The sequence below is a fragment of the Polyangium fumosum genome (assembly GCF_005144585.1).
Classification (GTDB): Bacteria; Myxococcota_A; Polyangia; order Polyangiales; family Polyangiaceae; genus Polyangium; species Polyangium fumosum.
On record NZ_SSMQ01000030.1, the window covers coordinates 1 to 56,587 of the forward strand.

51 protein-coding genes and 2 tRNA genes (1 of these 53 cut by a window edge) are annotated in these 56,587 nt (G+C 69.3%); 26 read left to right on the forward strand and 27 right to left on the reverse strand.

What is annotated here, in order from left to right; translation table 11 throughout:
- The first annotated feature begins 390 nt into the window (after positions 1–390).
- The 5 genes from E8A74_RS26240 (at position 391) to E8A74_RS26260 (ending at position 5,623) form a co-directional block, all read left to right on the forward strand.
- Positions 391–597 (forward strand): hypothetical protein, encoded by a 207-nt coding sequence (locus E8A74_RS26240; protein ID WP_136931821.1) that lies wholly within the window; start codon positions 391–393, stop codon positions 595–597.
- Between the two features lie 31 nt (positions 598–628).
- On the forward strand, positions 629–1,537 hold the full coding sequence (locus E8A74_RS26245; RefSeq protein ID WP_136931822.1) for a hypothetical protein: 909 nt from the start codon (positions 629–631) through the stop codon (positions 1,535–1,537).
- A 168-nt stretch (positions 1,538–1,705) separates the two neighbouring features.
- Entirely contained in the window at positions 1,706–3,394 is a 1,689-nt protein-coding gene (locus tag E8A74_RS26250; protein WP_136931823.1) for a PQQ-binding-like beta-propeller repeat protein, read from the forward strand.
- Positions 3,395–3,779: 385 nt separating this feature from the next.
- Complete coding sequence (locus E8A74_RS26255; RefSeq protein ID WP_136931824.1) at positions 3,780–4,688, forward strand: formylglycine-generating enzyme family protein; 909 nt, start codon at positions 3,780–3,782, stop codon at positions 4,686–4,688.
- 32 nt (positions 4,689–4,720) lie between these two features.
- Positions 4,721–5,623 carry a metallophosphoesterase family protein gene (locus tag E8A74_RS26260; RefSeq protein ID WP_136931825.1) on the forward strand — a complete coding sequence of 301 codons (903 nt, stop codon included), beginning with the start codon at positions 4,721–4,723 and terminating at the stop codon, positions 5,621–5,623.
- A 90-nt stretch (positions 5,624–5,713) separates the two neighbouring features.
- Here the strand turns inward: E8A74_RS26260 and E8A74_RS26265 are convergent, their stop codons facing one another.
- Positions 5,714–5,935: a cold-shock protein gene (locus tag E8A74_RS26265; protein WP_136931826.1), complete on the reverse strand. Its 222-nt coding sequence runs from the start codon at positions 5,933–5,935 to the stop codon at positions 5,714–5,716.
- A gap of 310 nt (positions 5,936–6,245) precedes the next feature.
- On the opposite strand from E8A74_RS26265, the gene E8A74_RS26270 reads away from it, so the two are divergent.
- The 3 genes from E8A74_RS26270 (at position 6,246) to def (ending at position 9,347) form a co-directional block, all read left to right on the forward strand.
- Positions 6,246–6,539: a hypothetical protein gene (locus E8A74_RS26270; RefSeq protein ID WP_136931827.1), complete on the forward strand. Its 294-nt coding sequence runs from the start codon at positions 6,246–6,248 to the stop codon at positions 6,537–6,539.
- A 109-nt stretch (positions 6,540–6,648) separates the two neighbouring features.
- Positions 6,649–8,703 (forward strand): ATPase, T2SS/T4P/T4SS family, encoded by a 2,055-nt coding sequence (locus E8A74_RS26275; RefSeq protein ID WP_136931828.1) that lies wholly within the window; start codon positions 6,649–6,651, stop codon positions 8,701–8,703.
- 134 nt (positions 8,704–8,837) lie between these two features.
- On the forward strand, positions 8,838–9,347 hold the full coding sequence (def, locus tag E8A74_RS26280) for a peptide deformylase (protein WP_136931829.1): 510 nt from the start codon (positions 8,838–8,840) through the stop codon (positions 9,345–9,347).
- 390 nt (positions 9,348–9,737) lie between these two features.
- On the opposite strand, the gene ribD is transcribed toward def, so the two are convergent.
- The 9 genes from ribD to E8A74_RS26325 form a co-directional block, all read right to left on the reverse strand.
- A complete protein-coding gene (ribD, locus tag E8A74_RS26285) occupies positions 9,738–10,868 on the reverse strand; it encodes a bifunctional diaminohydroxyphosphoribosylaminopyrimidine deaminase/5-amino-6-(5-phosphoribosylamino)uracil reductase RibD (protein WP_136931830.1) in 1,131 nt (376 codons plus the stop codon).
- Positions 10,869–10,885: 17 nt separating this feature from the next.
- Positions 10,886–11,347 (reverse strand): transcriptional regulator NrdR, encoded by a 462-nt coding sequence (gene nrdR / locus E8A74_RS26290; protein ID WP_136931831.1) that lies wholly within the window; start codon positions 11,345–11,347, stop codon positions 10,886–10,888.
- A 3-nt stretch (positions 11,348–11,350) separates the two neighbouring features.
- On the reverse strand, positions 11,351–12,595 hold the full coding sequence (gene fabF, locus E8A74_RS26295; RefSeq protein WP_136931832.1) for a beta-ketoacyl-ACP synthase II: 1,245 nt from the start codon (positions 12,593–12,595) through the stop codon (positions 11,351–11,353).
- 55 nt (positions 12,596–12,650) lie between these two features.
- Positions 12,651–12,899 (reverse strand): acyl carrier protein, encoded by a 249-nt coding sequence (gene acpP / locus E8A74_RS26300; protein WP_136931833.1) that lies wholly within the window; start codon positions 12,897–12,899, stop codon positions 12,651–12,653.
- An 81-nt stretch (positions 12,900–12,980) separates the two neighbouring features.
- Positions 12,981–13,727 (reverse strand): 3-oxoacyl-[acyl-carrier-protein] reductase, encoded by a 747-nt coding sequence (fabG, locus tag E8A74_RS26305; protein WP_136931834.1) that lies wholly within the window; start codon positions 13,725–13,727, stop codon positions 12,981–12,983.
- Positions 13,728–13,730: 3 nt separating this feature from the next.
- Complete coding sequence (fabD, locus tag E8A74_RS26310; protein ID WP_136931835.1) at positions 13,731–14,681, reverse strand: ACP S-malonyltransferase; 951 nt, start codon at positions 14,679–14,681, stop codon at positions 13,731–13,733.
- A 77-nt stretch (positions 14,682–14,758) separates the two neighbouring features.
- Positions 14,759–15,757 carry a beta-ketoacyl-ACP synthase III gene (locus E8A74_RS26315; protein WP_136931836.1) on the reverse strand — a complete coding sequence of 333 codons (999 nt, stop codon included), beginning with the start codon at positions 15,755–15,757 and terminating at the stop codon, positions 14,759–14,761.
- Between the two features lie 193 nt (positions 15,758–15,950).
- Positions 15,951–16,142, reverse strand: a complete 192-nt coding sequence (gene rpmF, locus E8A74_RS26320) for a 50S ribosomal protein L32 (protein ID WP_136931837.1) — start codon at positions 16,140–16,142, stop codon at positions 15,951–15,953.
- Between the two features lie 3 nt (positions 16,143–16,145).
- Positions 16,146–16,910 (reverse strand): YceD family protein, encoded by a 765-nt coding sequence (locus tag E8A74_RS26325; RefSeq protein WP_232379750.1) that lies wholly within the window; start codon positions 16,908–16,910, stop codon positions 16,146–16,148.
- 114 nt (positions 16,911–17,024) lie between these two features.
- Between E8A74_RS26325 and E8A74_RS26330 the strand changes: the two genes are divergently transcribed.
- The 4 genes from E8A74_RS26330 to E8A74_RS26345 all read left to right on the forward strand — a co-directional run bounded on the left by E8A74_RS26330 (position 17,025) and on the right by E8A74_RS26345 (position 20,946).
- Positions 17,025–18,344 carry a hypothetical protein gene (locus E8A74_RS26330; RefSeq protein ID WP_136931838.1) on the forward strand — a complete coding sequence of 440 codons (1,320 nt, stop codon included), beginning with the start codon at positions 17,025–17,027 and terminating at the stop codon, positions 18,342–18,344.
- A gap of 61 nt (positions 18,345–18,405) precedes the next feature.
- Positions 18,406–18,945, forward strand: coding sequence for a bifunctional pyr operon transcriptional regulator/uracil phosphoribosyltransferase PyrR (pyrR, locus tag E8A74_RS26335; RefSeq protein WP_136931839.1), 540 nt, complete (start codon positions 18,406–18,408; stop codon positions 18,943–18,945).
- Positions 18,942–19,901 (forward strand): aspartate carbamoyltransferase catalytic subunit, encoded by a 960-nt coding sequence (locus E8A74_RS26340; protein WP_136931840.1) that lies wholly within the window; start codon positions 18,942–18,944, stop codon positions 19,899–19,901. The genes pyrR and E8A74_RS26340 overlap by 4 nt, the downstream gene beginning before the upstream one ends.
- Positions 19,902–20,082: 181 nt before the next feature.
- Complete coding sequence (locus tag E8A74_RS26345) at positions 20,083–20,946, forward strand: RNA polymerase sigma factor (RefSeq protein ID WP_136931841.1); 864 nt, start codon at positions 20,083–20,085, stop codon at positions 20,944–20,946.
- Between the two features lie 38 nt (positions 20,947–20,984).
- On the opposite strand, the gene E8A74_RS26350 is transcribed toward E8A74_RS26345, so the two are convergent.
- The 5 genes from E8A74_RS26350 to E8A74_RS26370 form a co-directional block, all read right to left on the reverse strand.
- Positions 20,985–22,265, reverse strand: a complete 1,281-nt coding sequence (locus E8A74_RS26350) for a M16 family metallopeptidase (protein ID WP_136931842.1) — start codon at positions 22,263–22,265, stop codon at positions 20,985–20,987.
- On the reverse strand, positions 22,262–23,707 hold the full coding sequence (locus tag E8A74_RS26355; RefSeq protein WP_136931843.1) for a M16 family metallopeptidase: 1,446 nt from the start codon (positions 23,705–23,707) through the stop codon (positions 22,262–22,264). Before E8A74_RS26355 ends, E8A74_RS26350 begins: the two co-directional genes overlap by 4 nt.
- 94 nt (positions 23,708–23,801) lie before the next feature.
- Positions 23,802–24,419: a hypothetical protein gene (locus tag E8A74_RS26360; RefSeq protein WP_136931844.1), complete on the reverse strand. Its 618-nt coding sequence runs from the start codon at positions 24,417–24,419 to the stop codon at positions 23,802–23,804.
- A gap of 49 nt (positions 24,420–24,468) precedes the next feature.
- Positions 24,469–26,271 (reverse strand): translation elongation factor 4, encoded by a 1,803-nt coding sequence (gene lepA / locus E8A74_RS26365; protein ID WP_136931845.1) that lies wholly within the window; start codon positions 26,269–26,271, stop codon positions 24,469–24,471.
- A gap of 76 nt (positions 26,272–26,347) precedes the next feature.
- Positions 26,348–26,539, reverse strand: a complete 192-nt coding sequence (locus tag E8A74_RS26370) for a ribbon-helix-helix domain-containing protein (protein ID WP_136918444.1) — start codon at positions 26,537–26,539, stop codon at positions 26,348–26,350.
- A 233-nt stretch (positions 26,540–26,772) separates the two neighbouring features.
- Between E8A74_RS26370 and E8A74_RS26375 the strand changes: the two genes are divergently transcribed.
- Entirely contained in the window at positions 26,773–27,564 is a 792-nt protein-coding gene (locus E8A74_RS26375; RefSeq protein WP_136931846.1) for a hypothetical protein, read from the forward strand.
- Positions 27,561–28,406 carry a hypothetical protein gene (locus E8A74_RS26380; protein ID WP_232379751.1) on the forward strand — a complete coding sequence of 282 codons (846 nt, stop codon included), beginning with the start codon at positions 27,561–27,563 and terminating at the stop codon, positions 28,404–28,406. Before E8A74_RS26375 ends, E8A74_RS26380 begins: the two co-directional genes overlap by 4 nt.
- Positions 28,407–28,423: 17 nt before the next feature.
- Here the strand turns inward: E8A74_RS26380 and E8A74_RS26385 are convergent, their stop codons facing one another.
- Positions 28,424–28,777, reverse strand: coding sequence for a cupin domain-containing protein (locus tag E8A74_RS26385; RefSeq protein ID WP_136931847.1), 354 nt, complete (start codon positions 28,775–28,777; stop codon positions 28,424–28,426).
- A gap of 64 nt (positions 28,778–28,841) precedes the next feature.
- Here E8A74_RS26385 and E8A74_RS26390 point away from each other — a divergent pair, with 64 nt between their 5' ends.
- Entirely contained in the window at positions 28,842–29,903 is a 1,062-nt protein-coding gene (locus E8A74_RS26390; protein ID WP_136931848.1) for a pseudouridine synthase, read from the forward strand.
- A gap of 9 nt (positions 29,904–29,912) precedes the next feature.
- On the opposite strand, the gene E8A74_RS26395 is transcribed toward E8A74_RS26390, so the two are convergent.
- From E8A74_RS26395 to E8A74_RS26405, 3 genes are all read right to left on the reverse strand, one after another.
- On the reverse strand, positions 29,913–31,079 hold the full coding sequence (locus E8A74_RS26395) for an AAA family ATPase (protein WP_136931849.1): 1,167 nt from the start codon (positions 31,077–31,079) through the stop codon (positions 29,913–29,915).
- A 121-nt stretch (positions 31,080–31,200) separates the two neighbouring features.
- Positions 31,201–31,272, reverse strand: a tRNA-Gly gene (locus E8A74_RS26400).
- A gap of 31 nt (positions 31,273–31,303) precedes the next feature.
- Positions 31,304–31,375: transfer RNA gene (locus tag E8A74_RS26405), tRNA-Gly, on the reverse strand.
- A 305-nt stretch (positions 31,376–31,680) separates the two neighbouring features.
- Between E8A74_RS26405 and E8A74_RS26410 the strand changes: the two genes are divergently transcribed.
- Positions 31,681–32,946 (forward strand): FHA domain-containing protein, encoded by a 1,266-nt coding sequence (locus tag E8A74_RS26410; protein WP_136931850.1) that lies wholly within the window; start codon positions 31,681–31,683, stop codon positions 32,944–32,946.
- Between the two features lie 40 nt (positions 32,947–32,986).
- Here the strand turns inward: E8A74_RS26410 and amrB are convergent, their stop codons facing one another.
- Positions 32,987–34,225 (reverse strand): AmmeMemoRadiSam system protein B, encoded by a 1,239-nt coding sequence (gene amrB / locus E8A74_RS26415; protein WP_136931851.1) that lies wholly within the window; start codon positions 34,223–34,225, stop codon positions 32,987–32,989.
- A gap of 97 nt (positions 34,226–34,322) precedes the next feature.
- On the opposite strand from amrB, the gene E8A74_RS26420 reads away from it, so the two are divergent.
- Positions 34,323–34,919 (forward strand): CxxCxxCC domain-containing protein, encoded by a 597-nt coding sequence (locus tag E8A74_RS26420; protein ID WP_136931852.1) that lies wholly within the window; start codon positions 34,323–34,325, stop codon positions 34,917–34,919.
- A gap of 6 nt (positions 34,920–34,925) precedes the next feature.
- Here E8A74_RS26420 and E8A74_RS26425 read toward each other — a convergent pair whose 3' ends face one another.
- A complete protein-coding gene (locus tag E8A74_RS26425; RefSeq protein ID WP_136931853.1) occupies positions 34,926–37,091 on the reverse strand; it encodes a RelA/SpoT family protein in 2,166 nt (721 codons plus the stop codon).
- A 338-nt stretch (positions 37,092–37,429) separates the two neighbouring features.
- On the opposite strand from E8A74_RS26425, the gene hemW reads away from it, so the two are divergent.
- Positions 37,430–38,659 (forward strand): radical SAM family heme chaperone HemW, encoded by a 1,230-nt coding sequence (hemW, locus tag E8A74_RS26430; protein WP_136931854.1) that lies wholly within the window; start codon positions 37,430–37,432, stop codon positions 38,657–38,659.
- 30 nt (positions 38,660–38,689) lie between these two features.
- Here the strand turns inward: hemW and E8A74_RS26435 are convergent, their stop codons facing one another.
- From E8A74_RS26435 to E8A74_RS26445, 3 genes are read right to left on the reverse strand one after another with little or no spacing between them, the layout of a single operon-like run.
- Positions 38,690–39,934: a PEGA domain-containing protein gene (locus E8A74_RS26435; RefSeq protein WP_136931855.1), complete on the reverse strand. Its 1,245-nt coding sequence runs from the start codon at positions 39,932–39,934 to the stop codon at positions 38,690–38,692.
- Positions 39,931–42,666, reverse strand: a complete 2,736-nt coding sequence (locus tag E8A74_RS26440; protein ID WP_136931856.1) for an FG-GAP and VCBS repeat-containing protein — start codon at positions 42,664–42,666, stop codon at positions 39,931–39,933. The genes E8A74_RS26435 and E8A74_RS26440 overlap by 4 nt, the downstream gene beginning before the upstream one ends.
- Before the next feature lie 34 nt (positions 42,667–42,700).
- A complete protein-coding gene (locus E8A74_RS26445; protein ID WP_136931857.1) occupies positions 42,701–44,335 on the reverse strand; it encodes a serine/threonine-protein kinase in 1,635 nt (544 codons plus the stop codon).
- Positions 44,336–44,404: 69 nt separating this feature from the next.
- Here E8A74_RS26445 and E8A74_RS26450 point away from each other — a divergent pair, with 69 nt between their 5' ends.
- From E8A74_RS26450 to E8A74_RS26485, 8 genes are all read left to right on the forward strand, one after another.
- Positions 44,405–45,076: a tetratricopeptide repeat protein gene (locus E8A74_RS26450; protein ID WP_136931858.1), complete on the forward strand. Its 672-nt coding sequence runs from the start codon at positions 44,405–44,407 to the stop codon at positions 45,074–45,076.
- Between the two features lie 56 nt (positions 45,077–45,132).
- The gene (locus tag E8A74_RS26455) at positions 45,133–46,233 is read left to right on the forward strand and encodes a polyprenyl synthetase family protein (RefSeq protein ID WP_170229381.1); all 1,101 of its coding nucleotides are present in this window, start codon (positions 45,133–45,135) and stop codon (positions 46,231–46,233) included.
- Complete coding sequence (gene mvk, locus E8A74_RS26460) at positions 46,224–47,267, forward strand: mevalonate kinase (protein ID WP_136931860.1); 1,044 nt, start codon at positions 46,224–46,226, stop codon at positions 47,265–47,267. Before E8A74_RS26455 ends, mvk begins: the two co-directional genes overlap by 10 nt.
- On the forward strand, positions 47,264–48,253 hold the full coding sequence (gene mvaD / locus E8A74_RS26465; RefSeq protein ID WP_136931861.1) for a diphosphomevalonate decarboxylase: 990 nt from the start codon (positions 47,264–47,266) through the stop codon (positions 48,251–48,253). Before mvk ends, mvaD begins: the two co-directional genes overlap by 4 nt.
- Complete coding sequence (locus E8A74_RS26470) at positions 48,250–49,158, forward strand: mevalonate kinase family protein (RefSeq protein ID WP_136931862.1); 909 nt, start codon at positions 48,250–48,252, stop codon at positions 49,156–49,158. The genes mvaD and E8A74_RS26470 overlap by 4 nt, the downstream gene beginning before the upstream one ends.
- A 118-nt stretch (positions 49,159–49,276) precedes the next feature.
- Complete coding sequence (locus E8A74_RS26475) at positions 49,277–50,530, forward strand: hydroxymethylglutaryl-CoA reductase, degradative (RefSeq protein WP_170229382.1); 1,254 nt, start codon at positions 49,277–49,279, stop codon at positions 50,528–50,530.
- A 35-nt stretch (positions 50,531–50,565) separates the two neighbouring features.
- Positions 50,566–51,654, forward strand: a complete 1,089-nt coding sequence (gene hisC / locus E8A74_RS26480) for a histidinol-phosphate transaminase (RefSeq protein ID WP_136931864.1) — start codon at positions 50,566–50,568, stop codon at positions 51,652–51,654.
- Positions 51,651–52,796: a tetratricopeptide repeat protein gene (locus E8A74_RS26485; RefSeq protein WP_136931865.1), complete on the forward strand. Its 1,146-nt coding sequence runs from the start codon at positions 51,651–51,653 to the stop codon at positions 52,794–52,796. Before hisC ends, E8A74_RS26485 begins: the two co-directional genes overlap by 4 nt.
- A gap of 2 nt (positions 52,797–52,798) precedes the next feature.
- Here E8A74_RS26485 and E8A74_RS26490 read toward each other — a convergent pair whose 3' ends face one another.
- From E8A74_RS26490 to E8A74_RS26500, 3 genes are all read right to left on the reverse strand, one after another.
- Complete coding sequence (locus E8A74_RS26490; RefSeq protein ID WP_211365452.1) at positions 52,799–53,881, reverse strand: carboxypeptidase-like regulatory domain-containing protein; 1,083 nt, start codon at positions 53,879–53,881, stop codon at positions 52,799–52,801.
- Between the two features lie 114 nt (positions 53,882–53,995).
- A complete protein-coding gene (locus tag E8A74_RS26495) occupies positions 53,996–55,528 on the reverse strand; it encodes an NADH-quinone oxidoreductase subunit N (RefSeq protein WP_136931866.1) in 1,533 nt (510 codons plus the stop codon).
- Positions 55,525–56,587 carry the 3' portion of a complex I subunit 4 family protein gene (locus E8A74_RS26500; protein WP_136931867.1) on the reverse strand. The gene runs 800 nt beyond the window's last position, so only the last 1,063 of its 1,863 coding nucleotides appear in the window; the start codon falls outside the window, past its right edge; the stop codon is at positions 55,525–55,527. The genes E8A74_RS26495 and E8A74_RS26500 overlap by 4 nt, the downstream gene beginning before the upstream one ends.

Sequence of the window (56,587 nt, forward strand, 5' to 3'; positions counted from 1 at the left end):
CCAGAGCTTCCGTCGCATCGTGGTACGGTACGAGCGCCACGTCGAAAACTTCCTTGGCTTTGTCCACCTCGGATGCATCGTCGTGTACCTCAGGAGACTCCTGGAAGATTTATGAGATGACTTCTAGGGCTCGCATGGCGCGCCGCGCGCCTTCGACGTCACCTGCCTTGATTGACGCGTCCAGGGCTGCCCGGAGTGCCACGGTAGCGGCGTCCAAGGGGTTCGTCGGGGGAGCCTCGGGCCCCTCCCGTTCTTGTCGGGATTCTGTCACGCTACCAGGAATCGCGGGGTTAGCCTCGCCGAACGGCTCGATCGGCTCGACAGAAGGAGCCTCGTTTCCCGCGGGTTCTAGCTCGATCGGGTCGAGATCATGGTTTCGAGACGGCGAAGATGCTGGAGCTCGGGTTCGACCCGAAGAACGGTCCCTGTGTGCTCCTGACGAAGGAGGCGCACATTGTGATGGGGAAAAAACTGAGGGAGGCGACGAAACGTCTTCCGGCGAAGTTCGAGAAACCGGACCTGTGGAAGATGTACCAGAAGGTGTACGAGGGGGAGACCGAATGGCTCAAGGCGATCCAGAAGTATTTTGTGGAGTAGGCTGCATCCCGGAAGCGGAAGGGCACACCGCATGAAGACCAGGGTCGAAGTGGAGTTCAACGGCAGGTCCATCCCAGGCGGAGAGCAGGTCGTCTTGGAAGCCGCGCGCTGTGGGGTGGACGTCGCTCGTGTCGAGGACATCGAGGTCCTCAACAAGACGTTCGTGGAGGTCACCCTCGACCACGACGACCCACGACTCCCCGTCCTGCTTCGACTCCTCCAGGATCGCGGGGTGAAAGTATGGGAACGGCGATGGGACGAGTATACGGAGGCGGAGTTTCACGCCGCGCCGCTCCTGCTGCTCGCCCCCCCAGCCTGGACCTACAACGTCAACGGCGGTCCGCGCTGGGGCACGCAGTACGACCTCTCGGCCGCTTGCCCGGTCTGCGCCGCGGGCGCGCGGCAAACGTCGGCGCTCATGGTCGATGGCGTCTACCGCGAGAATGTCGAGATGTTCGAAGAGAACCGCGCCGTGACCAGCAGGATGGAAATCCTCGTCGACGATCGGCTGGCCGAAACCCTCACGAGCGCCGGGCTCTCGGGGCTCTCCTTCCGCGGGGTGTGCCAGGTGCAAGAGGACGGGCGGCGCGTGGAGCTTCCCTGGCGCCAGATATGCGCGGCGCACACGATGCCCTCCGTGTCGCCACGCTCGATCGGGTTCGGGCCGCGGCGGGTCTGCCCTTCGTGCGGGCGTAGCGGGTTCTCCATGTTCGACGAGATGGTGCCCACGCGCCTCGCCTACCGGGCGCGGGATGTCGTCGGCGCCGAGGACGTGAATCGGATGTGGGAGTACTTCGGCGACGTGGAATGGAAGGGGGAATTGAAGACGGCCATGCTCCCGTATACCCACTTCCTCGTCACCCCCAAGGTCCGCCGCATTTTCCTCGACGCCGGCGTCACCGGGTTCGACTGGCTGCCGATTCGTGTCGTCGACGTATAGGCCCGCCTCCGCCCGTCCGCCCCCCACGCCCCGAGCCTCCCGCCCCGACCACCATTCCAACCGGCCTGCACGCAGCCAGCCACAGCGCAAGTCGGATCAATGCTCTCCTTCGGATCCACATCGTTTGCGATTCCATCGATCCGCGTATTCGATCTATTCTGGGCTTCCATGATACCCTCTCGTCTTGCTGCGCTCTCGCTCTTCCTCGGCGTTGTTGCGGCGTACGGCTGCGGGAAGGAGGAATCGGCGACCGAAGCCACCCAGGGCAACGGCGGCGGGGGCGGCGTCGGAGGCGCGAGCGGCAGCGGCGACGCAGGCGGCCAAGGCGGCGGCGGGAGCAGCGGCGGGAGCGACGGCCAAGGCGGCGCGACGTCCTGCACGCCGAACACGACCGAGCCTTGTTATGGCGGCCCCGCAGGCACGGAGGGCGTGGGGGTTTGCAAAGGCGGCACGCGCACGTGCAACCCCCAGGGGACAGGCTTCGGAGCCTGTGCGGGCGAGGTTTTGCCCTCGCAAGAGGACTGCGCCACGTCCGACGACGAGGACTGCGACGGCGCGACCCCAACGTGCGGGAGTGACAACCTCTGGAGCCGCAGGTTCGGCACGGGCGAAGGCCTCGGGCTCATCACCGGCAGCGGCGGGCACCCGATCCTCGTGGGCCGTTTTCCCGGCACCTTGAGCTTCGGCGGCAACACCCTCACGAGCTCGGGCGGCGACGACGCGTTCGTCGCCAAGCTCGACGGCGCCTCGGGGGAGCACCTCTGGAGCCGCAGGCTCGGCGGCGCCGAGGATCAGGCCGCGTGGAGCGTCGCCGAGGACCCCCAAGGCAACATCGTCGTGATCGGCGAGTTCCTCGGGCAGATGAGCGTCGGCGGCGGCAACACGCTCCAGAGCGAGGGCGGCTACGATATCTTCGTCGCCAAATACGACGGCACCGACGGCGATCACCTCTGGAGCCGGCGCTTCGGCAACAGCGAGGACCAGAACGCGCGCGGCGTCGCCATCACGAAAAACGGCGAGATCCTCATCACGGGCAGCTTCTCCGGCGGCGTCGATTTCGGCACCGGGCTGCTCGAAAGCGAGGGGAGCTTCGACGTCTTCGTGTTGACCCTCGACAGCAACGGCAACCCCATACGCGCCCAGCGTTACGGCGACGGCGAGGATCAAAACGGCCGCGCGATCGCCGTCGACGCGGGCGGAAATGCCGTGATCACCGGGGATTTCCGGGGGAGCATGACCTTCGGCGAGACCAAGCTCACGAGCGCGGGCGGCTTCGATCTGTTCGTCGCCAAGCTCGATCCAACAGGCGGCGTGAGCTACGCGCGGCGTTTCGGCGACATGGATCCGCAGCGCGGCTACGCCGTGCGCATGAACGCCATGGGCAACGCAGTCGTGAGCGGGCTCGTGCGCGGGACCGTGGATTTCGGCGGCAATGCGCTCACCGCGCAGAACCTCGACGTCTTCCTGCTGGAGCTCTCGCCAAGCGGCGGGCACGTGCGGAGCTTCCTCATGGGCGGTTCGAAGGCCGACAGCGCCGGCGGCGTGGCCCTCGGCGCCGGAGGCCGCTACATCATCGGGGGCGGATTCATGAAAGACGCGAATTTCGGCGGCATCGCGCTCAACGCGCAGGGAGGCGCGTCCTCACCCGACGCGTTCGTCGCGCGATACGACACCTCGGGCACCGTCCTCTCAGCAACGCCCTTCGGCGACAAGGACGACCAGCTCATCACCGCAATCACCACCGACGCCGCCGGCCGCATCTTCGTCACCGCCCAGACCTCCGGCGTGGTCGACTTCGGCCAAGGCCCGCTCGCAGGCGGCGCCGCAGATCTCGCCCTCGCCAAGCTCGCACCCTGACAGGAAGCACCACGCCGCGCCCCGGGGCTCCGCCCCGGACCCCGCGGGGGGCTGTCCGCCCCCTCGACCCCGGACCAGCCAGGGGCTGGACCCAGGGTTGAAAAACTGCGCTCCGCGCAGTTTTTCAAACAGGCCGACGAAGAAGCCGGGGGTACCAGCCGAACCCACAGCGCGGCTGTCTTGGTCGGCAACGCCGTCGCCCGTCTTGCCCGGGTCTGTTCGATGAACTGCGCATCGCGCAGTTCATCGAGCTTGGGTCCAGCCCCTGGCTGGTCCAGGTCCAGGGGCGGACAGCCCCTGGTCGGGGTCCGGGGTGAAACCCCGGCGATGGGGCGTTGTGGAACGGCGCGGGCGATCGGCGCGTCTGGTGCTACGCCTCTCTTCGATGCGCCTCGCGACGGTCGCCGCCCTCGCGCTCTTCGTGCTTGCCCCGTCCGGCGGGGCCGCCCGGCCCCCGCCTCCCCCTGAGGCGCCCTCGGCCCCTGCGCCGCAAGCGAACACGAAGGCCGGCATCGTCACCCTGCAAATCCCCGCGCCGGAGGCCTTCCTTCTGCGTGAAGGGACGTTCACCATGGGCTCGACGCCCACCGAGGTCGCGCACGCGCAGACGCTCTGCGCCCTGGAGCCGATGGGGCGCGAGTGCCCCGAGCAGATCTTTGGTGACGAGTACCCGCCCCACGAGGTCTACCTCTCGGACGTTTGGATCGATCGCACCGAGGTCACGGTCGCGCGTTACCGCCGCTGCGTGGCCGCGGGCCATTGCCTGGAGCCGCCGTACGCCTCGGGCGCGGCGCGCTTCGATCGGCCGGAGCTGCCGGTGGTGATGGTGAGCTGGAGTGACGCCGCCGCCTTTTGCACGTGGGCGGGCGGGCGGCTGCCGACCGAGGCGGAGTGGGAGCGGGCGGCGCGGGGCGCGCGGGGCCGGCGTTACCCGTGGGGCAATCTCTGGAACGGCGTGATCGTGAACCACGGCAAGCTCTCCTGGGACGAGCTCGACCCCACCGACGGCTTCCTCGAACTCGCCCCCGCGGGCTCGTTCCCGGACGGCCGGACCCCGGATGGGTTCGCGGACATGGCGGGAAATGTCGAGGAGTGGGTGGCAGACTACTACGCACCTCGTTACCAGGTCGGCAGTGTGATGAACCCGCGCGGCCCTTCGTCGGGGGAGGAGCGGGTCTTGCGGGGCGGCGGCTACGTGCATGGACGGCCGTTCTTGCGCGCGGCGTCGCGCCAGCACGACCTGCCGTCCATGCGCAGGCCCTGGCGCGGGTTCCGTTGTGCCCGCGACGCGTAGCGAAGGGCGCCCGGCGACATCATAGTGGGCGCGTGAAGATCGCCCACCTCTCGGATCTACACCTGCTCTCGCTCGAAGGCGCGGTGCCGATGCGCCTCTTCAACAAGCGCATGACGGGCTACATGAACCTGCGCTTCCACCGCAAGTCGGTCCACAAGCCCTTCGCCGTCGAGGCGGCCGCCGCGGAGATCCGGAGGCTCGGCGTCGACCACGTGGTCATCACGGGCGATGTCACGAACCTCGCCCTCGAGGTGGAGTTCGAGCTCGTGAAGAAGCTCGTCGAAGAGGACCTCGGCCTCACGCCCGACCAGATCAGCATGGTCCCGGGCAACCACGACACCTACACGCGCGGCTCCTTCCGCGGAAAGCGCTTCTTCCGCTACTTCGAGCCCTACCTCGCGACCGATCTGCCCGAGATCCCGGGCCCCTTCCCCTTCGTGCGCCTGCGCGGCCCGGTCGCGCTCATCGGCCTGTCGACGGCCGTGCCGAGGCTGCCGCTCGTCGCCGCCGGCGCGCTGCGCCCGAAGCAGCTCGGCGCCCTCTCGCGGGTGCTCTCCCACCCCGAGGTGCGCTCGCGCACGCCGATCCTGCTCCAGCACCACCCGTGGCACAATCCGCCGCGGCTCGCGAAGACGCTGCTCGAAGGGCTCTACGACGCCAAGGAAGAGGCCGCGCTTTTGCATGGGGTCGAGCGGGGCCTGCTCTTGCACGGCCACCTGCACCGGCGGATCCACCGGACGCTGCCGACGGCGCGGGGCCACATCGACGCGGTGGGCGCGACGAGCGCGTCGCTCCTGCACGAGAGCGACGAGCGCATGGCGGGCTTCAACCTGTACGAGATCGACGACGGCTCCGGGGCGATCCGAGCCATCACCTCGTGCAAGCTCGATCCCGTGACGAAGACGTTCTCCGAAGTGCCGATTCCGAAGGGATAGGCAGGAAGAAGGGCGTGGGACGCCCGAAACGAACCCGGCGCCTGCGGACGGTTCGAGCGTCCGAGGCGCCGGGGGGACGATCCGTTCTGCTCAGCTCGCGGCTGCGGCGAGGCGCATCACGTTGATGGCCTGCAGGCCCTTGGGGCCTTCCTTGATCTCGAACTCGACCGTCTCATCCTCGAAGAGGCGCTTGCGACCCGCGTCCGGTTGCTGGATCTGCGAGTAGTGGACGAAGACGTCGGGGCCCGTGTCCTGCTTGATGAATCCCCAGCCCTTCTCGTCATTGAACCACTTGACTTTGCCTACTGCCATAACTCCTCCAACTTCACGGTCTGCTCGCCGATCGCCGTCGATCCCCGCGATTTTGCGCGTATCCAGCGCACGCGCCCCCGGTCGAGCGGCGCCAAGGTAGACGTCCGCTCGTCCGACCGTCAAGCGCAGTGCCACGTGTAGGATGCACGCGGGCACACCTCCCACGCCTGACGCACACTGCGAAATCAAAATCGCGTCGCGCGTGACGCACGTGCGTAAAGGCGTTCGCTTCCAGAAAAAATATGACCGGGAAATGACCGGAAATCGGTGCCCCTTGCTTCGGCACGACCATCGCAAGGGGCGCCCTTCCATGGAGTTCCCCACCCCCAAAGCCGAGATCACGGGCGCCCCTTCCGAGAGGAGCGGTGACGCGACGCAGCGTCCCCGCCCTTATGAACACGCCTCCCGCGATCCGCGGGCGCTCCGCATCCTGGCAAAGACCATCTACCGCGAAATGCGTCAGGGCGGCCTCGCCGAAGAGGACGTGATGTCGGTCGCCGGCGAGCTGCTCTCCCTCGTCGCCGGGGACATGAAGGACCGCCGCGAAAACGGCGACCCAGCCTCGATCCCGCCTTCGTCCGCCCCCACCCGCAAGCCGCGCTGATCCGCCCCGCCTACGCGCGATCGTCCCCTCTTCGTTGACAGGCTGCTCGGGGCTTGCTCGTATTGCCGGGCGTGGCCCGGGATCCATCCCGCAAGGCCGCCCGAGCGGAATGATTTTCTCGGTCATCATCAGCGAGAAGGGCGGCGCCGAGCGCCGAGAAGCCTTCGATCGCGCGGAGATCAACGTCGGCCGCGTGCAGGGCAACGACCTCATGCTGCCGAAAGGCAACGTGTCGAAGCGGCACGCGCGCCTGGTCCTGCGTGACGGCCGCTTCATCGTCACCGACCTGAAGAGCACGAACGGCACGTACGTCAACGGCCGCAAGATCGGGCAGCCGACGATCGTCCGCGAAGGCGACAAGATCTACATCGGCGACTTCGTCCTGCGCATCGAAGCCGGCCCGGGCGCGCAGCTCGCCGGCGGGCGCATTCCAAGCGGCGAGTTCAACGCGATGCCCGAGGTGGGCTCGATGGACGGCCCGCTCTCGTCGCCCGGCGGTCCGCCCTCGGTCGTCCCTGCCAAACCCCGCGACAACGTGCTCACCGGCGAACAAGTCGCCGACGTGGTCAGTCACTTCCCGCTCGAGAACGATCCCGACGAAGCGCCCGTCCCCGTGCCCGCCCCGCCGCGCGTGCCCCGACCGACGCAAAGCACGAAGCCCAGCGGCTCGATGCTCTCGCCGACCGCGCTGTCGCCGCTGCCACCGCACACCGCCGCCGGCCCGCCGACGCTGAGCGCAGGCCCGCGGCCCACGGCATCGAGCATCCCCGCGCCACCCCAAAGCCCCTTCCCGCCGACCTTCGGGCAAGCCTTCCCGCCGCGGCACGCCGTCCCGCCCGGCCCGACGGCGGTGCCTCCGTCCCCGGTGAATCGCGTGAACTCGGAGCCGGTGCCAGGCCCGACAGCCGCGCACCGCGCCGCGCTCGTGACGCTCGTGGAGCGCGTGGCCGAGGGCATCGATCTCGCCTCGCTCGCCGCAGGTGCGGTCGTCTCGTCGACGTTCGCGACGAAGATCACGGCGGCGATCGAGGAGCGCGTGGCGGTGATGAAGACCGCGGGCCTCCTGCCGGACAGCGTGGGCATCGAGCAGCTCGTCGTGGAAGCGCGGCGCGAGCTTCTGGAGCTCGGCACCCTCGGCCCGCTGCTCGCCGACGACGACGTGATGGAGATCCACGTGCAAGGCAGCACGCGGCTCGTCGCATTCCGCAAGAGCCGAAGGACGCCAACAGGCGAGATGCCCTTCACGAGCGAGGAGGCCGCAGCGCGGGCGCTCGGACGGCTGCTCGTGCGCGCGGGGGCGTCCTTCGAAGCCTCCGGCGCGGTCGACGTGGTCACGCCGGAGGGAACGCGGATCCTCGGGGTCGCAGCCGCGCCAGGCGCGAAAGGTCTGCTCGTCGTGCTGCGCAAGCCGCAGCGGATCGAGGCGAGCACGCTGGAAGATCTCGTGCGCGCGGGGCTGCTCTCGCGGGCCGTGGCAACGCTGCTGTCGCAAAGCATGGCCGGGCGCGCGAACGTGCTCGTGGCAGGCCCGATGGGCTCGGGGCACGGGTCGCTCGTCGCAGCACTCGCGCAGAGCTTCAGCGCGGAGGAGCGTGTCGTGTCGCTGCAAGACGACGACGAGATCCCCGTGACCCACACGAACGCGCTGTCCATCGCGCTCGGCCCGAGCGCAGACGCAGCAGCAAACGCGACGCGCGTGGCAGCACGGATGCGGCCCGACCGACTCGTGATCGGCGCGCTCGCCGGCCCCGCAGCCTCCGAGCTCGTCGGCGCCCTCGGCGAAGGCGCAGGCAGCGTGCTCGCAGCGACACGCGCGCCGACGTTGCGCCACGCCCTCGCGCGGCTCACAGCCGACCTCGTGACAGCGCGCCCCGGCACGACCGTGGACGCAGCACGGGAGGCGCTGGCGAGCGCATTCGACCTCGTGCTCGAAGTGGCCCGGCTGCGCGACGGTCGCGCGCGTTTGATGCGGGTCGCCGATCTACGGGTGGAAGGCGGCGCGCTCGTGGCGCGGGACATCTTCACGTTCCTGATCGAACGGACCGCCGCAGGCGGAGCCATCGAAGGCAGCCTGCACCCCACAGGCGTGGTGCCAGCCCTCGTGGAAGATCTGGCAGCGCGGGGGACGCCGGTCGATCCGGCGATCTTCCGACGCGCGAAGTAAAAACACCGGCAAGCCGAGCGCGTCTTGACGAGTCTCGGCAGGACGACGACGTTCGACTAAGCTACCTTTCATGCGCTGTCCTGTCGCCAGTTACGTAGCGGCAGGGGCGGCTCGAAGGGCAACAAGAAGCGATCATGGCCATCCGCACCATCCTGCATTATCCCGACCCTCGCCTTCGCCAGAAGGCGCTGCCGGTCGAGCGCATCACGCCCGAGATCGAGCGGCTCATCGACGACATGGCCGAGACCATGTACGCCGCGCCAGGCGTAGGGCTCGCGGCGACGCAGATCGGCGAGCCCCACCGGATCTTCATCATCGACATCGCCGCCGAAGACGAGCCAAGCAACCTGATGGTCTTCGTCAACCCGGAGATCCTGTCGAAGGTCGGCGAAGAGGTGGGCGCCGAGGGCTGTCTGTCCTTCCCCGGCGTGAGCGAGGAGATCAAGCGCGCAACCGAGGTCCGCGTGCGCGCCCAAGGTCGCGACGGCAAGACGTTCGAGCTGGCCGCCGACGGTCTGCTCGCAGTGGCCATCCAGCACGAGCACGATCACCTCGACGGCGTGCTGATGATCGATCGCGTGGGCATGCTGAAGAAGCGCATCATCCAGCGCAAGATGCAGAAGCGCGCCGACGCGACGAGCTGACCCGCGCGTCGCCTTCCGTTTTATCTCGAATCATTGGAGGCGCGGAGCTGGGGCTTTGCCCCAGACCCCACCGGGGCTGTCCGCCCCTGGACCCGGACCAGCGAGGCGCTGGACCCAGGACGATGAACTGCGCGATGCGCAGTTCATCGAACAGCCGGGGTCAAGACGGGCGACGGCCCTGCCCGCGAAGACCGCGACGCGGACGCTTCGACTGGCTACGTGCCCGTCGCCAGCTTGAAACCCACGTCCGCGGTCTTGCCACCGGCCCGTTGGAAGAACTGCGCGGAGCGCAGTTCTTCCACCTTCGGTCCAGGCCGTGCCTGGTCCGGGTCGAGGGGCGGACAGCCCCCGCGGGGTCCGGGGCAGCGCCCCGGCGCGACGCCTGCTGGCTCAACGAGGAAACGAGAGCGGCCCGCTGACGTATGCGTCGCGGCCGCAGAGTGCCCAGCGAGGATCGACGATCCGCGGGGCCTCGCTTGGCGTGTCTGGGCCTGCCCAGTCGACGGCGCCGGGACGGCCGCGCGGCCCGAGCAGAATGGGTGCGATGAATGCGTGGAGCTCGTCTGCGAGGCGCGCTGCGAGCAGGCTGCCCGCGAGTTCTGCGCCGCCTTCTACGAGGATTGACACCACGCCCTGGGCTGCGAGGACGCGAAGCGCTGCCGACACCTCCACGCGGCCTTCCGCGGAGTTTGGCACGCGCAGCACCACGCAGCCTGCGTCGGCGAGTGCCTGCTCGTTCGCTCCGGAGGCGTCCTCGCCTGTGAGCACCCACGTTGGCACCTCGCGCGCGGTTTGCACGAGCCGGCTGTGCAGTGGCAAGCGCAGGTGCGTGTCGAACACTGCGCGTGTTGGGCAACGCCCTTGCTCGGCGAGCCCGGGCGTGCGCACCGTGAGGCGCGGATCGTCCGCGAGTGCCGTCCCGATGCCGACGCCGACGACGTCGTGTTGCGCGCGGAGCTCCTGCACCTTCGCGCGTGCCTCGGGGCCTGTGACCCACTTGGAGGCGCCGCTGCGGGTCGCGATGCGCCCGTCGAGCGAGAGCGCGAGCTTGAGCGACACGTAGGGCATGCCTGTCGTGATGAACTTCCCCCACGGCGCGATGAGCGCGCGCGCTTCGGCGCCTGCGACGCCGACGTCGACCGTGACGCCCGCTTCCGTGAGCCGCGCTGCGCCCCCGCCCTCGACGTTTGGGTTTGGATCAAGACAACCGATGACCACGCGGCGGATGCCCGCCCGCAGGATGTTGTCTACGCAGGGCGGCGTGCGGCCGTGGTGGTTGCAGGGCTCGAGCGTGACGAACAGCGTCCCGCCACGCGCGGCCTCGCCGGCGCGGCGCAGGGCTACGGTCTCGGCGTGTTCTTCCCCGGCGCGCACGTGGTACGACGTCGCGACGACCTCCCCGGCTTCGCTGACGACCGCGGCCCCGACCGGCGGATTCGGCGATGGCTGGGACTTCCTCGCCTCCTCGAGCGCGAGGCGCATCGTGGTGAGATCGAAATCGGGGTCGGGGGCAGTGGTCATGGGTCAGCCCGGATCTACTAGGGGCCCTTCGCCTTCACAAGCTTACCAAGCTCGCGGAGGAACTCGTCCACGTCCCGGAAGGAGCGGTAGACGCTGGCGAAACGGACGTAGGCGACCTCGTCGAGGTCGCGGAGGTGGTTCATCACCCGCTCGCCGAGCTCTGCGCTCGTCACCTCGCGCCGCTCGGACTCCTGCACCTCGCGCTCGATCGCGTCCACGACGACTTCCAGCCGGTCCACCGAGACGGGCCGCTTGTTGCAGGCGGTCCGGAGACCTCGCATCAGCTTGGCTCGATCGAATGGTTCACGCCGGCCGTCTTTTTTCACGACCGTCGGCAGGACGTCCTCGACGCGCTCGTACGTCGTGAATCGACGACCGCAGGCGGCGCACTCGCGACGTCGACGCACGACGTCACCCGAACCGGGCGCGCGGGACTCGACGACCTTGTCCTCGAGGTGCCCGCAGAACGGGCACCTCATCGCCTAGCCCTCGAAGCGGGAGAACACGAGCGCAACGTTGGTGCCCCCGAACCCGAACGAGTTCGACATGACGTTCCGGAGACGGCGATCCCGCGCGACGAGCGGGACGCAGTCGAGCACGCACTCGGGATCCTGCTCCTCCAGGTTTGCCGTGGGAGGGACCTTGCCGTCGTGGAGTGCGAGCACGGAGAGAGCTGCCTCGACCGCGCCCGCGCCGCCGAGCAGGTGCCCGGTCACGGACTTCGTCGAGCTCACCCAAAGCCCGTGCCCGGTCGCGTGCTCGCCGAACACTTTTACGATCGCGCGCGCCTCCTCGAGGTCGCCGTGCGGTGTCGAGGTGCCGTGCGCGTTGATGTACTCGATGTCCGTTGGCGCGAGCTTCGCGTCCACGAGCGCTTGCTTCATCGCGCGCTGCGCGCCTTCGCCTTCTGGCGCGGGCTTCGTCAGGTGGTACGCGTCGCACGTGGCGCCGTAGCCGGTTACCTCGCCGTAGATTTTCGCGCCGCGGCGCTTCGCGTGCGACAGCGACTCGAGCATGAGCGTCGCGGCGCCCTCGCCCATGACAAACCCGTCGCGGCCTTTGTCCCAGGGCCGGCTCGCCCGCGTGGGCTCGTCGTTGCGACGCGAGAGCGCGAACATCGCGCCGAAGCCCGCGGCGGCGAGGCCCGTGATCGTCGCCTCCGTGCCGCCTGCGACCATGAGGTGCGTGCGGCCGCGGCGGATCCACTCGAAGGCTTCGCCGATCGAGTGGGCGCTCGACGCGCACGCGCTCGTGTTGCAGTAGCTCGGCCCCTTGAGGTCGAGGGCCATCGCGACCTGGCCGGCGGCGAGGTTCGCGATGACCTGCGGGATGAAGTAGGGGCTGACCTTCGAGGGCCCCTTCTCAAGCAGCGTCTGCGCGTACTGGTACAGGTTCTCGAGCCCGCCGAGGCCGACGCCGATGAACGTACCGCACGTCTCGCGCTCCTCGTCGGTGAACTCAATCCCCGCGTCCTTGAGGCAGAACTGCGAGGCCGCGACCGAGAGATGGGCGAAGCGGCCCATCTCGCGGACCTTCTTCTTGGGGATGAAGTCTTCTGCGGCGAACCCCTTCACCTCGCCCGCGATGCGCGTCGAGTACTGCGACGCATCGAAGAGGGTGATGGGCCCGATCCCGGACTCGGCCGCGAGCACGGAGCGCCACGTCTCCACGGTGCCGATGCCGTTGGGGGTGACGAGACCGATGCCGGTGATGACGACGCGTTCCATACTCGCTTCGCCCAGGATGGACCGGGGACGAGGCCCTCGCTAGGGCTCTCGGGCGCTACTTCTTGATGTGCGAATTGATGTAGTCGATCGCATCCTGCACGGACCGGATCTTCTCCGTGTCCTCGTCCGGGATGTCGATCTCGAAAGCCTCTTCGAAGGCGAGCACGAGCTCCACGAGGCCGAGCGAATCTGCGCCCAGGTCGTCGATGAACGTCGACTCGGGCTTGATGTCCTTCTCGTCGACGTCGAGCTGTTCCTTGATGATCCGTTTGACCTCGGCCGAGATGTCGCGACCTTCCGCCATGGCGTCCTCCGGGAAAAAGCGGTCCCCTCCTAACCCATCGTTCGAGCTTTTGCACCACCTTCGTGGCGTGCGAAACGCTTTTTACATGTACATGCCGCCGTTTACGCGGATGGTCTCGCCCGTGATGTAAGAAGCGGCATCCGAGCAGAGGAACACCACCGCGGCAGCGACCTCTTCCGGCTTTCCGGTGCGACCGAGCGGAATGGCCTTCAGCATGCCTTCCTTCACCTCGGCCCCGAGCGACGAGGTCATGTCGGTGTCGATGAAGCCGGGCGCGACCACGTTCACCGTGATGCTGCGCGAGGCGTACTCGCGCGCGAGCGTCTTCGAGAGGCCAAGGAGCGCGGCCTTCGACGCGGCGTAGACCGCCTGCCCGGCATTGCCCATCTCGCCGACGATGCTCGACAGGAAGACGATGCGGCCTGCGCGGGCGCGCATCATCGGCTTGATGACCGCGCGCGCGCAGCCGATCGCGCCCTTCACGTTCACCGCGAAGACGCGATCGATCTCCTCTTCCTTCACGCGCAGGACGAGGTTGTCGACGGCGATGCCCGCGTTCGCCACGAGGATGTCGACGCGGCCGAGCCGCTTCGCCAGCGCCGCGATCGCCTCGTCGGTGGCCTGCATGTCGGCCACGTCGAAGCCGAGCGCCTCGGCCTTGCCGCCGCGCTCCTCGATCGCCTGCACGACGCGCCGCGCCTCTTCCTCGCCGCGCACGTAGTTGATGACGACGTGCGCGCCTTGTGCTGCGAGCGCCTCCGCCGTCGCGCGACCAATTCCTCGTGAAGCGCCCGTCACGAGCGCGACCTTGCCGCTCAGACCGAACATCTCTCAAGCCTCCAGGAATGCAGGCACCGCGTCGATCCCCGCCGGATCCGAGACGCTCAGCACCTTGATGGATTTCGCGATTCGCTTCCCGAGCCCGGCGAGCACCTTGCCAGGTCCGAGCTCGAGCGCGTGCGTCACGCCCTCGGCCGCCATACGCTCGACCGAAGCGGACCAGAGGACCGCGCCGTCGATCTGCCGCAGCAAGAGCTCGGCGACCCGCCCGGGATCGACGTTCGGCGACGCGTCGACGTTGGCGATCACCGGGAACACGAGCGGATGGATCACGACGCGCTCGAGTGCAGGCGCGAGTGCGTCGCGCGCGCTCCGCATGAGCGCGCAGTGGAAGGGCGCGCTCACCTTCAGCGGCACGGCCTTGCCGCCGCGCGCGACCACGAGTTCCCCCGCGCGAGCGACCGCGTCCTTGTGCCCTGCGATCACCACTTGCCCCGGCGCGTTGTAGTTCGCCGGCGAAACGATCTCCCCTGCGGCTGCCTCCTCGCAGATCGCCGCGATCGCATCGGCGTCGAGCCCCATGATCGCCGACATCGCCCCCTCCCCCGACGGCACCGCGGCCTGCATCGCGGAGCCGCGCAGGCGGCAGAGGCGCACGGCGTCTTCGAGCTCGATCGCGCCCGCGGCGCAGAGGGCGCTGTACTCGCCGAGCGAGTGCCCCGCGGCGAACACGGGCGGCGCTAAATCCGGGTGACGCTCGCGCAGCGCCGCTACGATCGCCGCGCTCGCCGCCACGATCGCGGGCTGCGTGTTCGCGGTAAGCGTGAGCTCCTCCATCGGGCCTTCGAAGCAGAGCTGGGAGAGCGGCTCGCCAAGCGCGGCGTCCGCACGCTCGAACGTGCGGCGCGCGGCCTCCGACGTCGCGGCGAGCTCCTTGCCCATGCCGACGAGCTGCGAGCCTTGACCAGGGAACAACCAGGCGACCTTCGTGCTTCGTTGCATCGACGCGGACTCCGTGGTGCTACGTCGCGAAAGATATTTTTGTGGTCAAAGGATCGGCGGAGACGCGAAAAAACGCGTCACATCCGCACGAGGGCGGCGCCCCAGGAGATCCCGGCGCCGAGGGCGCACATGAGGACGTTTTGCCCGGGCTTGATGCGCCCGTCGCGCACGGCTTCGTCGAGCGCGATGGGGATCGAAGCGCTCGACGTGTTGCCGTACTCCTGGATGTTGATGACGAACTTCTCCATCGGGAAGTTCAGCCGATCAGCGACCTGCGTGATGATGCGTAGGTTCGCCTGATGGGCGACGACCCAGTCGAGATCGGCGCTCGTCAGCCCGGAAGCTTTGAGGACCGCGGTCGACGCGCTCGTCAGGTTCTTGATGGCGGTCCGGAAGATCTCCTGCCCCATCATGTGGACCTTGTTGCGCTTCTTCGCGAGGCCCTCCTCCGTGAGCGGCTCGGCGGTGCCACCGCCCGGAATCGTGAGCGCATGCGCGAGCGAGCCGTCGGTGAAGATCCTCGTGGCGAACAGGCCCCGGCCGTCTCCCTCCGAGGGCCCGAGCACGACCGCACCCGCGCCGTCCCCGAAGAGGACGCACGTCGTCCGATCCTGCCAGTCGAGCAGCCTCGAGAGCAGCTCGACGCCGACCACGAGGACGCAACGCGCCGCGCCGGTGGCGATGAACTGATCGGCGATGGTGAGCCCGTAGATGAACCCGGCGCACGCGGCCGACACGTCGAAGGCCGGGATGTTGTCGGCGCCGAGCTTCTGCTGCACGTGCACGGCGCACGCGGGCATGGGGCTGTCGCCGCTGATCGTCCCGACGATGATCATGTCGATGTCGGCGGCGTTGAGACCCGCCGACTCGAGGGCGCGCCGCGCGGCGGCCGCCGCCATGTCGCTCGTGTTCTCGTTGTCGGCCGCGATGTGCCGGCGCCGGATGCCGGTGCGCTCCGCGATCCAAGCATCGGACGTGTCGACGATCTTCTCGAGGTCGACGTTGGCGAGGACCTTCTCAGGGACGTAGTGGCCGGTCCCGAGGATGCGACTCTTCGGTGTGGGGAGCGCGCTCATGGTGACAACGTAGCAGGGCGCCGAGGTGGCGCGTGTTCGAGCGATGGACCAAGGCCTGTGCCTCCGCGAAATTCTTCACGGAGTGCCGAGATCCATACACGCACGTGATGTCCGGCGCGCGCCCATCTCGAAGCCTCGCCCATCGTGGAGCGGGCGCCCTCCGAGACGGGCAGGCCGGGGAGATGCGGTGGACTCAGGTGGTCGTGGCCTTGACGGCCTTCGCCTTGCGACCCTTGTAGAAACCACAGGCGCCGCAGGCGCGGTGCGGAAGCGCCGCCTCACCGCAGTTCGGGCAGGCAACCACCTGCACCGGGGTGACCTTGTCGTGGTTCGCGCGCCGCATGTCGCGCTTGCTCGGGGTGGTTTTCCTCTTCGGGACGGCCACGGGCTACTCCTTCTTCGTCTTCTTCTGCTGGGACGCGTCGGCGTTGCCGGACGCGGCTCCTTGATCATCGTTCGGCCCGCGCGAGCCGCTCGCCTTGGAGAGCACGGCGCGCAAAGCGCCGAGGGGCGCGAGCCTGGGGTCGATGGGCGGCTCGGCGCCACCCTCGACGGCCTCGGGGGAGGCGGGACGGATACCCGGACACGCCTCGGAGCACAAGGGGAAGATCGGCATCTCGAGCAGAATCGCCTCGCGGATGAACCCGTCGAGCACGACCGTCTCACCGTCGTAGACGTCCACCTCCGCCTCGTCCGAGGAAAACTCGTACTCCGGCAGCTCCTTTTCCTTCGGCGCGCGCTTGCCCTTGCCCGTCTCGGTCTTCGGGCTTCCCTCCGCGGCCTTCTTCGCCTGCGCCGCCGCGCGCTTCTCGTCCGCCTTCTGCGCGAGCATGGCAGGCGCCGCCGGCTTGAGGAGGAGCGACATCTCCGCGTCGACGTCGATCTTCGTCGTCTCGAGGCAACGCGCGCACGGCGCCTGCAAGACAGCGTGGACGCGCCCGCGCACGACGATGTCGGCGCCGGAGCGAGAGAGCCGCCCCGAGACGTGCCCCACCTCGGCGCCACGCATCTCGCAGTCGCTGAGCTGCTCGTCGAGCCACGCGACGGGCAGATCCGCCGCGATCGAGCGACCAGCGGCGTCGATGTCTCCGGCGGGAATGGCGAAGAGCGGCATGATCGATTCCTTGAGCGAATGCGAAGTCGCGGCAGCCATGACGTTCGCCTCGGCCACGCGAGGCGGGAGCAACTAGCGCACGGCCGGGGTGCTCGCAAGCCGCCCGGCGCAGCTTCCATCGGCAAAGGCCATGGTAGGGTGCGCCCAGCACGCATGGACCGCCCGCTCGAACGGCCCGACGATCGATCGCGAAGGTGGCTCTTTGCCGCGGTGATCTACACGTTGGTCACGGTCGTGTGTCTCGCCACGACGGGGCGCGAGCGGCTCACGACGCACACGCCATACAACCACTTCGCCTTGCTCGCCGACGCGTGGCTGCACGGCCGCCTGGACCTCGGCGGACCTCCTCCCGCGTACACGGGGAACAACGATTTCGTCGTGTGGGAGGGCAAGCACTACGTGAGCTTTCCGCCGTTCCCCGCGGTCCTCTTGCTACCGGCGGTCAAGCTCGCGGGCAGCGTCGATCGCGTTCGGGACGGGCAGATCTTCGCGCTCTTCACGGGCCTCGCGCCGGCGCTCCTGTACCTCGGCCTCGACGCGCTCGCCCGCGCCGGCAGGACGGGACGATCCGAGCGGGAGAACGTGCTCCTCTCGCTGCTCTTCGCGTTCGGCACCGTGTACTGGTTCTCCGCCGTGCAAGGCACGGTCTGGTTCGCCGCGCACGTCGTCGGCGCGGCGCTCGCGGCGCTCTATCTCTTCGCGTCCGTCGGCGCCGCGCACCCGATCCTCGCGGGCCTCGCGATCGGCCTCGGGTTTGCCACGCGCACGCCGCTCGGCTTCGCGTTCCCGCTCTTCGTATACGAGGCGGTCCGAGCGAGCGCGAACGCGGGCGCGAGCGGGCGCGTGCGACTCGCGGACGTGGACGCGCGAGCGCTCGCGACAAACCTCGCGCTCTTCGCCGTACCTGCCGCGGCGGTGCTCGGCGTCCTGCTCTGGTACAACGCCGCGCGGTTCGGCGATCCGTTCGAGTTCGGCCACCGGCTGCTGGCGATCACATGGCGGGCGCGCATCGAGCGGTGGGGGCTCTTCTCGTACCACTACCTCGGCCGGAACCTCGGCGTGATCCTGACGTCCTTGCCCTATACGGGCACGAGCAGCGCTCCGTTTCAGATCAACGCGCACGGCCTCGCGCTCTGGGTCACGACGCCCATCTACGCGTGGGTGCTCTGGCCGAGACGCACGCCGCCCTCGTTCTGGGCCGTCGCGCTCACGGCCGCATGCGTCGCGCTGCCGAGCTTGCTCTACCAGAACAGCGGCTGGATCCAGTTCGGCTACCGCTTCTCCAACGACTTCGCCGTGTTCCTGTTCGCGCTCCTCGCGCTCGGCAAGAGGCGGCTCGGCGGCTTCTTCTGGGCGTTCGCCCTGATCTCCGTCCTCGTCAACGCGTTCGGCGCGGTCACCTTCCAGCGCGCCGCGTATGGTCGATTCTACTTCGTGGATCCGACCCAGAAAATTCTCCACCACCCCGATTGACGTGACGCACCCCGCACGGCCCGGGGACACCGCGTCGGCCTTGTGGTAGCTCGTCCCCGCCATGTCCGAAGTCCTCCTCGATCCGGTCGCGGTGGCCCGAGGTCTCCGCCGCGTCGCTGGCGAGATCGCCGAACACGGCGGCGTCCGTGACCTCGCGCTGATCGGCATACGACGCGGCGGCGAGCCCCTCGCGGAGAGGCTCACCGCGCTGCTCCGCGAGCTCGAAGGTGAAGCGCCGCCGACGGGCTCCATCGACATCACCCTCTACCGCGACGACGCCGCGACGGCCCTGCCGAACCCCAAGATCGGCCCGAGCCGCATCCCCTTCGAGGTGCGCGGCAAGCGCGTCGTGCTCGTCGACGACGTCCTCTACACCGGCCGCACGATCCGCGCGGCGCTCGACGCGGTGCTCGACTACGGCCGCCCGCGCCGCATCGAGCTCTGCGTGCTCGTCGACCGCGGCGGCCGCGAGCTGCCCATCCATCCGGACTACACCGTGCGCCGCGTAGAGCTCGGCCCCGGACAGAGGATCGAGGTCGCGCAGAAGGACGACGGCACGTGGGCCACCATCGAAGAGTCATCCACCCTGGGGGGAACGTGACGACACCACGCGCGCGATATCCGCACCGCCACCTGCTCGGGATCGAGGCCCTGGAGAGGACCGAAATCCTCTCGATCCTGGACGCTGCGGAGAGCTTCTTCGACGTCTCGCGGCGCAGCGTCCGGAAGGTGCCGACGCTCCGGGGCAAGACGGTGATCAACCTCTTCTACGAGCCCTCTACGCGCACGCGCACCTCGTTCGAACTCGCGGGCAAGAGGCTCTCGGCTGACGTCATCAACATCAGCGTGTCGACGTCGAGCGCGGTCAAAGGCGAGACGCTCCTCGACACGGTGAAGAACCTCGAAGCGATGTGCCCGGACGTCCTCGTCCTCCGGCATCAAGCGTCGGGCGCTCCGCACTACGTCGCATCACGCACGAAGGCCGCCGTGGTCAACGCGGGCGACGGGACGCACGAGCACCCCACGCAAGCGTTGCTCGACGCGTTCACGATCCGACGTCGCAAGGGACGGCTCGAAGGCCTCGTCGTGGCCATCTGCGGCGACGTCCTGCACAGCCGCGTCGCGCGATCGAACGCGCTTCTGCTGCGGAAGATGGGGGCCACGGTGCGCTTCGCGGGCCCTCGCACGCTCCTTCCACCCGCAGCCGAGTCGCTCGGCGCAGAGGTGCACGATCGACTCGAACCAGCGCTCGAAGGCGCCGACGTCGTGATGATGCTCCGCGTCCAGCGCGAGCGCCTCGCGGGCACGTTCTTGCCGAGCACGCGCGAGTACAGCAGGAAGTTCGGGCTTAACGAGGCGCGACTCGCGCTCGCCGCGCCCGACGCGATCGTGATGCACCCCGGGCCCATGAACCGAGGCGTGGAGATCGACCCTCTCGTGGCGGATGGCTCACGCAGCGTCATCCTCGATCAGGTGGAAGCGGGCGTCGCCGTGCGAATGGCGGTCTTGTGGATGCTCGCGACGGAGGCCGAGGGAGAGCCCACCGCGGGCGCGTGAGCGCGGATGACCATTGACGCTCCCTGCCCTCCGCAGGACAAACCGTTCGAGAGGCGCGGGCAACGTCGATCACGCGAGCCACGCCTCGGGGCGGTGAACCATGAAAAGGACCGACGAGCGTCCCCGCAGCGCAAACGGAAAACGAGCTCCACGCACAAGTTCGTCCGGTGAAACCCCTGCCGTGGGCGAGCGCCGTTGCGCTTCGCCCCCGCCGCCACCGACATCCCCTTCCCTGTGGTTTCCGGATGGCGACCCTCCGCTGTCTCCCGACGCTGTCCCTCTGGATCCGCTGCATCCTCCCGTTCCGTATCCCTTCGCGGAGGAGCTCATCTCCGGGCCCCTGCCTCCGCGTGACGAGGTCTTCCAGCAGCTCTATGCGCGCGAATGGGAGTTCGTCCTGCGCACCGTCGAGCGGTACGGAGTGCCCTCCCGCGACGCCGACGACATCGCGCAGGAGGTCTTCTCGGTCGCCTTGCGGCGGATCGAGGATCACGACGCGGCGAGCTCTGCGCGCCCTTGGCTCTTCGTCATCGCCATGCAGCTCGCGACGAACTACCGAAAGCTCGCGCGGCACCGCATCGAGCCGCTCGTGGCCGATTGGCCACCGGAGCCGATGAGCGACACCCTCGCGGCCGAATCCGCGCTCCTGGAAGGCGAAGAGCAAGCGCTCGCCCGGGAGCTCATCGGCCGGATGCGCCCGAAGCTCCGCGAGATCCTCGTCCTGCACGACCTCGAAGAGCAGACGATGCCGGAGATCGCCGAGAAGCTCGGGATCCCGGTCAAGACGGCTTACGCTCGGCTGAAGCTCGCACGCGCAGAGGCGCTTCGACGAGGGCGCGCGCTCGCCGCGTCGAGCCTCGCCGTGTCGACGCCACGCCCGATGCGGCCGAAAGATCTGCTCCGCGTGCGCGAGGTGCTCCTCGCGTATGCGCATCAACCGCCCCGCGCAGCGCGCGCCTCACGCCGTCGCAATCAGCCCGTCACGTATCCCTGCGCCATCCCCGTGCGGGAGCTGTCCTACCCCAGGATCGTCTTCCCATCGTGAGGGAAACGGCGCGCGGATCACACGACCCGCGCGCCAGATCATTCGAGGTCAAACGGATCGACCTGCGTCTCCTGCAACCGCGGGACGGACTTCGTGACGGCATCGCCGATCTGCGAGAACGTTCCAACGACCGAGACGACGAGGTCGTCCTCCGACAGACGCTCGCGGATCGCGGCGTTCGCCTCGTCCAGCGTGACGGCCTCGATCTGCTCGAGCTGCTTGTCGTGGTATCCCTCGGGCAACTCGTAGAGCGCGGCCTCGAGCTTCTGGTAGGCCCGTTTCCTCGCCGTATCCACCTCGAAGGCGTGGGAGCGGACGAGGTACTTCTTGACGAACGAGAGCTCGTCCCGCGTGATCCCGTCCTTGCGGAGCGCGTGCAGAAGCTCGAGCTTCAGGGCGAGGCAGGCCGCGGCATCCGACGCCTTGGGCGCGGTCCACATCGTGAACGCGTCCCTCTGCCGATCGAACCCGACGCGCGAGGACGCGCCGTACGACCAGCCGCGCTTCGCCCGCACCTCCTGCATGAGCCGCGACGTGAAAGTCCCTCCGAACGCCGTGTTCGCCACGAGGAGCGCGACGTGATCCGGGTCGTTCGGGTGTGTCCCGAGCCCTCCCACGATCATCTGCGTCTGGGTTCGCTCCGGCTTGTCGACGAAGACGAGCCGACGGCCGGCCCGTCGCGCCGGCGGCGGCACGGGATCCGCGACTCTTGCGCCGGCCGGGAGTCCGGAAAGCAGGCGCTCGGCGATCGCGTGCCCTTCCTCCACGTCGACGTCTCCCGAGATCGTGACGATCGCGTTCTCCCGCGCGTAGTGCGCCCCGTAGAACGACACCACGTCAGCACGCTCGACCGCACGCAATGCGGGAATGCAACCTGCGACGCGGCGGCCGTACGGATGACCCGCAAAGAGCGTCCGGCGGAAGGCGCGCGCGCACAAGGTGCCGTCGCTGTCGCGCGACTCGATGAGCTCGGCCTCGGCTTCACGCTTCAGCCGAGCGAGCTCGGCCTCGTCGAACGAGGGCCGGGCGAGCAGCGTCGACGCAAGGTCCACGAATGGATCGAGCGAACGCCGGATCACCTCGAAGTGAACCGTGCTCGAGCTCGGCGAGACGTCCACGCCGAGCTCGCCGCCGAGGAGGTCGATTGTCTGCTCAATCTTCTCCGAGCTCCACCCTTCGGCACCACGACGGAGCATGCGGGCCGTGGTGCGCCCGAGCCCCTCGCGGCCCACGGGGTCGTGCGCCGATCCCGATCGGAACGCGACGACGACGCTCACGAGAGGCAACGCGGGGCTCGGCTCGACGATGACATGCGTCACGACGCCACCTCCTCTTCACTCCCCTCGCCTTCCGCCTCTTCGTCGTCCACCTCGTCACTCTCCATCGATCCGTCGGGCGCCACCTCGATGACCGTCCTCGACGAGCGCGCGAGGTAACGCCGCGCCACGCGCAGGAGATCTCCCACGGTGATTCTGCGGTACGCCGCGAGCCGTTCGAAGAGCGCCGCCGGATCGCCCAGCACGATCTCGTAAAACCCAATCTGCTCGGCCTTGCCGCTCACCGTCTCGAGTCCTTGCAGCACCGCGAGCTCGACGCGCGCCTTTGCCTTTTCGAGCTCCTCCTCCGTGACCGGCTCGACGCGGACCCGATCGAGCAGAACGTCGAGCGCCGCGCAGAGCGCCTCCGCGGTGTGCTCGCCTCGCGCCGACAAGAAGACGTCGTAGAGCGATGGATCGCGGAACGCACCCACCCAGCCTCGCACGTCGGTGGCGATCTCCTGCTCCTGGATGAGCGCGCGATGCACCCGCGAGGAGCGCCCTCCGAAGAGGATCTCGTTCAGGAGCACGAGCGCCGGATGATCGAAGTCTCCGAGCGCCGGCGATTTGTACCCGATCGCCACCTTGTGCGTCGGCGTCGGCTTGGTGATCTGGATCCGATGCTCCACGGTCTGCGGAGGCTCGGGGTGCACGTCCTCGACCGGCAGGACCGAGGGCGGCAGGCCGCCGTAGTTGTCCTGCACGAGCCGGAGCACTTGCCCGATGTCGACGTCGCCGACGATCGCCATCGCCGCGTTGTTCGGTGCGTAATACGTCCGGTAGAACGAGACGCAGTCGTCGGTCGTGAAGCCCAGGATGTCGTCCATCCATCCGATCGTCGGATGCCCGTAGCCGTGCTCGCGAAACGCCTCCTTGTAGAGGACCTCGCTGATCGCACCGTCCACGTCGTCGTCGACGCGTTGCCTCCGCTCGTTCGCGACGACCTCCTTCTCGCTCGCCACCTGCGGATCACGCAGCACGAGGCGCGACATCCGGTCCGCTTCGAGCCGCAGCGTGAGCTCCAGCGCCTCGGCGGGCAGGTTCGTGTGGTAGTACGTCCAGTCGAGGAACGTCGCGGCGTTCGTCTCGGCGCCCGCTTCTTCGAGGGTGCGATCGAACGCGCCGTGGGCCGAGGTCTCGGTCTCGCCGAACATGAGGTGCTCGAAGAGATGGGCGATGCCCGTCTTGCCGACGCGCTCGTGCCGCGAGCCCACGCCGAACCACGTCTGCACGCAGACGACGGGCGCAGCGTTGTCCTGCAGGATCAGCACCCGCAGGCCGTTGCCTAGGACGAAACGTTCGACACGCATGGTCGGGCCGAACGAGATGGTGGCGTCGTGCTCGGCCTCGGCGAGGCGGGTCCGGTTGCGGTTGAGCTCGGCGAGGAGCTCGGCGAAAGGACCTTTCCGGACGCGCGAGCGGAGATTCGGGAGGGCCGTATGCATCTGCCGCTCTCCCTTACCACATCACGCCTGCAAGCGCGGCCAGGCGCCACGCGGGCGCGGACGATGCGGCCCCCTCGTCAGGGGCGGACGTGGCTCAGCGGCGCGGCGCCGCGTGGCACAGGACGTCCTCGGGGATCCGCGTCGACTGATGGCACTCCCACTTGTCGTCGTGGCAGGAGATGACGAGCACGCCGGCCTCGTAGGCTTCTTTCAACGACGAGCCCGCTCGCTGGTGGAGCAGGTTCTCGGGCACCCGCTCGTTGCACCCCTTGCCCATGTCGACCTCGAGCTTGCGGTTGCCCTTGTTCGCCTTCACCGGGTTCGGCGGCGTCTTGCCCTTGTCGGCCGTGCGCACCGCGGCTTCGAGCTTCTTCACGATGCGCTCCACGTAGTCCTTGTCGACGAGGGGATCGGTGCCGCGCGGCGTGACCATCGCGATCGTGTACTGGATCGCCATCATCTGCTGATCCGGCGGAGCGCTCGGCTGGATCGGGCCCGCCGATCCGAGCGGCACGGGCCGCGGCGGCATCTCGATCTTCGCCTTCGCCGGCGGAGGCGGCGTCGTTGCGGAGGGCGGCGGCTCGACCGAGGGCGGTGGCGCAGCCGAGGGCGCCGCGGACGACGCGCCCTTGGTCGAGGCCGGTTCGTCGCAGGCGGCGAGCGCGAGGAGGAGCGGGAGGCAGAGCGGGAGAGCGCGTCGAGCGACCGACATGTCGCGCCTTATACGAAGGCTCGGTCCCGGACGGTAGAGGGCGCGCGCTTCAGTCGACCTTGAGGATCGCCAGGAACGCTTCCTGGGGGATCTCGACGCTGCCGACCATCTTCATGCGCTTCTTGCCCTCTTTCTGCTTCTCGAGGAGCTTGCGCTTGCGGGAAATATCGCCGCCGTAGCACTTGGCCGTGACGTCCTTGCGCATCGCCTTCACGGTCGTCCGGGCGATCACCTTCGAGCCGATGGCCGCCTGGATGGCCACCTCGTACTGCTGCCGCGGCACGATGTCCTTCAGCTTCACGGCGAGATCGCGCCCACGCTGGAACGCCTTCTCCTTGTGGACGATGACGCTGAGGGCGTCGAGCGGATCACCGTTCACCAGCATGTCGAGCTTCACGAGGTCGGCCGGCCTGTAGCCGACGAGCTCGTAGTCCATCGAGGCGTAGCCGCGGGAGACGCTCTTCAGCTTGTCGTGGAAGTCGAAGAGCACCTCGCTGAGGGGCATGTCGTACGTGATGATCACGCGGTCGGACGAGGCGTATTGCAGCGACTTCTGCTCGCCGCGCCGGTCCTGACAGAGCGCGAGCACCGTGCCCACATAGGACGAGGGCACGTGGATGGTCACGCGGTAGATCGGCTCCTCGAGGTGGTCGACGTACTGCGTCTGCGGCAGGCGCGCCGGGTTCTCGATCGGCTTCATCTCCCCGCTGTTCATGTACACGTGGTACACGACGCTCGGGGCCGTGGTGATGAGGTCGAGGTTGTACTCGCGCTCGAGCCGCTCCTGGATGATCTCCATGTGGAGCAGGCCGAGAAAGCCGCAGCGGAAGCCGAAGCCGAGCGCCTCGGACGTGTCGGGCTCGTAGACGAACGCCGCGTCGTTCATCTGGAGCTTCGACAGGGCGTCGCGCAGGTCCTCGTACTGGGCCGAGTCCGTGGGGAAGATGCCCGCGAAGACCATCGGCTTCACTTCCTTGAAGCCGGGCAGCGGCATCGTCGTCGGGTGGACGGCGTCCGTCACCGTGTCGCCGATCTTCGTGTCGGTGACGCTCTTGATGTTGCCCGCGATGAACCCGACCTCGCCCGGGCCGAGCTCGGTGATGGGCGTCGCGTGCGGGGCGAACACGCCCATCTCGGTGATCTCGTAGTCGCGCCCGGTCGCGAAAAACCGGACCTTCTGGCCCTTGCGGAGCGTGCCCTCGACCACGCGGACCATGACCACGGCGCCGCGGTAGCTGTCGTACCAGCTATCGAAGATGAGCGCGCGGGGCGTGACCGTGGATTCGCCCTTCGGCGCCGGCACGCGGGCCACGACCGCCTCGAGGATGTCCTTGATCCCGATGCCGGTCTTGGCGCTCGCCAGGATCGCGTTCGAGCAATCGAGGCCGATGACGTCCTCGATCTCGCGCTTCGTCCGGTCGACGTCCGCCGAGGGCAGATCGATCTTGTTCAGGACGGGGATGATCTCGAGGTTGTTGTCGAGCGCGAGGAAGACGTTGGCGAGCGTCTGCGCCTCGACGCCCTGGGAGGCGTCCACGACGAGCAGCGCGCCCTCGCAGGCCGAGAGGCTGCGCGAGACCTCGTAGTTGAAGTCCACGTGTCCAGGCGTGTCGATGAGGTGCAGCCGGTACTTCTGGCCGTCTGTCGCGGCGTACTCGAGCCGTACGTTCTGCGCCTTGATGGTGATCCCGCGCTCTCGCTCGATCTCCATCTTGTCGAGAAACTGGTCTTGTTTTTCGCGATCGGACAGGGCGCCCGTGGCCTCCAGGATGCGGTCGGCCAGCGTGCTTTTGCCGTGATCGATGTGCGCGATGATGGAGAAGTTGCGGATGAGCTTGGGATCGGCGGGCATACTTCCGTGAGGCCGGCAAGACGACGGCCGCGTGCTCCTAGCGCGTCGCGCGGGCGAAAGCCACGGCTTGCGGCGGTTACTTCTTCTGGACCGTCGTCTCCAGGCTCATCTGTCCCGGGAGCACGTGCTCGTAGTGCTTGAGGACCATGTCGATCCCCTCGCGGATGTAGACCGCGATCGGCACCTTCGTCCGGTCGTGCAGGAGCTTCAGGCGCTCGGCCTGCTCGGGCGTGATGTAGATGGTCGTCGAGACTTTCTTTCGCGACATGTCACGCCGGCCCTGCGCTCTTCACGTCGCCCGCCGGATGCGGACGACGCGCCCCCAGGACTCCGAGGGGATACTGACAAGGCGTTACCCTAGATGCCGGTACGTGTGTTGTCAATCAGGAAGACTCGGGAGTCTCCGGAAACGCGCGTCAGAAGCAGGAGCACGAGCATGGCATCGGCCTCCCGCTCGCCTTGCGAAAGGGTTCGCGGTGCGTCTAGACTCGCCTCGAACGCTTGGAATCCAGCCGCTTTCCATGCCCTTTCCGCTGGGCGCGCTCGCTCGGCGTCGCGGCCCTCCTCACGTCGCTGCCGGCGATCGGCGCCACCGCATGCACCTCGGCCGATCCGGCCAGCGCGCCGCCCACCTTTCCCACGGGCGCCGAACGCGACACCGAGGTGAAGCACGAGGCCTGCGACATGGCCGCGGCGAACGCGCAGCGCTTCGACGCGAACGGGGACGGCAAACCCGACATGACCCGCGTGCCCGACGCCGCGGGGCGTGAGCTCTGCCGCGTCCTCGACCTCAACTTCGACGGCGCCATCGACGTCTTCGTCTACTACGACCCCGCGGGCCGCGAGCGCCGTCGCGAGTCGGACTACGACAGAGACGGGCGGGCCGACGAGATCGTGAGCTCACGCGACGGCGCCGTGTTCCTGAAGGAACGCGAGACCAACTTCGACGACAAGCTCGACACCTGGGACTACTACGAGGGCGGCCGCCTCGTCCGGCGCGAGCGCGACTCGGACGGCGACGGGCTCGTCGATCAGTGGTGGGCCTTCAACGATCCGACCGACGATCGATGCGCACTCGTCGCGACCGACCGCAACGTCGACGGCAAGCCCGATCCCGAAACGGTGCTCGACCTCTGCGCGGAAGCCCGCGCGAAGCAGGCCGCGACGCCGCCCAAGCCCCAGGCCCCCGCACCGCGGCCCTCCGGCGCGGTGCCGCTCCCGAACGCGCCCGCCCCGATGCCGCCGGGGGGCGCGCCCATCGCACCGCAGCCTGGTGGAGCGAGCCCCCGATGACGAGCCGCGTGATCGTGTGGACACTCGCAGGCCCTCTCCTCTCGCTCTCTGCGTGCGCGAGCACGCCCGCGCCCACGACGAACGCGTTCACCGGCGAGACCACGCCGAAGCGCGCCGCGCTCCGAGGCCCGAGCGGCACCGTCGACGATCGCTCGATGTGCGACTGGAAGGGCCGGAAGGATCGGGAGGCGAGCGAGATCGCGGGGCCTGGCTCGCTCAAGCCGAACGTCCGCCGCGTTTTCCTTCTCGTCGGCGTGGGCGAATCGCAGAAGAAGATCCTCGTCTGCCGGGAGGTCGACACGAACTTCGACGGCGTGAAGGACGTCGTGCGTCGCTACAACGACAAGGGCGAGAGCGTGCACGAGGAGAGCGACACCAACTACGACGGTCGCATCGACACGTGGATCACCTTCTCGCGCGGCAAGCTCGCCGAGGTCGCGCTCGACAACGATCGCGACGGCAAGCCCGACGAGTGGAAGAGCTACTCGGAGGGGCGCCTCTCGCGCATCAAGCGCGACCAGAACCGCGACGGCAAGCCCGACGTCTGGGAGATCTACCGCGAGGGAAAGCTCGAGCGGATGGGCGTGGACCTCGACGCCGACGAGCGGGTCGATCGCTGGGATCACGACACGGAGGCGCGCCGCCGTACCGAGGAAGCCGAGCGGAAGAAGGAAGAAGAGGCGAAGAAGCGCGAGGCGGAGAAGCGCGCGGCCGAGAAGGGCGACGCCGACAAGGACGGCGACGAGGGCGAAGGCGAGCCGAAGGGCTCACCCCCGCCGGCCGAGAAAAAAGACGGCAAGGCCAACGACAAGGCCGACAAGGGCGAGAAAAAGAAGCCCTAGCGCGACGAGGACCACGGTCAGGGTGCGCTCGTACCTTCGCGGCCGTAGACGTCTTCGATGCGAACGACGTCGTCGAGCTCGGGCGTGGACACCTCGATCACATCCACGTCGGTGACGGCGATCATGCGGTGGATCGTCCCGGGCAGGACGTGGAAGACGTCCCCCTTCACCATGCGGCGACGTTCGAGCGACTCCTTCGGACCGACTTCGAGGTCCATCTCGCCCGACTGGAGAAAGAGTGTCTCTTCCTTGACCCGGTGGTATTGACGGGACAGACGCTCGCCTGCCCGGATGTGGAGCAACTTGCCCACGTAGCGGGACGTCTCCGCCCAGATGAGCTCGTGTCCCCACGGCTTGTCGACGCGGCGCATGGAGCGTGCTTATCACGAGCCGGGCTGTAGAGCGAAGCGAAGCGGGCTGGAGGCGAGTCGGCGGATGGAAGAGCGGTTGCAGAAGATCATCGCCCGTTCCGGGGTGAGCTCCCGGCGCGCAGCGGAGGAGTTGGTCACGGCGGGGCGGGTCCGGGTGAACGGGCGTGTCGTGACGGAGCTCGGCGCCAAGGCCGACCCACGTCGCGACAAGATCGAGGTGGATGGCAAGCGCCTCACGGCGGAGTCACCGGTCTACCTCGTGCTGCACAAGCCGCGGAACGTCGTGTCGACGCTCCACGATCCCGAGGGTCGGCCCACGGTCGCGGACCTCGTGCGCGGCGCGGGCGCGCGTGTTTATCCCGTCGGTCGCCTCGACTTCGCGACGAGCGGCGTCCTTTTGTTGACGAACGACGGCGAGTTCTCGAACGGCATGCTTCATCCGCGCGGCGGCGTGCCCAAGACGTACGTGCTCAAAGTACGTGGCGTGATGGATGAAGGCGACGCGGACGTGTGGCGCACGGGCGTCGAGCTCGAAGACGGCAAGACGCTGCCGGCCGACGTCCGCATCCTGCGGCACGAGGGCGACAAGACCTGGCTCGAGATCACCCTGCGCGAAGGGCGAAACCAGCAGATCCGACGCATGGGCGAGGCGACGGGTTTCCCCGTGATGCGGCTCGCGCGGTTGAGCTTTGCCGGCGTGACGTCCGAGGGGCTCTTGCCGGGGAAATGGCGGCTGCTCACGGTCGATGAACTGCTCGCGATCCGCAAGGAGTTCGGCGTGCCGAAGCGCGTGCGCCCGGCCGTGGATCAGATGCCTGCGCAGCGCGCGAAGCAGCAGAGGCCACGCGCGCACGTCGGCGCGGCGCCTCGCGATCGAGGTGAACGAGGCGAGCGCGGCGAGCGGCCGCGGGCGGGGCACACGACGCGGGAAGGCGGGCGCGAGGAGCGACGCGCGCGGCCTGCGGATCGGCGCGAGCGGGGGACGAGCGGGCCGCCGCGTGAACGCGGGACGAGCGGGCCGCCGCGCGAGCGTGGGACGAGCGGGCCGCCGCGTGAACGCGGGACGAGCGGGCCGCCGCGCGAGCGTGGGACGAGCGGGCCGCGCGAGCGCAAGCGGCCCACCTGAGGCGGCGCGTCAGATCTGCGCGAAGCGACCGCTGCGGAACGAGGCCTCGAGGAGCTGCGCGACGCGCTTCTCGAGCTCGCGGGCGCGCGGATCGGTGATCCCGGCGAGGGCGGTCTTGATCTCGCCGAGGGCCTTGAGCTGGCTGAAGAGCTGCACGTCGCCGAGGGCGGTGCCGCCGGTGAGGAGCTGGCGAATCCGATCGATCTCGGCGGCGAGCGCGTCGACGCCGACGCCGAGCGCGCCGACGCGGCGGCGATCCGGGTGCTCGCGGAAGAATGCCTCCAGCACGGGCTGCACGATGCCTTCGAGGATCGCGGCCTGGTCCTGGTTGTTCCAGATGTGCTTGAGGACGAAGAAGTCGCTCGCGTCGGTGGCGTTGCGCCCGTCGAGGTAGGCGCTCGCGGCGAAGAGCTTGAGCATCTTCACGACGCGACGATCGGAGAGAGAAATCCCCTCGGCGCGAATCTGGAAGACGATGCCTTTGTAGGCGGAGAGGAACGCGTCGGAAAAATTCATCCGGCCGCCGAAGCTCTTGCCGAGGTCGGCGAGCTCGCGGGCGGTGACGACGGGGCGCAGCCCCTCGCCGGACATCTGGCGGATCTCGTGCTGGATGCCGCGCTGGAGCAGCTCGCTGAAGTGGTAGGCGTCGAGGTTGTCCGAGTGGACGCGTAGGAGGAAGCGGTCGAAGATTGCGTTCAACGTCTCGTCGCCGGGGACCTCGTTCGAGGCCGCGAAGACGCTGATGAGCGGGCAGCGCATCACCTTGCCGCCGCTCGTGAACTTGCGCTCGTTGAGCAGCGTGAGCAGGGCGTTCAGGATCGCGCTGTTCGCCTTGAAGACCTCGTCGAGGAAGACGACCTCCGCCTCGGGGAGCATGCCCTGCGTGTTGCGGCGGTAGGTGCCTTCACGGAAGGCGACGATGTCGACGGGGCCGAAGATCTCGTTCGGCTCGGTGAAGCGCGTGAGCAGGTACTCGAAGTAGTTCGCCTGCATGAGCTCCGAGAGGGAGCGGATGAGGGCGCTCTTGGCCGTGCCAGGCGGACCGAGCAGCACGCAGTGCTCGCCGGCGACGACCGAGATCATGAGAAGCCGGATGATCTCGTCTTTGCCGAGGAATTGTCGTTCGAGGGTGCTCGCGAGCTGGCGGAGTCGCTCGTGAAGAGGCGCGGGCGGCATCGCCGAGGAGGCGTATCACAACGGGGACGCGGGCCGGCCGCGTTTGTGCCCGGGGCCTTCGAAACACGAAGGCCGGCCCGCATGTTCGTGCGGCCGGCCTTTCGTGTTCTCTACACTGCGGAGCGGGAGACGGGATTTGAACCCGCGACGTCAACCTTGGCAAGGTTGCACTCTACCACTGAGTTACTCCCGCAGGGTGCTGCGAAGGAACTGCTAATTTTCAGAGCGGGAGACGGGATTTGAACCCGCGACGTCAACCTTGGCAAGGTTGCACTCTACCACTGAGTTACTCCCGCAAACTTCGCCACCGCCTCGACGAGCACGATGTCGAAGGGCCGTTCGGGTTTTTCCCGAATCACTCGGGAGGTCCCCGAGGAGGGCCCTACTGCGCGCCGAGGCGTGCCCCGTCAGCAGCGAGGCCATTCCTACTCGGCACTTTGGAAACTGTCAAGCCCTGCGCCCCAGACAGTTGCCTCTTTGAATTCCAAGAGTATCTTCTTCAACCGTTGCATCGGACGGCCTGGCCGAAGAGTCGGCCGTTGGGGGTTGCAGCACAGGCGGATGGGGCACCGTCGCGTGCTCCGTAGGGATGGGGGGAAACATGAACGAACAGCAAGCGGCTTTGCGTATCAACTCCGGTTCGAACGCGGAGGCGGTCAGCCAAGCACAAAAAGAGCACCGGTCGGGCGTCTTCGCGAAGGGACGGCGTGACGGAAGCGGCTGGGGGCTCGTGCTCATCGGTTTCAACGGCGAGCTCGCGCCGATCACGCTCACCGACGGCGCGGTGATCGGCAGCGCGTCGCGTGACGCGCACGTGGAAGGCGCGGGGATCGCGGCGGAGCACGCGCGTGTCAGCGTCCGCGCGGATGGTTGTTATGTCGAGGATCTCGGCACGCCCGACGGCACGTTCGTCGACGGCGTGCGCGCGCGTCGCATCGGGCTGAGCCACGGCGACGTGGTGCGGCTCGGCAGTCGAATCGGCGTGTTCGTCGAGCGTGATCTCAGCGCGTACGGCGGCGCGGTCATGCGCACGGGCCCGCTCGTTCACGGCCCGCGGCAGCGCAAGGATTGGATCGATCCGATCCTCGATCTCGTGAAGGGCGGCTCGTGCGTGTGCATCGAGGGCGGGCCCGGCACAGGCAAGCGCACGATGGCGAAGCTCGCCGCCGCGGTGCGCGAGGGCGTGGGCGACATCGTCACGGTCGACGGCCGCGCCGAGGGCAAGCCGACGATCCCGGCGGGCATTCGCCCGATGACGTGGGTCGTGCTCGATGCCGATCGGCTGCCGCGCCCGCAGCAGCTCGAGATCGCGCACGCGGTCGGTCGCACGAGCGGCGTGTCGGTGATCGCGACAGTGGGGCAGCCGCTCGATCGCGCGGTCGGCGACGGCAAGCTCGCGCCGTGGTTCGCTTCGCTCTTCTCGGGCAAGCGCGTCACGATCACCCCGCTCGAGCATCGCCGCGAGGACATCGCGGCGATCGTGCAGGACATCGCGGAGCGCCGCGGCATCGAGCTCTCGCGCATCACGCCGGAGCTGCTCGAATCGCTCGTGCGCGCGGGTTGGCCGGGCGGCGTGCCGCAGCTCGAAGCGACGCTCGTCTCCGCGGCCGAGGTCGCAGGCCCCGACGGCGCGCTCCTTCCCGCGTCGATCGCGTCGTCGCTCGCGCGGGCGAGCCGCACGAAGCCTTCGCTGCCGCCCGCCACGGATCCTTCGCTCGCTCGTGCGCGCCTCGAAGATGCGCTCGCGCGCGCGAACGGCTCGGTCGCGTCGGCCGCGCGTTCGCTCGGCATGTCGCGCCAGGCGATCTACCGCGAAGCCGAGCGCCTCGGCCTCGACATCGCGCGGCGCAAGTTCTCGCGGAGCTGACCTTTCGTTCGATCCGAGGGCCGTGCTCGGGCACGGCCCTTCAGGAGACGAACGCCAAGGACGCGTGACTGACGATCGATCCCTCCACGGGATCGACACACTGCGTGTAATGCAAGAGCCGCCCCGTCGCGGCCCCCGGGAGCGCCCGGAGCGCCGTGTAGATCGGGCCGAGGCCACACACGCGCCTCGTATCGAGATCCTCGACGACCTGCGAAAAAAAACCGCTCGCGTCGTGCTCCACCATGAGGCGGATGGACTCCGCGTCACGAGCTTGGAGCACGCCGCGCTCGGCTGCGTCGAGGGGACGCGCGTCTCCGAAGCGCGGGCCCACGTGCGCGAGATCGGCGCCCGCAATGAGGAAGGCGCGCGCGCCGCGTCGCTCGACGAGCTCGGCGAGCGACGCGAGGAACGACTCGGCGCGCGCGTCCTCCTGCGGATCACGTCCCCTCGCCTGCGCGTCGCCGAGGCCGCAGAGCACGGGCACGATCCGCGCAGGGCGATCACCGAGGAGATGGCGCAAGAAGATTCCTTGCAACTCCAAGGAATGCTCACCCTTGTGCAGGTACTCGTCCTCGCGCACGTCGAAGCGGCTGCGCGCCGCGAGGAACGCGAGCGCGTCGTGGTCGGGTTCGAGCGGGCCGAGCGGCGTGGCGAAACGCTTGGCGCAGACGGCGAAGGGCTGGCGCATCGGCGCGTGCGACGTGCCAAGCAGGAAGAAGGTGTCCACCTCTGGAGGCAACGACTCGGCGAGCGTGCCGTACGCGTGGCCGTACCCTTCCGCCGCGCGCCAGAGGTCCATGTGCGGCGCGCAGAGCCCGACGAGGCGACCCTGTGTTGCGCCGTTGCCGCGCGGCGCCTTCCCGAGACACGCCTCCTCGATGTAACGAGCGAGCTCCTGGGGATCACGGTGGTAGGCGCCGCCCGCGTGGTGCGCGGGCCGCTCGCTCGCCGCAGCAAACGCGGCCACGACCTCGTGTCGTCGCGCCTGGAAGCGTGGCGTCTCGAGCATGTAGGCCGCGTCGAGGTCGGCCACGATGCGCGACACGATCGCGACGTCGATCATGCGGCCGATGATGCGGCTCGCGCGACGGGCGATGCCGTCGAGGGAGACCGTGCCGTCCATGCACGAGACGACCGGGGCGAGGTCGCCGCGGATCACGATCGGGCTCGGAGCGATGCCCTCGCCGTCGCGGAGCATGAGCGCTTTGCCGAACGTCGGGTGCGGGACGAAGATGGCCTCGATCGGCCGCAGCCGCGGGTACGCGTGCGGTTTTGGCATGTTCCCGCGCAGGATAGCGCCCGCACGCCGCACGCAAAGGGAGGCGCGCGCGTTGGAACACGGCGGCGTCGACGCGTATGCTGCGGGCGATCGATCCATGCCCCCCACGAAGTCGCCCGATCGTTCGCACCCATCGCTTCGCACGAGCACCACGAAGGACGACGATCGGCGCGCGCTCGCGGGCCTGCTCGACGAGCTCGCGGCGCTCTACCGCGAGGTGGACGCGTCCTTTGCGGGGCAGACGTGCCCAGCGTCCACCGAGTGCTGTCGATTCGGCGTCACAGGACGCGAGCCGTACGTCACATCGATCGAGCTCGCCCTCGTGCAACGCGCCATCGCAGCGCGAGGCGGCGGGCGCACGCTCGGCCGCACGCCGCCGCCGCTCACCGGTCACGAGGACACGTCGCGTGGCAAGCGTCGCCTCACCACCGTCGACGAGCGCGTCTGCCCGCTGCTCGACGAGAACGGCCGCTGCGCGATCTATACGTCGCGTCCGTTCGGATGCCGTACCTACTGGTGCGAGCGCGCGACCTCGCCGGCGGGCGTCGATCAACGCGCCATCAACGCCTTCGTTCGCCGCATCAAGGATCTCGCTGCGCGGCACGCGCCCGAGGGAGACCTCGGGCGTCCGCTCACGCGCGCGCTCGCAGGCGCGGGCGCGAACTCCGGACCCGGGCCCCGACGCAGACGCTGACGAGCGTTACGTCCGCTCGACGGCCATCACGCCGGGGATACGCTGGAGCTGCCGGATGACGCCCTTGAGCTGGGCGAGGTCCGAGCACAGGAAGGTAAACGTGTTCGTCGCGCGGCCGTCGTCGCCGGCGCGGCAGGTCGCTTCGCTGATGTTGATGCCCTGCTCGTGGAACGTCTGGCCGACCGTGGCGAGGATGCCGGGCCGGTTCGCCGTCATCACGCGGAGCTGCACCGGGCGGTTGATCTTCGCCCGCGCGTCCCACGAAATCTCCACGCGGCGCTCCGGATCCGTGTCGAGCGCCTTCGGGCAGTTGCGGCGGTGCACGGTGATGCCGCGACCACGCGTGATGAAACCGACGATCTCGTCCCCCGGCAGGGGGTTGCAACACTTCGTGTAGCGGACGAGGACGTCGTCGATGCCGTTCAGCCGGATGCCGTGGTTGTCGCGGCCCGTCACCTTGCGGACGAGCGACTCGATGCGGCTCTCCTTGAGGGACGGCGGCGGCAGCGACTCCTTGTCGTTGCCCTGCGGCGGCGCGAGGAACTCGATGATCGCCTTCGGGCTGTGCTTGCCGTAGCCGACGCCGATCAAGAGCTCGTCGAAGGTCTGCGCGTTGAAGTGCTCGCAGAGCTTGCGGACCTCCGCCTCGTTCTTCGTGAGGCGCGCCATGCTGATCCCGCGCTGGTGGAACTCCTTCTCCAGGAGCTCGCGCCCGAGCTTCAGCGAGCGCTCGCGTTGATCGGCGCGCAGGTGGCTGCGGATGCGCGAGCGCGCGCGGCTCGTCGTGACGAAGTCGAGCCAGTCCTTGCTCGGCTGCTGGCTCGGGTTCGTCATCACCTCGACGACATCGCCGTTCCGCAGCTTGGAACGCAGCGGCACGATCGCCCCGTTCACGCGGGCGCCCGAGCAGTGATCGCCGACCTCGCTGTGGATCGCGTAGGCGAAGTCGATCGGCGTCGCGTTGCGCGGGAAGACGCGCACGTCGCCCTTCGGCGTGAAGACGTAGACCTCGTCCTGGAAGAGATCGACCTTCACGCTGTCCAGGAACTCGTGCGGATCCTTGAGCTCTTTCTGCCACTCCATGAGCTGGCGCAGCCAGCCGAAGCGCGCCGCGTCCTTCGGGTCGAGCCCGCCGGAGTGGCGCTCCTTGTACTTCCAGTGCGCGGCGATGCCTTGCTCCGCGACGCGATGCATCTCGTGCGTGCGGATCTGCACCTCGATGCGCTCGCGGCCCGGGCCGATGACCGTCGTGTGAAGCGACTGGTACATGTTCGGCTTCGGCAGCGCGACGTAGTCCTTGAAGCGGCCGGGCACCGGCGTGTACTGCGAGTGGATGACGCCGAGCGTCGCGTAACACTCGGCCACTGTCTCGACCTGCACGCGGAAGGCGATCACGTCGTAGACCTGATCGAAGTCGCACTGCTGCGACTGCATCTTCCGCCAGATCGAGTAGTTGTGCTTCGCCCGGCCCGTCACGTCACAGGCGAAGCCCTGCTCGGCGAGCTTGCCCGCGAGGATCTTCGAGACGTCGGCGATGTACTTGTCGCGCTCGGCCTTCGTGCCGAGCACCTTCTGCGAAAGGTCGGCGTGGGCCTCGGGCTCGAGGTACTTGAAGGCGAGGTCCTCGAGCTCGCTCTTGAACCGCGCGATGCCGAGCCGGTTCGCGAGCGGCGCGTAGATCTCCATCGTCTCGCGCGCGATCCGGTCCTGCGCCTCGGGCTTCATGTGCTCGAGCGTCCGCATGTTGTCGAGGCGGTCGCAGAGCTTCACCAGGAGCACGCGGATGTCGCGCGCCATGGCGACGAGCATCTTCCGGAAGTTCTCGGCTTGCCGATCTTCCTTCGAGGCGAAGTTGATCTTCGACAGCTTCGTCACGCCGTCGACGAGGAACGCGACCTCCTGACCGAACTCTCGCTCGATGTCCGACAGCGTCGCGAGCGTGTCCTCGACGACGTCGTGAAGCAGCCCCGCGACGATGCTGGCCACGTCGAGCTTCAGCTCGATGATGATGCCGGCGACCGAGACCGGGTGCGAGAAGTAAGGATCGCCGCTCTTGCGCATCTGGCCCTTGTGCGCTTCGGCGGCGTAGTCGTAAGCGCGGGCGATGAGCTCGACGTCGGCCCCAGGCTGATACGCCTGGACCCGCTCGATCAGCTCTTGAGACGTCACCATACGATGTGCGGAAGGTGCCAGGGCACCGTCCTGAACGTTCAAGCTAACACCCCGTGTTTCGCCCGGCAATTGGCTGACCATGGCTCACGCGCTCCGCTTCTTTCCGTCTTCGAGCGCCCGTGGCACGGCTGTCCAGCGGGCAGATGCGGAAACCTCCTCGACCTTTCCTCCACGAACGACCTGCATCAACTTGCGCACGAGCGCTTTCGCGCCCAAGGGGTCCTCGCGGCTTTCGGGGTCGAGGCGTGTCCTTCCACCCCCGTTCGACGTGCGTACTCGCGCCCGAGTTCTCCCGTGACACCCGGGAGCCCTAGAGACCTCCACACACGTAGAAATCCATGGAGCCGATCGGCGTCTATGTCCACTTCCCGTGGTGCCTGAAAAAGTGCCCCTATTGCGATTTCGTTTCGTTCGCAAAAGAACGGGACGGAATCGAACACGATCGGTACGCCGACGCCATCCTCGCCGAGCTCGAACGTCGGGCCAGCGCCTTCGAGGGGCGGACGCTCGCGACGGTGTTTTTCGGGGGTGGCACGCCCTCGCTCTGGGCGCCCCAGGCGCTCGGGCGGGTGCTCGCCGGGATCCGAGCATTCACGGCAGGGCGTGCGCTCTCTGACGTGGAGGTGACGGTCGAGTGCAACCCGAGCTCGCTCGACGAGGACCGGGCGCGGGCGCTCGTCGACGTGGGCGTGAACAGGCTCAGCGTGGGCGTGCAGGGGCTCGAGCCGGAGCGGCTGCGCTTCCTCGGGCGGCTGCACGACGCGGAAGGAGGCCTCGACGCGGTGCGGGCAGCGCTCCGGGCCGGCGTTCCGCGGGTGAGCGCAGATCTCATTTACGGCGTGGCCGTACCGGCGCCGGAGGGCGGTCCGAAGTACCTCGCAGGCGGGCCCACGCAGGAGCAGTCGCCGCGCGAGGCGGCCGCGGAGGCGCGGCGCGTGGCCGAGACGGGGGTGACGCATGTGTCGGCGTACAGCCTGACGATCGAGCCGGGGACGCAGTTCGGTGAGCTGTCGCGGCGAGGGCGCCTGCCCATCGCGAACGAGGACGGCGTGGCCGAGACGTTTTTCGCGATCGAGGAGGCGCTCGCTGCGGCCGGACTCCGGCATTACGAGATCTCGAACTACGCGCGCGAGGGGCACGAGGCGCGGCACAACCTCGGCTACTGGCGCGGGCACGACTACGTGGGCCTCGGCTGCGCGGCGTTCGGCACGGTGAGCGGACGAGGCGCCGAGGTGCAGGAGGGGTTCGCGTTGCGGTACCGAAACCCGATCGATCCGGCGCGGTACATGCGGGCAGCGCTCGCGGGCGAGGCTGAAGTCGAGAGCGAGGAGCCGCTCGATCCGGAGACGCGGCTGCGCGAGCGGATCATGCTGGGCCTGCGGCTGCGGGAAGGGTTCGACCTCGAACGATCGGCGGCGGAGGTCGGGGCAGAGGCCTGGACGCCGGAGCGGCGGCAGGCGGCCGAGCGGCTCATGAAGCGGGGCAAGCTCACGATCGAGGGAGGGACAATCCGCGTGCCCCGGGACGCGTGGGTGCTCGCCGACGGCATTGCAGCCGAATTGTTTTGAGGTCCGTCCATTGGACGACCAACGATTGCACTAGAAACGACCGATGACGGCGGCGCCCGCGAAACCTGGACCCACGACGGGCGCGTAGGCCATGTCCATGGTCGATCCCTTCTCCTTTGGCTCGGGCTTCTTCTCCTTGCGCGCAGGTGGCAGCGGCAGCGACGGCGCGTCGAAGGCGTAGAGCACGAAGCCCGTGAGCCCGATCGCGGCCCCGACGCCGAGCGCAATGCCCGCGGCGATCGTCGAGGCGCTCCGCTCGGCGAGGGCGCTGTTGTATTCGCGCAGCGTGGACTCGGTGAGCCCCGCCTTCTTGAGCTCGAGGGCTCTGCCCTCGGCGCCAAGCGCCTTCCCCCCTGCGCCGAGCCCACTGAGGAGGGTGAGCGCGCCGGCGCCGAGGAAGACGTAGGACACGTAGCGCTGCGGCGTGCGCGTGAGGTTCAACGCGAGGATGTCGCGTTCCCCGCGCTGGGCGACGATCTCGCGCGAATACGGCCGGAAGCCGTTGCGCGACACGGCGAGGAAACGCGCGCCGGGTTCGAGCTCCTGCGCGGGCAGCGGGGTCGTGCCGACGAGCTTGCCGTCGATGGCCACGGTCGCGCCCGCAGGGCCGCGGATGTCGAGCAGCGCGGGGCGCTCGCGCAGCTCGCTCTCGATGGCGCGCTGATCGCCCGGGGCGATGTTGATCTCGCGCTCCTCGTCGATGTAGCCCTCGGCGCTGATCTTGTACCGATGTTTGCCGGGCGTGACGGCCTCGGAGAGCGGCGGCTCGATGGGCTTACTGCCGTCGAGCGAGATCCGCGCGCCGGGCGTGGGCGAGGTGATGGTGACCTTCGTCTTCGGCGCATCCGACGCCGCGCTGGACGTGGTGGACGTGATCGTGCCGTCGCGAGGCAGGCGCGCCGCCGCGAGGACCTCGAGCTCGCCGAGCGCGGCCACGGCATCCGCGCGCCGCTCGCCTTCCTTCACCTGATCGAGGTAGAGGCGATAGTTCGCGATCGCTTGCTTGAGCTTCTCGAGATCGCCGTCGACGGCGTACTGGCGGCGGTAGGCCTGCGCGAGCGAGAAGATCATGGCCGGGCGCGGGGCCGCCGCGTACGCCTCGCGGAAGGAGTCGATCGCCACGAGGTAACGGCCATTCGTGTAGGCCTTGGCGCCCGCGTTGAAGAGCGCCTTCGCCTTCTCGACGTCCTCGGCGGCGCGCGCGGCGTGCGGGACGAGCGCGGTGAAGAGGAGGGCGACGGAGAGGATACGCGCGGCGCGACGAGCGTGGCTCATGGGCGGTTCGGCTTTCCGGCGAGGATGTAGATGCTCCCGTCGGCACCGATGGCGAGATCGTCGACGCCGTCGCCAGTCAGATCGCCCGCAGCGATCGTGGCGCCCGCGGGGGCCGACGGGATACACGCGACGACGTCCTTCTCGACACGCTTGCCGTTCGCGTCGATCTCCACGACGCGGTGGTAGAGGTACGCGCCCGTCGGGCCGAGGAAAACGAGCTCCTTGCGGACGTCGGTGTTGGCATCGACGACGTCGAGAGCCGTGGCGATGACCCCGACGACGCCGGGCTCGCTGTTGCACGGCTCGACGTCGGCGAGCGAGACGATGTCGACCGGCTCGACCAGGCTCCCTTGCTTGTTCGCGAACAGGACCGGCGTGGTGACGAAACGAGCTTCTTGTCCCACGCCGTTCTGGATCTCGATCTTCATGGCGAGGATGTCCACGTACGAGTCACCGTCGAAGTCCGCGGCGCGCAGGCTCGTGTAGACGTTTCCTTCTTTGGGGAACGACGGGACGTCCACGGGATCGGCGTCGGGCCTTGCGATGCGCAGGTGAGCCGTGGGCAGGCTGGCGCCGCCCGATGCGTGTGCCACGGCTACGATCTCGTCGACGGAATCCTTGTCGAGATCCACGACGACCGCGCTCGTCGCGGCGATCCACTTCTCGTCGAGCGACGCGAGGAGCGGCTGGCGGAGGAGCGAGGTCGACGGCTCCAGCGTGGGCCCCGCGGAGAGCGGGACCCACCAGAGATCCGCGGTGATGCCGGAGTGCTCGGTGAACGTGAGGGCCGCGAGATCCGGCGACGGGTCGTCCTTCGAGAAACGCCCGAGCAGCGGCAGGAAGGGATATCGGGCCTTCTCCAGCTTGCCTTCCGTGAGAAAGATAGCCGATTGGATCTGGCGGATGCTGCTGCCGAGCACGGCGCTCGTGCTCCAGCCGTCGCCCGCGGAGAGGCGCTTCTCGGGGTAGAGCACGACCAGATCGGTCGCGAGATCGCCGGTCAGCGCGATGAGATCGATCGGGAGGATCTGCGTGATGGCGGGGAAGCGCGCGATCGTGACGGGCGTCTCGGGCATGCCCGTGGGTTTGCCGTACGCGATCGACAGCGCGGTCCGCTCGAGGGCGGGGTTGTCGGGGTCCGCGACCGTCTCGCCGAAGACCACGTCGTCGAGCCCGTCGGCGTCGACGTCGGCGGCGCCGATGTCGTTCACCCGGCCTGCCTTGCCAATCTCGCTCGGGTTGAAGAGCCCACCGCCGAGGTTGTTCAAGAAGCCGATGCCGTTGCCCGTGGAAGCGACGACGTCCGGCAAGCCGTCGACGTTGAAGTCACCGATCAAGGCGCGCCGCAGGGAAGGTCCTTCCGATTCGTAGCCCCTGCGCTCGACCGTGAGGAACACTTCTTGAGGACCTGGGAGCTTGCCAAAGGCGAGGCCGCCGGGATCGACCATGTCGATCAAGCCATCCTCGTCGAGGTGGCCGAGCGCGAGCGGCGCGAAGACGCCGATGTCCACGTAGAGCAGGTCCGCGGTGTTGTCGCCCTGGAGGGCCAGCGGATCCTGCGGCGGCGCGCTGTCGTACGTCCCGTCGACGAGGCCGTAAGCGACCGCGAGGCCTCCACACCCCTTGCCGTTGCAGAGCGCGCTGTCGAGCAGCACCGGGGCGACGAGATCGGGGTAGGCGTCCGCGTTCACGTGCGTGAAGAACACGCCGTTCGTCGTCTGAAATTCGATGAGCGCCGCCTTGGAGGGCACGTCCTTCAGCGGCGCCTGCTTTTCGAGCGGGGGCCCCGGCAGCGTGACCGAGACGAGCTCGTCGAAGACCGGCGGGTACGCAGCGCTCTCGTTCGTCTCGACGCACGGGGCGTACACCTTCACGAAGTTCTCCGCGCCTGCGCTCGATCGCACCGCGACCTTCTGGCAGGGGCGCTTGAAGGGACCGGCCCACGCGTGATCGAGCCCGACGACGTCCTTGCCGAGGGGCGCCTTCAACCAATCCGAGGGCGACTTGCTCTCGTCGACGCGCAAGAACACGGCCCCGAGCGGCGTCAACGTGACGGCGCAGAGCTCGGGCCCCGGCATGCTCTCGGAGGGATCGGCGTCGATCGCGCGGAGGTGGACCTCCGCCTCCCCTTCGCCGGAGATGGTCGGAAAACTCGCGGGATCAAGAGATCGGTTGCGCTGGCCGCGCAGGACGCCGATGCCGCGACCCGAAGGCGCGGCGAGATCCGCGACCGTGTCGCCGTTGAGATCCGCGCTCGCGGCGAGCACGCCCGCCGTCGGGATCTCCGTCGTGCTGCCGAGGAGGCCGCCCGGATCGACGTAGTGAACGCGAATCGAGGTGGCGCCCGCCGCGACGACGTCCTGCCGCTTGTCGCCGTCGATGTCGGCGAGGAACATCTGGATGGGCGTCTCCGAGGCGACGGGGCCGCCGGCGCGTTCGAAGACCGGGGTTGGTTCACGACAAACCTCGTCCGCGCCGCACTTCCAGCCGTCGGGGCACTTCCAGAGCGTCCCATCGGTCTTCGCGCCGCAACTGTAACGGCAGCGCTGGGGACTGCTCGTCGGGTAACAAGCCCTGTCGTTCGGCAAGCTGACGCCGGGCTCGCAGTCCTCGCCGTAGGCGCTCTCGACGACGTCGTTGCCGCACTGGCCTTCCGAGATGGGCGAGAGATCCGCGCAGCCGAGCGCGAAGGGCAACGACGCGAGGAGCATCCGCCCGAGCGACGTTCCCACGAGACGAGATGTTCTCCGGCGCATGCGTCCTCGCTCAGGGTTTGAAAGGATTCTCCACTTCCTTCGAGTAGACCGGCCCCCGGGGCAAAGGCTTGAGCTCGACCGCCAGCGTGCCGTCCTCCGTCGGGATCTCGCGCGGCAGATCGATGTATCCCTTCGCCTTGAAGACGAGCCTCTCCGTCGTGCCGCGCGGGATCTCGATCGGCCCCGGCGCGGCGCCGAGCGGCTTCGTTCCGAGGAACACCTCGACCCCGGGCACACGCGTGTCGATGGTGATCTTCAGCGCGGCAGGAGGAGCGTCCGGTGCCAGGCTGCTCGACGCGGGGACCACCGCCGGCGCCGAGGACGCGGGGGGTTTCGGTTCGATCGTTGGTGCTGCAACGTTGGCCGAAGGTGCGGCGTTCGGGGCGTCACCGGACGGACGGCGCAGCGCCACGACGCCGAGGGCCACGGCCGCGAGCGCGGCGACCGCGAGGCCGGCGACGAGCAGCGGCTGCGAGCCTCCGCGCGCCTTGCCTGCGCCCTCCCCGGCCGTGGAGGTCTGAAGCGCGAGCTCGGTCTGGCCCGGGCTCGGCTTCGTCGATTCGACCGGCATCACGTGGGTCACGGCGATCGCCTCGGTCTTGCCCTGGTCCGCCGAGGAATCCGTGACGATACGGACCGAGCCCTCGGCGAGCTTCGCTGCCTCCGGGCGTGGGACGATCGTCTTCACCTCGATGCCCGCGCCTCGCGCGGCGGCGGCGATCGCCTCGACCGCCTCGCCGACGGTCCGCGGCCGGCGTGCCGGATCCTTCTCCAGCATGTGCAAGACAGGCGCGTCGAGCGCCGCGGGGAGGTTCGGACAAACCGCGGACATCGGCGGCGCGGGCGCGGAGGTCTGCTTGACGAGGAGGTCGATGGTGTCCTCGGCCTCGAAGGGCAATCGGCCCGTGAGCAGCTCGTGGACCACGATGCCGAAGGAGTAGATGTCGGTGCGGTGATCGACGTTCTTCCCGCGGCACTGCTCGGGCGACATGTAGAGCGGCGTGCCCATGGCCATGCCGGTGCGGGTCTTGTGATGTGCGCCGGTGGAGTCGCCGAGGAGCTTGGCGATGCCGAAATCGAGCAGCTTCGGGAAGAGGCCCGTGTCCTCGTCATACACGAGGAAGATGTTCTCCGGTTTGAGATCGCGGTGCGCGATGCCCGCGGCGTGCGCGGCGTCGAGGGCGCGCGCGATCTTGACGAGGATGGGGATCACGTCCGCGGGCGGGATGCGGCCGCGCTGGCGGAGATACGCGTCGAGGGTCAGGCCCTCGAGCAGCTCCATCACGTAGTACTGGCGGCCGTCGTCGAGGACGCCGAACGAGAAGATGTCGATGATGTTGCGGTGGCGGATCTGGTTGACCGCGCGCGCCTCGGCGACGAACCGCGAGACGATCTGCGGGTTCGCCGAGAACTCCCGCGAGAGGACCTTGATCGCCGCGGCCTTGCCGATCACGGGATGCACGGCGCGGTAAACGGCGCCGAAGCCACCTTCGCCGAGTTTGCCCTCGATGCGGTACTCGCCGACGATCGTGCCAGGGGCGAGCAAGGGCTCGAGGGTGTCATCGGGGACGAGCCCTTCGCCGTCGTTCGCGCACGTCGAGACGTCGTCCGGGTACTGGGTACGACAGGTGGGGCACGTCGCCATGAAGGATCCGTGCGGCGAGGGTACACGAGCGATGTGCGTGCGCACAGCCCCGGCTAGGATGCGATCCTCGTGCACCGACAGGTCTCACGCCGCGCAAGCACGCTCGGATGCGTGACGTTCGTCGTCGCGCTCGCAGCCGAGGCGCGCGGGCAGGCCGACGAAGAGACGAGCTGGGCGACGAAACAAGCCGCAGAGCTCGTGCGGCAAGGCGAGGCGCACGCGGCGCGAGGGGACGGCGCCGCCGCGACGCGACGGCTGCTCGAAGCGATCTCGTTCGATCCCACGTACGGGCCGGCCTACCTCGCGCTCGCGGCGCGACACGAGGCCACGGGGGACGTGGTGGAAGCGGAGCGGGTGTACACGGCGGGGCTCGAACGCGTGGCGGGCTTCGCAGAAGGACACGCGGCGCGGGGGAGTTTACGCAGGCGTCTCGGGAGGTTGCGCGAAGCGGCCGCGGACTTCGAGGCGGCGCTCTCGTTCGTGCCGGATCACAAGGCAGCGCTCGAAGGTCTGTATGCGACGTACGTGGCGCTCTCCGCGCTGCCGGCCGCGCTCGCGACGAGCCGGCGGATGGAAGCGCTCGCGGAGGCGCGCGGCGACACAGCGGCGCACAAGGAAGCGCGAGCGCGCTCGCGGGCGCTCGTAGTGCTGCTCGCAGAGGTCGATCCCGTGACGGCGGGCGCGCGGGATCGTGGGCCCCTCCGCAGAGCGCTCGCGCGTCAGGCGCGTCGGGGGCGATGACGCGCCGGGCCCTGCCATTGACCGACCCGGGTACGGCTCCTACGCTCGCGCGCCCTATGAACCAAGGCATCTCCCCGACGACGGCCGAGCCCGCCACGAACGGGAACGCGTTCCTCGCGCTGCTCACGCAGATCAAGCCCGAGATCGAGCGCCGCATCGCCGCGCGGTTCGACGAGAAGATCACGCGGGCGCGCGCGTACGGGCCCGCGGTCGCCGTGATGCTCGAAGCGGCGCGGGACCTCTCCCTGCGCGGCGGCAAACGCGTGCGCGCAGGGCTCATCGCTGCCGGCTGGATCGTCGCTGGAGGTGAAGGCGCGCTCGAACCGGCGATCGACGCTGGCGTCGCGTTCGAGCTCCTGCAGAGCTACCTGCTCATCCAGGACGACTGGATGGACGGGGATCCGACGCGGCGCGGTGGTCCGAGCGTGCACGCGGCGCTCGCCAAGGAGCTCGGCGGCGAGCACATCGGCGCGACGTCGGCGATCCTCGCGAGCGACATGACATGGGGGCTCTCGGTGGAGACGCTCGTGTCGATCGCGGGGCTGCCGGCCGAACGGCGGCTCCAGGTGCTGCAGGTGTTCATGCGGATCCATGAGGACGTTGTGCTCGGCCAGCAGATCGACGTGCTCGGCAAGGCCGAGGACGTGGAGGCGATGCACGACCTGAAGACCGGGAGCTACACGATGCGCGGGCCGCTCAGCATCGGGGCGGCGCTCGCGGGCGGATCGCCGGAGCTGCACGCGGCGCTCGCGCGCTTCGCGGCGCCGCTCGGCATCGCGTTCCAGCTCCGCGACGATCTGATCGGGACCTTCGGGGATCACGCCGAGACGGGCAAGCCCGTGGGGAACGACATCATCGCGGGCAAACGCACGTCGCTCGTGGCCGAGGCCGAACGGCTCGCGAACGAGGACGAGCGGCGCGCGCTCGCGCAGGCGCACGGGCGAGCGGACGCGGACGCGGCGGCGATCGCAGCGGCGACGCGGGCGCTCGTGACGTCGGGCGCGCGCCGGGCCGTAGAGGAGCGGCAGCGGGCGCTCTGCGACGCCGCGGCGAAGGAGGTCGCGTCGATGCCGGTGTCGGCCGCGGCGCGCGCGATCCTCGCCGGCGTGGTGGAGGCGCTCCGGGTTCGTCCCGCAAGGTCGGAGGCGTGCTCGTGACGGGCCAGGCGAGCACCGAAGGCACCGCGTCGGGGAAGGTGATCCTGTTCGGCGAGCACGCGGTCGTGTACGGGTCGCCCGCGATCGCAGCCGGCCTCGATCGCGGGGCGCGCGCCGTCGTGACGCGGCAGCCGAGCGGGCCGAGCACGCTGCGGCTCGGAGACGGCACGGTCGTCGCGGATGCGTCGTCGGCAAGTGATCTCGGGCGGGCGTTCTCGGCGCTCTTGGAGGTCGCCCCGGCGATTCCGCCCGTGCACGTGGAGGCGCGCTGCGATCTGCCGCCGGGCGGAGGGCTCGGCAGCTCGGCGGCGCTCGCCGTTTCGATCGCGCGCGCGGCGGAGGCGCTCGCGCGCAGCGGCGAGATCCGCCCCGAGGAAGGCGCGGCGATCGAGGCTCGTGTGCTCGCGCGCGCGGCCGCGTGGGAGCGGATCTTTCACGGCAATCCCTCGGGGATCGACGCGACGGCCGCGGCCCAAGGAGGGATCTTTAGGTTCACGCGTGCCGAGGGCGCGCGGCCGATCACGCCGCGCCACGATCTCGTCCTGTGCGTTGGATCCACGGGGCACCCGTCGTCGACGCGAACGACGGTCGAGCTCATCGCCTCGCAACACGCGAAGGATCCCGTGCTCGTGAAGCGATCGATCGACGCGATCACGTCGATCGTGGGCAACGCAGTGCTCGCCATCGAGGCCGGCGACATGCGCGCGCTCGGCGATCTCATGAACATGAACCAGCTCGTGCTCTCAGGTCTGTTCGTCTCGACGAGCGAGCTCGAGGAGCTCTGCGCGCTCGCGCGGTCCGCAGGCGCGCTCGGCGCGAAGCTCACGGGCGGTGGCGGCGGCGGGTGCGTGCTCGCGCTCGTGCCGCCCTCGTTCCGGAGCGACGGCACGCGAGACGAAGCGCGCGAAGCCGAAAGCGCCGCGCGCATCCTCGACGCCTGGCGAGGCGCCGAGGGCCACTACGAAGGTTTTTGTGCGCGCATCGGCGCGGGCGGGCGCTCGGAGACGCGGGGCGCCGAAGGAGGTTTGTCTTGACGATTCGCGCGGCGAAAGCAACGGCGCATCCGAACATCGCGCTGGCGAAATACTGGGGCAAACGCGCGGACGGCGTGAACCAACCCGCGGTCCCGAGCCTCTCGGTGACGCTTGCGGGCATGGCCACGACGACGACCGTGGCCTTCGATCCGGCGCTTACGGAGGACACGTTCCTGCTCGGCGGCGCGCCGGCCGACGAGGTCGCGCACGGCCGCGTGGTCAAGCTCCTCGATCGGGTGCGTCGTGCGGCGGGGATTTCGACGCGTGCGCGCGTCGAGAGCGGCAACGATTTCCCCACGGCCTCGGGCCTCGCGTCGAGCGCGTCGGGCTTCTCGGCGCTCGCGCTCGCGGCGCTCAGCGCGGCGGGGCTCGACACGGCTCCGACGCAGGTGAGTGATCTCGCGCGGCGGATCTCGGTATCCGCAGCGCGCTCGGCGTTCGGCGGGTTCGTGGAGCTGCCGGTGGGGAGCCCCGGCGAGGGGGATCTCGCGGCAATCCCGATCGCGCCCCCGGAGCATCTGGCGCTGCGCGTCGTCGTGGCCGTGACGCGGGAAGGCCCGAAGGCCGTGGGCTCGACGGACGGCATGGAGCACACGGTTCGTACGAGCCCGTATTTTCCGGCGTGGGTCGCGTCCGCGCCCGCGCTCTGCGCCCGCGTGCGCGAGGCGATCTTGCGGCGGGATCTCGAAGCGCTCGGCGTCGCCGCCGAGGAGAGCGCGCTCGCCATGCACGCGACCAGCATCGCGGCGCGGCCGGGGCTGCTCTACTGGACCGGCGGCACGGTGGAGGCGCTCGAAGAGGTGCGCAGGCTCCGCGCGCGTGGGCTGCTCGCGTACGCGACGATCGACGCGGGTCCTCACGTGAAGGTTATGACGACGCCGGAGGACGAGCCGCGCGTGACGGCCGCGCTCGCCGAGGTGCCGGGCGTCAAACGAACGATCGTGGCGTCGCCCGGCGAGGGCGCGCGGCTCCTGGATCGAACGTGATCACGCGGGCGCCGGGCAAGATCGTCGTCTCCGGGGCATATGCCGTCCTCGAAGGAGCGCCTGCGCTCGTCGCGGCCGTCGATCGATATGTGATGGCGGACGCGAGCCGCACGAGCGAGTTCGTGACGGAGGAGGTCCGCGCGGCGATCGACGCAGGCATCCTCCACCACGCGCCCGCGTTCGACGCGTCGGCCCTGCGCGCGCCGATGCCCGACGGTACGACACGCAAGCTCGGGCTCGGATCGAGCGCGGCGATCACGGTCGCCTCGATCGGCGCGGTCCTCGCAGCGACGATCGAAGACGAGGCTGCGCTGCAGCGCGCGGTCTTCCCGCTCGCGCTCGCCGCGCACCGGAAAGCGCAGCCGCGCGGCAGCGGCATCGACGTCGCTTCGAGCGTATTCGGTGGGATCGTGGCGTGCCGGCTCGCGCCCGAGGGCGCGCTCGACGTCGTGCCGTTCACGCTGCCCGAAGGCGTCGTCCTCGAGGTCTTCGCGTGCCCCACGGCGGCCTCGACGGGCGCGCTCGTCGAGAAGGTCCAGGGCCTTCGCGCGACGGATCCCGCGACGTACCGGCACCTGCTCGACGAGATCACGGACGGCGCGCAAGCCGCCCTCGAAGCGCAGGACGCCGCGGGGTTCGTGCAAGCGATCACGGCGCAACTCGACGCGCTCGCGGAGCTCGGTCGTGCGGCCGGCGCTCCCATCGTGGTGGACGACGTGGCCGATCTCCGGCCGTTCGCGCGCGCCGAAGGCGCGAGCTTCGGCCCGAGCGGCGCCGGCGGCGGCGACATCGCCCTCTGGATCGGCCGGACGCCCTCGTCCGCAGCCTTCCGCGCGCGCGCGGCCGCACGAAAGCTCGAACCCCTCGACACGCGCATCGGCCCCCCGGGTCTCTCCGTCGGTTGAACGACCCGAGCAGGCCGGCGCGACCTCCCCCACCGATCCTCCCGCGCCTCATCACCCTCGCTGCGCCGAGTCTCCACGGAACATGCGCATGGAGGCGCGTTATCCCTCCCGAGCGACCATGCACCGTGACCCTCCCCTTCCCCTCCCCTCGTTGCGCCACTTCTCCATCCCCGAGCGACGCGCCGAGGTCGCGCGTCTCGTCGGCCTCGCCCCTGCGGAGCTCGAACATGCGCTTCGATCGGGCGGCCTCGACGAATCGACCGCGGACGCGATGGTCGAGAACGCGCTCGGCACGCTGGCCTTGCCGTTCGGCGTCGCGCCGGGCGTGCGCGTGAACGGCAAGGACTACCTCGTGCCCATGGCGATCGAAGAGCCGAGCGTCATCGCCGCCGCGTCGAACGCCGCCAAGCGCGCGCGCAAGGCCGGCGGGTTCGTCGCGGAGATCGATCCCTCGATCGTCGTCGCGCAGATCGAGGTGCACGACATCGCCGATCCTGCGGGTGCGCTCGCGCGGATCGAGGGCGCGGCCGCGGAGCTCGTCGCGCGGGCAAACGAAGCGATCGGCAACCTCGTCGCGCGCGGCGGCGGCGCGCGACGCTCTTCCGTGCGTGATCTCGGCGGCGGCATGATCGTCGTCCACGTGCACGTCGACTGCCTCGACGCGATGGGCGCGAACCTCGTGAACACCGTCGCCGAGGCCGTGGGCGCGCGCGTGGCCGAGCTCGCGCGCGGGACGCTCGGCCTGCGCATCCTCTCGAACTACTGCGACGAGCGGGTCGCCCGCGTGCGCGTTCGTTTGCCCGTCGAGGAGCTCGCGAGCGCACGGGTGTCCGGGCTCGACGCGGCCCGCGGCATCGCGCAAGCCTCGGCGTTCGCCGAGCGCGATGTCTACCGCGCCGTAACGCACAACAAGGGCATCATGAACGGCGTCGACGCCGTCGTGCTCGCGACCGGCAACGACTGGCGCGCGGTCGAGGCCGGCGCACATGCGTACGCGGCGCGCGAGGGTAGCTACCGCCCGCTCGCCACCTGGCGCCTCTCGGACGACGAGCAGGCCCTCGAAGGACAGCTCGCGCTCCCCCTCGCGCTCGGCATCGTCGGAGGCGCCTTGCGCGCGCACCCGGGCGCCCGCCTCGCGCTCGCGCTCCTCCGCGTGACGTCCGCGGCAGAGCTCGCCGCCGTCGCGGCCGCCACGGGCCTCGCGACGAACCTGTCGGCCCTCCGCGCGCTCTCGACCGAGGGGATCCAGCGCGGCCACATGGCGCTGCACCACCGGGCGACGGGCGGGCCCTCGGAGCGTGGTCCCCGAACGACGAACGGCTCCGGGGCTTGCGAGCCCCCCGCCGCGGGAGAGGCTAAGCTGCCGCGCTGATTCGCGCCGACGCGCGGATCCCGAGGTGCCCTCGCATGACCGCGCCCCGCTTCGCCCACCTGCTCCGCCCCGAGCTCGCGGACCTCGCCGCGTACGTCCCGCACACGGGCGACCACGAGATCCGGCTCGACGGCAACGAGGCCCCGCCGCTGCTGTCCTCGAACGCGCGCGCCGGCGTGGCGCATGCGCTCGCGGCGGGCGGGCTCGAGCGATATCCGGATCCACGGGCGACCGAGCTGCGCGAGGCGATCGCCGCGCACGTGGGCGCGACGCCGGACGAGATCCTCGTCGGCACAGGCTCCGACGAGGTGATCGCGCTCCTCCTCACCACGCTCTCGCAGCCCCGCGCGGGCGCCGACGCGGCGACGATCCTCACGCCGTCGCCCACATTCGTCATGTACCGGCTCAGCGCAGCGGCGCGCGGCATCCGCGTCCTCGAGGTGCCGCTCGACGAGCGCTGGGATCTCGACGTCGCGCAGATGCGCGCGGCGATCGAAGCCGGACAACCGAACATCGTTTTCCTCGCGACGCCGAACAACCCGACCGGAAACCGCATGTCGGAGGATCGGATCCGCGCCGTGATCGAGGCCGCCGAAGGCGCGCTCGTCGTGCTCGACGAGGCCTACGTCGCGTTCGCGCCCGCGAGCCTCGCGCACCTCCGCCACGTGTACCCGAACGTCGCGATGCTCGGCACGATCTCCAAGATCGGGTTCGCGGCGCTGCGGATCGGCTGGCTCGTGGGGCCGGTCGAGCTCATCCGCGAGGTCGACAAGGTACGCCAGCCCTACAACCTCCCCACGCCCTCGCAGCGCGCCGCCACGTTCGTCCTGCGCGAGCTCCGCGCCGAGATCGATCACGTCGTCGCGCACGTCGTCGGGGAGCGCGAGCGGCTCGGGCGGGAACTCGGGCGGCTCGGCTTCGGGGTCTCGCCGAGCGACGCGAATTTCCTTTGGGTTGAAACGAAACGGCCGGCGAAGGACGTCTTCGAGGGGCTCGCGGCGAGCAAGATCCTCGTGCGGAGTTTTCACGCTCGCGGCGGGCGCCTCGCGAACCGGCTGCGCATCACGATCGGGACACGCGAAGAGAACAACAGGTTGCTCGAAGCGATCGCGAGGTGGGCATGATCCGGCGCCGTCGCTCGGCAGCGATCCTCGCCGCTGCCATCACGCTGCTCGGCCTCGTGGCAGGCTGCGGGGATCCGACGGTGATCCGCGTGATCGACGGCGTGCCCACGCAGGGGCGGTTCATCTCGTACGAGGCGTACGCGTACTACGCGCGCGGCACGGAGGCCGAGGCGCACGGCGATCTGCCGCTCGCGATCACGCTCTACCGCGGCGCCGCGGAGAACGACGCGAAGAGCGTCGAAATCTGGACGCGTCTCGGCGCGGCTTCGTGTGCGAGCCCCGACGCGCGGGCCTTCGCGGGAGAAGCCTTCACCCGCGCCGAAGAGCTCGACCCGACGTACGAGCCCCTCGCCCGCGCACGCGCGCGCTGCGCGGCCGACACGGGGCACCTCGCCGAGGCGCTGAAGCACGCCGCACACGCCGTCGCGCTCGATCCTGGGCAGGACGACGCGGTCCTGCTCTACGCCTCGCTGCTCGAACGCACGGGGCGCGTGGCGGACGCCGAACGCACGCTCGACGCGCTCGTCATCGAGCGGCCCACCTCCGTGCAGGGATGGCTCGCTCGATACGAGCTCGCGTTGCGCCTTCACGATGCGGTGACGGCCGAGCGAGCGGCTCGCGCGTTGCGTCAACGAGCACCTCGCCTCGCGATGCGCGTCGCCGCCGAGGTGCCAGCGCTCGCCCCGCTCGCCGAGGTCGACGCGGCCCTCCGCGCCGGTGACCTCGACGCCGCGCGAAAAGCCGCTCGTCGCGCCCACCTACCCGCGCCAGAGCTTGCCGTGCGTGCCGCGGCGCTTGGCCTCCCTCGCCTCGCGCGTGACCAGGCCGAGCTCGTCCTCGGCGCCGATCCCTCGTCGAACTCCGCGCGGATCGCGCTCGCCGTCGCCGCGGATCTCTCCGGCGACACGGCCCTGCTCGCGACCGCGCTCGACGCCCCGAAGGACACGCCCACCGTGGCGCCCTCCCCCCTCGCGCGCCTGCTCTTCACCGACCTGCTCGGAAGGCGCGCGGGCCGCGACGCCGCGCGCGCCTTCGCCGGCGCGGACCTCGTTTCCCCCGACGCCCCCTCGCCGGATCCTCTGCTCGAAGCCGCCCGCAAGCGCGTGCGTGCGCTGCTCGCGCCCTCGAGCAAGGGCGCGTAGCGCTACTTCTTCTCGACCTTCTCCGGAGAAGCCTTCTCGTCCGCGGCCTTCTTCTCGTCCGCGGCCCGCTTCTCCTCGGCGGCCTTTCGCCTCACCTCGGGATCGTCCTTCTTCGCGTCGTACTCGAGCGTCAGGTCGAGCGTGTTCTCGCCTTCCTTCAGGGTGATCCGCTGCTCGACGACCTTGTCGATCGACGGGAGGAACGCGCTCACGCGCACCTCACTGCCAACGGGGATGCCGGGGATCTCGTATTGCCCGTCGAGGCCCGTGACCGCGTGGGTCGCGTAGGCGAGCACGTAGACGTCCGCCGTGAGGAACGGGTTCGGCAGCTCATCGCGCAGCATGTAGTGCCCGGGCTCGAACGCGTAGAGCTTCACCGGCGCGCCCCCCGGCACGGCCACGAGCACCGCCTTCTTCGGCGCGCCGTCGACGTAGGGCATGTAGCTCTCGATCTTGTCGATGTTCGCGACCTCGATGCGCTGGCCGAACGTGAGCGCCATCGTGCGGCGCGCGAAGGCGCAGCCGTGGATGGTGATCTTCGCGGCCTCCTCGCGTGCCGGGACGAACCCCTTGTAGCCCGTCACCGCGACGAGCACGTCGGCCGCCGCGCCCTCGAGCCCCACGCGGAAGAGTTTTCCGTAGGTCGCCGAGGCCTCGCCGCACTTGCCCGCGGGGAACTTGAAGCTCGTCGCAGGCGGCGCGTCGCCCTTGATGCGCACCGTGCCGCGCACCGTGGCCTTGGGGCCTTCGTACGGCGCCTCGTTCTTCGGGTTCACGACCTTCGCGATGTCCGCGTTGGAGCGACCGATGCCGTTCGGAATCGGCCCCTTCGGCGCAGGCGCCGCCGATGCCTGCGGCGCAGCGGAGCCCGGCGTCGCTTGCTGGCTGGTCGCCGGCTTCGCGTCGTTGTTCGTGGGCGCGGCGCCGTTCTGGCAGCCCAGCGCAGCGACGCACGGGACCACGAGGAGCCAGGCCATCGAAGTTCGGTTCATCGCCCCGGCCGTGGGCAAGCCCTGCGCCGCGCTGGATCGCAGCCGTTTCGAGGGAGCCTGCCGCAAACCCTGCCAACCGAGTTGTCGGTTCATGTCAACCTCGTTGCCATACCCCCGGCGACGCTGCAAAACAGCCGTCGCCGGGGCAAGGAACCTGTCTGAGGGAGGAAGCGAGGAGCGCGAAGGGAACCCGAAGGCCCCGCGGTGTCAACGCGTGGCGAGGGCCGCCTCGACCGCGATCTGCAGCGACGTCGTCGGCCACAGGCCGAGCACGAGCACGAGCACGCCGGCCACGACAAGCGCCGTCGCGACGTACCCCGAGCGCATCGGCTTCGCGATGGGCGCGCCGGGCGCAGGCTCGCGCATGTACATGTAGACCATCACGCGCAGGTAGTAATACGCGGAGATCACACTGTTCAGCAGCAGGATGACCGCGAGCGGGTAGAGCCCGGCGCCGATCGACGTCTTGACGATGTAGAGCTTGCCGAAGAAGCCCGCCGTCGGAGGCACGCCCGCGAGCGAGAGCAGGAAGAGCGAGAACGCGAAGCCCGCGGCCGGGTGCCGCTTGCCCACGCCCGCGAGATCCTCGTAGCTCACCGCCTCCGCGCCGCGGCTGCCCATCAGGATGAGCGCGCCGAACGCGCCGACGGTCGAGACGGTGTACGTGAGCAGGTAGAACATCACGCTCCCCTGCGCATCGCCGCCCGCGCGCATCGTCGCGACGACGCCCACGAGCACGTACCCCGCATGCGCGATGCTCGAGTACGCGAGCATGCGCTTCACCGACTCCTGCTGGCCCGCGACGAGGTTCGCCACCGTCATCGTGAGCACCGCGAGCAGCGCGACGACCGGAGGCCAGCCCGCCGCCCACGACTCGAGCCCGCCCTCGCCGAACCCGCCGATGAGCACGCGGAGCATCGTGGCGAACGCCGCGCACTTCACGGCCACGGCCATGTACGTCGTGGTCGGCGTCGGCGCGCCCTCGTAGGCGTCCGGCGTCCACATGTGGAACGGCACCGCGCTCACCTTGAACGCGAGACCCACGATGATGAGCACCGCCGCCGTGATCACGAGCGCGAAGTTCGGCCCCTTGCCCGGCTGCACGTTCGCGATCGCCTCGCGGATGCCCGCGAGATCCGTGTGCCCCGTCGCGCCGTAGAGCAGCGCCCCGCCGTAGAGCAGGAGCGCGGCCGCGAACGACCCGAGCAGGAAGTACTTCACTGCGGCCTCGGTGCTGCGCAGCGAGGCGCGGCGGAAGCCGACCATCGCGTACACGCCGAGCGACATCGTCTCCAGCCCGAGGAAGAGCGAGAGCAGATCCCCCGCCGCAGCGAGGATCATCGCGCCCACGGTCGAGAAGATGATGAGCGGGTAAAACTCGCCGCGATCGAGCCGATGCTCCGGCAGGTAGCCACCCGCGAGCAGCGCGGCGAGCGCGCCGCCGAGGCAAAGCACGAACTCGAAGAACAGGGTGAAGCGGTCGACGATCACCCAGGGCGCGACCAACGACGCGCCCTCGAGCTTCTCGGGACCCACGAACCAGATCGCCGCGGCGAACACCGCGCCTGCGAGCAGCGTAACGGTCGTGCCGAGCGAGAGCTCCGACGAGGGACCCGCGTCCCTGTCGTCCGACGTCTCGTCGACGCGGCGCTTCGAGAACGCCTCCGCCACCATCAGGAGCAGGCCGCCGAGGCTGACGATGAGCAGCGGCGACAGACCGAGGAAGAGCCCCGTACTCACTGCGCCACCTTCCCTTCACCGCCGAGCGCCGCCTGCGAACCCTCGCCGCCCGCCGCCGGCGCCTCGGGCTGCTCCTTCTTGGGCATGCCCTTCAGGAACGCCGGCGAGAACGTGTCCTCGGGCAGGAGCTTCGCGTCACGCTCGTCCGCGAACAGGATCGCCTGGCCCGATACGACCTTGTACTGGTTGTGGTGGAGCAGGATCGACTCCTTCATCCGATCGAGGAAGATCGCGGGGAAGAACCCGATGACGAAGATCATCAGCACGAGCGGCGCGAGCGCGAGCGACTCGCGCACCGTGAGATCGGGCAGGTGCTTGTTCTTCGGGTTCGTGAGCGGACCGAAGAACATCTTCTGGACCACGTAGAGCATGTAGACCGCCGCGAGGATCACGCCGGCCGCCGCGCCCACCGTGTGGATCCCGGCGAACTTGCCGAGCCGCTCGGAGAGGAACGTGCCCATGATGACGAGGAACTCGCCGACGAACCCGTTCGTCCCCGGCACGCCGACCGACGCGAACGTCACGATCAGGAAGACGACCGCGTAGATCGGCATCACCTTCGCGAGCCCACCGAACTCGTCCACCTCGCGCGTGTGGCGCCTGTCGTAGATGACGCCGACGAGGAGGAAGAGCGCGCCCGTCGACACGCCGTGGTTGACCATCTGGAGCACCGCGCCCTGCATGCCCATCGGCGTCGCGCTGAAGAGCCCCAGCATCACGAAGCCAAGGTGCGCGACCGACGAGTACGCGACGAGGCGCTTCACGTCGCGCTGCTTCCACGCGACCAGCGCGCCGTAGAGGATGCCGCCCAGGATCGCCACGCCCGCCAGGTTCGCCGACAGGTTCGAGGCCGGCCCCGGGAAGAGCCCCATCGAGAAGCGCATGTACGCGTAGGTGCCGAGCTTCAGCATCACGGCGGCCAGGATCACTGAGCCGCCCGTCGGCGCCTGCACGTGCGCGTCCGGCAGCCACGTGTGCACCGGCCACATCGGCACCTTGATGAAGAACGCCAGCGAGAAGGCCCAGAAGCAGAGGAGCTGCGCGCTCTTCGGGAGCACC

Excerpts from the sequence above, each read along its gene's own strand:
- E8A74_RS26240 (WP_136931821.1), top strand. The coding sequence starts at position 391 with ATGCTGGAGCTCGGGTTCGACCCGAAGAACGGTCCCTGTGTGCTCCTG.
- E8A74_RS26245 (WP_136931822.1), top strand. The coding sequence starts at position 629 with ATGAAGACCAGGGTCGAAGTGGAGTTCAACGGCAGGTCCATCCCAGGC.
- E8A74_RS26250 (WP_136931823.1), top strand. The coding sequence starts at position 1,706 with ATGATACCCTCTCGTCTTGCTGCGCTCTCGCTCTTCCTCGGCGTTGTT.
- E8A74_RS26255 (WP_136931824.1), top strand. The coding sequence starts at position 3,780 with ATGCGCCTCGCGACGGTCGCCGCCCTCGCGCTCTTCGTGCTTGCCCCG.
- E8A74_RS26265 (WP_136931826.1), bottom strand. The coding sequence starts at position 5,935 with ATGGCAGTAGGCAAAGTCAAGTGGTTCAATGACGAGAAGGGCTGGGGA.
- E8A74_RS26270 (WP_136931827.1), top strand. The coding sequence starts at position 6,246 with ATGGAGTTCCCCACCCCCAAAGCCGAGATCACGGGCGCCCCTTCCGAG.
- E8A74_RS26275 (WP_136931828.1), top strand. The coding sequence starts at position 6,649 with ATGATTTTCTCGGTCATCATCAGCGAGAAGGGCGGCGCCGAGCGCCGA.
- def (WP_136931829.1), top strand. The coding sequence starts at position 8,838 with ATGGCCATCCGCACCATCCTGCATTATCCCGACCCTCGCCTTCGCCAG.
- ribD (WP_136931830.1), bottom strand. The coding sequence starts at position 10,868 with ATGACCACTGCCCCCGACCCCGATTTCGATCTCACCACGATGCGCCTC.
- nrdR (WP_136931831.1), bottom strand. The coding sequence starts at position 11,347 with ATGAGGTGCCCGTTCTGCGGGCACCTCGAGGACAAGGTCGTCGAGTCC.
- fabF (WP_136931832.1), bottom strand. The coding sequence starts at position 12,595 with ATGGAACGCGTCGTCATCACCGGCATCGGTCTCGTCACCCCCAACGGC.
- acpP (WP_136931833.1), bottom strand. The coding sequence starts at position 12,899 with ATGGCGGAAGGTCGCGACATCTCGGCCGAGGTCAAACGGATCATCAAG.
- fabG (WP_136931834.1), bottom strand. The coding sequence starts at position 13,727 with ATGTTCGGTCTGAGCGGCAAGGTCGCGCTCGTGACGGGCGCTTCACGA.
- fabD (WP_136931835.1), bottom strand. The coding sequence starts at position 14,681 with ATGCAACGAAGCACGAAGGTCGCCTGGTTGTTCCCTGGTCAAGGCTCG.
- E8A74_RS26315 (WP_136931836.1), bottom strand. The coding sequence starts at position 15,757 with ATGAGCGCGCTCCCCACACCGAAGAGTCGCATCCTCGGGACCGGCCAC.
- E8A74_RS26325 (WP_232379750.1), bottom strand. The coding sequence starts at position 16,910 with ATGGCTGCCGCGACTTCGCATTCGCTCAAGGAATCGATCATGCCGCTC.
- E8A74_RS26330 (WP_136931838.1), top strand. The coding sequence starts at position 17,025 with ATGGACCGCCCGCTCGAACGGCCCGACGATCGATCGCGAAGGTGGCTC.
- pyrR (WP_136931839.1), top strand. The coding sequence starts at position 18,406 with ATGTCCGAAGTCCTCCTCGATCCGGTCGCGGTGGCCCGAGGTCTCCGC.
- E8A74_RS26355 (WP_136931843.1), bottom strand. The coding sequence starts at position 23,707 with ATGCATACGGCCCTCCCGAATCTCCGCTCGCGCGTCCGGAAAGGTCCT.
- E8A74_RS26360 (WP_136931844.1), bottom strand. The coding sequence starts at position 24,419 with ATGTCGGTCGCTCGACGCGCTCTCCCGCTCTGCCTCCCGCTCCTCCTC.
- lepA (WP_136931845.1), bottom strand. The coding sequence starts at position 26,271 with ATGCCCGCCGATCCCAAGCTCATCCGCAACTTCTCCATCATCGCGCAC.
- E8A74_RS26370 (WP_136918444.1), bottom strand. The coding sequence starts at position 26,539 with ATGTCGCGAAAGAAAGTCTCGACGACCATCTACATCACGCCCGAGCAG.
- E8A74_RS26380 (WP_232379751.1), top strand. The coding sequence starts at position 27,561 with ATGACGAGCCGCGTGATCGTGTGGACACTCGCAGGCCCTCTCCTCTCG.
- E8A74_RS26385 (WP_136931847.1), bottom strand. The coding sequence starts at position 28,777 with ATGCGCCGCGTCGACAAGCCGTGGGGACACGAGCTCATCTGGGCGGAG.
- E8A74_RS26390 (WP_136931848.1), top strand. The coding sequence starts at position 28,842 with ATGGAAGAGCGGTTGCAGAAGATCATCGCCCGTTCCGGGGTGAGCTCC.
- E8A74_RS26395 (WP_136931849.1), bottom strand. The coding sequence starts at position 31,079 with ATGCCGCCCGCGCCTCTTCACGAGCGACTCCGCCAGCTCGCGAGCACC.
- E8A74_RS26410 (WP_136931850.1), top strand. The coding sequence starts at position 31,681 with ATGAACGAACAGCAAGCGGCTTTGCGTATCAACTCCGGTTCGAACGCG.
- amrB (WP_136931851.1), bottom strand. The coding sequence starts at position 34,225 with ATGCCAAAACCGCACGCGTACCCGCGGCTGCGGCCGATCGAGGCCATC.
- E8A74_RS26420 (WP_136931852.1), top strand. The coding sequence starts at position 34,323 with ATGCCCCCCACGAAGTCGCCCGATCGTTCGCACCCATCGCTTCGCACG.
- E8A74_RS26425 (WP_136931853.1), bottom strand. The coding sequence starts at position 37,091 with ATGGTGACGTCTCAAGAGCTGATCGAGCGGGTCCAGGCGTATCAGCCT.
- hemW (WP_136931854.1), top strand. The coding sequence starts at position 37,430 with ATGGAGCCGATCGGCGTCTATGTCCACTTCCCGTGGTGCCTGAAAAAG.
- E8A74_RS26435 (WP_136931855.1), bottom strand. The coding sequence starts at position 39,934 with ATGAGCCACGCTCGTCGCGCCGCGCGTATCCTCTCCGTCGCCCTCCTC.
- E8A74_RS26445 (WP_136931857.1), bottom strand. The coding sequence starts at position 44,335 with ATGGCGACGTGCCCCACCTGTCGTACCCAGTACCCGGACGACGTCTCG.
- E8A74_RS26455 (WP_170229381.1), top strand. The coding sequence starts at position 45,133 with ATGAACCAAGGCATCTCCCCGACGACGGCCGAGCCCGCCACGAACGGG.
- E8A74_RS26475 (WP_170229382.1), top strand. The coding sequence starts at position 49,277 with ATGCACCGTGACCCTCCCCTTCCCCTCCCCTCGTTGCGCCACTTCTCC.
- hisC (WP_136931864.1), top strand. The coding sequence starts at position 50,566 with ATGACCGCGCCCCGCTTCGCCCACCTGCTCCGCCCCGAGCTCGCGGAC.
- E8A74_RS26485 (WP_136931865.1), top strand. The coding sequence starts at position 51,651 with ATGATCCGGCGCCGTCGCTCGGCAGCGATCCTCGCCGCTGCCATCACG.
- E8A74_RS26490 (WP_211365452.1), bottom strand. The coding sequence starts at position 53,881 with ATGAACCGACAACTCGGTTGGCAGGGTTTGCGGCAGGCTCCCTCGAAA.